Annotated in this window: 73 protein-coding genes; 34 read left to right on the top strand and 39 right to left on the bottom strand. The window is 64.1% G+C overall.

Annotated elements, in window-relative coordinates; all coding sequences use genetic code 11:
• Positions 1-256: 256 nt before the first annotated feature.
• Both B3D50_RS01540 and B3D50_RS01535 read right to left on the bottom strand, forming a co-directional pair.
• On the bottom strand, positions 257-499 hold the full coding sequence (locus tag B3D50_RS01540) for a hypothetical protein (RefSeq protein ID WP_286949099.1): 243 nt from the start codon (positions 497-499) through the stop codon (positions 257-259).
• Positions 496-873, bottom strand: a complete 378-nt coding sequence (locus tag B3D50_RS01535) for a hypothetical protein (protein WP_286949097.1) — start codon at positions 871-873, stop codon at positions 496-498. The genes B3D50_RS01540 and B3D50_RS01535 overlap by 4 nt, the downstream gene beginning before the upstream one ends.
• Before the next feature lie 87 nt (positions 874-960).
• Between B3D50_RS01535 and B3D50_RS01530 the strand changes: the two genes are divergently transcribed.
• Positions 961-1,128, top strand: a complete 168-nt coding sequence (locus B3D50_RS01530) for a hypothetical protein (RefSeq protein ID WP_286949095.1) — start codon at positions 961-963, stop codon at positions 1,126-1,128.
• Between the two features lie 7 nt (positions 1,129-1,135).
• On the opposite strand, the gene B3D50_RS01525 is transcribed toward B3D50_RS01530, so the two are convergent.
• The 6 genes from B3D50_RS01525 to B3D50_RS01500 are packed head-to-tail and all read right to left on the bottom strand — an operon-like array spanning position 1,136 to position 10,655.
• A complete protein-coding gene (locus tag B3D50_RS01525; protein ID WP_286949094.1) occupies positions 1,136-1,378 on the bottom strand; it encodes a hypothetical protein in 243 nt (80 codons plus the stop codon).
• Positions 1,379-1,394: 16 nt separating this feature from the next.
• A complete protein-coding gene (locus B3D50_RS01520) occupies positions 1,395-6,428 on the bottom strand; it encodes a fibronectin type III domain-containing protein (RefSeq protein WP_286949092.1) in 5,034 nt (1,677 codons plus the stop codon).
• Positions 6,416-6,844 (bottom strand): DUF6950 family protein, encoded by a 429-nt coding sequence (locus tag B3D50_RS01515; RefSeq protein ID WP_286949090.1) that lies wholly within the window; start codon positions 6,842-6,844, stop codon positions 6,416-6,418. The genes B3D50_RS01520 and B3D50_RS01515 overlap by 13 nt, the downstream gene beginning before the upstream one ends.
• Positions 6,845-6,850: 6 nt before the next feature.
• The gene (locus B3D50_RS01510; protein WP_286949088.1) at positions 6,851-7,504 is read right to left on the bottom strand and encodes a hypothetical protein; all 654 of its coding nucleotides are present in this window, start codon (positions 7,502-7,504) and stop codon (positions 6,851-6,853) included.
• Complete coding sequence (locus B3D50_RS01505) at positions 7,504-8,091, bottom strand: hypothetical protein (RefSeq protein ID WP_286949086.1); 588 nt, start codon at positions 8,089-8,091, stop codon at positions 7,504-7,506. The genes B3D50_RS01510 and B3D50_RS01505 overlap by 1 nt, the downstream gene beginning before the upstream one ends.
• Positions 8,091-10,655 carry a hypothetical protein gene (locus B3D50_RS01500; protein WP_286949084.1) on the bottom strand — a complete coding sequence of 855 codons (2,565 nt, stop codon included), beginning with the start codon at positions 10,653-10,655 and terminating at the stop codon, positions 8,091-8,093. Before B3D50_RS01500 ends, B3D50_RS01505 begins: the two co-directional genes overlap by 1 nt.
• Before the next feature lie 107 nt (positions 10,656-10,762).
• Here B3D50_RS01500 and B3D50_RS01495 point away from each other — a divergent pair, with 107 nt between their 5' ends.
• From B3D50_RS01495 to B3D50_RS01485, 3 genes are all read left to right on the top strand, one after another.
• Positions 10,763-11,206, top strand: a complete 444-nt coding sequence (locus B3D50_RS01495; RefSeq protein WP_286949082.1) for a lysozyme inhibitor LprI family protein — start codon at positions 10,763-10,765, stop codon at positions 11,204-11,206.
• A 177-nt stretch (positions 11,207-11,383) separates the two neighbouring features.
• A complete protein-coding gene (locus B3D50_RS01490) occupies positions 11,384-11,959 on the top strand; it encodes a hypothetical protein (RefSeq protein ID WP_286949080.1) in 576 nt (191 codons plus the stop codon).
• A 230-nt stretch (positions 11,960-12,189) separates the two neighbouring features.
• Positions 12,190-12,546 (top strand): hypothetical protein, encoded by a 357-nt coding sequence (locus tag B3D50_RS01485; protein WP_286949078.1) that lies wholly within the window; start codon positions 12,190-12,192, stop codon positions 12,544-12,546.
• A 51-nt stretch (positions 12,547-12,597) separates the two neighbouring features.
• Here the strand turns inward: B3D50_RS01485 and B3D50_RS01480 are convergent, their stop codons facing one another.
• The 14 genes from B3D50_RS01480 to B3D50_RS01415 all read right to left on the bottom strand — a co-directional run bounded on the left by B3D50_RS01480 (position 12,598) and on the right by B3D50_RS01415 (position 19,933).
• Positions 12,598-13,026 (bottom strand): hypothetical protein, encoded by a 429-nt coding sequence (locus B3D50_RS01480; protein ID WP_286949076.1) that lies wholly within the window; start codon positions 13,024-13,026, stop codon positions 12,598-12,600.
• A 24-nt stretch (positions 13,027-13,050) separates the two neighbouring features.
• Entirely contained in the window at positions 13,051-13,332 is a 282-nt protein-coding gene (locus tag B3D50_RS01475) for a hypothetical protein (RefSeq protein ID WP_286949074.1), read from the bottom strand.
• Complete coding sequence (locus B3D50_RS01470; RefSeq protein WP_286949072.1) at positions 13,305-13,679, bottom strand: hypothetical protein; 375 nt, start codon at positions 13,677-13,679, stop codon at positions 13,305-13,307. Before B3D50_RS01470 ends, B3D50_RS01475 begins: the two co-directional genes overlap by 28 nt.
• The gene (locus B3D50_RS01465; RefSeq protein WP_286949070.1) at positions 13,679-14,098 is read right to left on the bottom strand and encodes a hypothetical protein; all 420 of its coding nucleotides are present in this window, start codon (positions 14,096-14,098) and stop codon (positions 13,679-13,681) included. Before B3D50_RS01465 ends, B3D50_RS01470 begins: the two co-directional genes overlap by 1 nt.
• Before the next feature lie 81 nt (positions 14,099-14,179).
• A complete protein-coding gene (locus tag B3D50_RS01460) occupies positions 14,180-14,611 on the bottom strand; it encodes a hypothetical protein (protein WP_286949069.1) in 432 nt (143 codons plus the stop codon).
• Positions 14,608-15,006, bottom strand: a complete 399-nt coding sequence (locus B3D50_RS01455; RefSeq protein ID WP_286949068.1) for a hypothetical protein — start codon at positions 15,004-15,006, stop codon at positions 14,608-14,610. Before B3D50_RS01455 ends, B3D50_RS01460 begins: the two co-directional genes overlap by 4 nt.
• A complete protein-coding gene (locus B3D50_RS01450; RefSeq protein WP_286949067.1) occupies positions 15,006-15,380 on the bottom strand; it encodes a hypothetical protein in 375 nt (124 codons plus the stop codon). The genes B3D50_RS01455 and B3D50_RS01450 overlap by 1 nt, the downstream gene beginning before the upstream one ends.
• Positions 15,377-16,342: a hypothetical protein gene (locus B3D50_RS01445; protein ID WP_286949065.1), complete on the bottom strand. Its 966-nt coding sequence runs from the start codon at positions 16,340-16,342 to the stop codon at positions 15,377-15,379. The genes B3D50_RS01450 and B3D50_RS01445 overlap by 4 nt, the downstream gene beginning before the upstream one ends.
• Before the next feature lie 61 nt (positions 16,343-16,403).
• A complete protein-coding gene (locus B3D50_RS01440) occupies positions 16,404-16,667 on the bottom strand; it encodes a hypothetical protein (protein ID WP_286949063.1) in 264 nt (87 codons plus the stop codon).
• A 1-nt stretch (position 16,668) separates the two neighbouring features.
• Positions 16,669-17,145: a DnaT-like ssDNA-binding protein gene (locus tag B3D50_RS01435; RefSeq protein ID WP_286949061.1), complete on the bottom strand. Its 477-nt coding sequence runs from the start codon at positions 17,143-17,145 to the stop codon at positions 16,669-16,671.
• A gap of 3 nt (positions 17,146-17,148) precedes the next feature.
• On the bottom strand, positions 17,149-17,409 hold the full coding sequence (locus B3D50_RS01430; protein ID WP_119413595.1) for a hypothetical protein: 261 nt from the start codon (positions 17,407-17,409) through the stop codon (positions 17,149-17,151).
• Positions 17,409-18,431 carry a major capsid protein gene (locus B3D50_RS01425; RefSeq protein ID WP_286949057.1) on the bottom strand — a complete coding sequence of 341 codons (1,023 nt, stop codon included), beginning with the start codon at positions 18,429-18,431 and terminating at the stop codon, positions 17,409-17,411. Before B3D50_RS01425 ends, B3D50_RS01430 begins: the two co-directional genes overlap by 1 nt.
• Positions 18,432-18,445: 14 nt before the next feature.
• Positions 18,446-18,811, bottom strand: a complete 366-nt coding sequence (locus B3D50_RS01420; RefSeq protein ID WP_286949055.1) for a head decoration protein — start codon at positions 18,809-18,811, stop codon at positions 18,446-18,448.
• Between the two features lie 3 nt (positions 18,812-18,814).
• On the bottom strand, positions 18,815-19,933 hold the full coding sequence (locus B3D50_RS01415; protein WP_286949054.1) for a DUF2213 domain-containing protein: 1,119 nt from the start codon (positions 19,931-19,933) through the stop codon (positions 18,815-18,817).
• A gap of 93 nt (positions 19,934-20,026) precedes the next feature.
• On the opposite strand from B3D50_RS01415, the gene B3D50_RS01410 reads away from it, so the two are divergent.
• The gene (locus B3D50_RS01410; protein ID WP_286949052.1) at positions 20,027-21,208 is read left to right on the top strand and encodes a DUF6161 domain-containing protein; all 1,182 of its coding nucleotides are present in this window, start codon (positions 20,027-20,029) and stop codon (positions 21,206-21,208) included.
• Here the strand turns inward: B3D50_RS01410 and B3D50_RS01405 are convergent.
• Genes B3D50_RS01405 through B3D50_RS01390 form a run of 4 tightly spaced genes read right to left on the bottom strand, consistent with a single transcriptional unit; the run spans position 21,170 to position 24,367 of the window.
• Entirely contained in the window at positions 21,170-22,540 is a 1,371-nt protein-coding gene (locus tag B3D50_RS01405; RefSeq protein WP_286949051.1) for a DUF1073 domain-containing protein, read from the bottom strand. The two genes, B3D50_RS01410 and B3D50_RS01405, sit on opposite strands and share 39 nt — an antisense overlap.
• A 9-nt stretch (positions 22,541-22,549) precedes the next feature.
• Positions 22,550-23,779, bottom strand: coding sequence for a phage terminase large subunit (locus tag B3D50_RS01400; protein WP_286949049.1), 1,230 nt, complete (start codon positions 23,777-23,779; stop codon positions 22,550-22,552).
• A complete protein-coding gene (locus B3D50_RS01395) occupies positions 23,776-24,204 on the bottom strand; it encodes a hypothetical protein (RefSeq protein ID WP_286949047.1) in 429 nt (142 codons plus the stop codon). Before B3D50_RS01395 ends, B3D50_RS01400 begins: the two co-directional genes overlap by 4 nt.
• Entirely contained in the window at positions 24,188-24,367 is a 180-nt protein-coding gene (locus B3D50_RS01390) for a hypothetical protein (RefSeq protein ID WP_286949045.1), read from the bottom strand. The genes B3D50_RS01395 and B3D50_RS01390 overlap by 17 nt, the downstream gene beginning before the upstream one ends.
• A 78-nt stretch (positions 24,368-24,445) precedes the next feature.
• On the opposite strand from B3D50_RS01390, the gene B3D50_RS01385 reads away from it, so the two are divergent.
• Entirely contained in the window at positions 24,446-24,658 is a 213-nt protein-coding gene (locus B3D50_RS01385) for a hypothetical protein (RefSeq protein WP_286949043.1), read from the top strand.
• Between the two features lie 140 nt (positions 24,659-24,798).
• On the opposite strand, the gene B3D50_RS01380 is transcribed toward B3D50_RS01385, so the two are convergent.
• The 10 genes from B3D50_RS01380 to B3D50_RS01335 all read right to left on the bottom strand — a co-directional run bounded on the left by B3D50_RS01380 (position 24,799) and on the right by B3D50_RS01335 (position 31,096).
• A complete protein-coding gene (locus B3D50_RS01380) occupies positions 24,799-25,500 on the bottom strand; it encodes a hypothetical protein (RefSeq protein ID WP_286949042.1) in 702 nt (233 codons plus the stop codon).
• Positions 25,501-25,851: 351 nt separating this feature from the next.
• Positions 25,852-26,784 (bottom strand): toprim domain-containing protein, encoded by a 933-nt coding sequence (locus tag B3D50_RS01375; RefSeq protein WP_286949040.1) that lies wholly within the window; start codon positions 26,782-26,784, stop codon positions 25,852-25,854.
• Positions 26,781-28,355, bottom strand: a complete 1,575-nt coding sequence (locus B3D50_RS01370; RefSeq protein WP_286949039.1) for a DEAD/DEAH box helicase — start codon at positions 28,353-28,355, stop codon at positions 26,781-26,783. Before B3D50_RS01370 ends, B3D50_RS01375 begins: the two co-directional genes overlap by 4 nt.
• The gene (locus B3D50_RS01365) at positions 28,349-28,603 is read right to left on the bottom strand and encodes a hypothetical protein (protein ID WP_286949037.1); all 255 of its coding nucleotides are present in this window, start codon (positions 28,601-28,603) and stop codon (positions 28,349-28,351) included. The genes B3D50_RS01370 and B3D50_RS01365 overlap by 7 nt, the downstream gene beginning before the upstream one ends.
• Positions 28,600-29,550, bottom strand: a complete 951-nt coding sequence (locus tag B3D50_RS01360; protein ID WP_286949036.1) for a ParB N-terminal domain-containing protein — start codon at positions 29,548-29,550, stop codon at positions 28,600-28,602. The genes B3D50_RS01365 and B3D50_RS01360 overlap by 4 nt, the downstream gene beginning before the upstream one ends.
• A complete protein-coding gene (locus B3D50_RS01355; RefSeq protein WP_087139076.1) occupies positions 29,547-29,792 on the bottom strand; it encodes a hypothetical protein in 246 nt (81 codons plus the stop codon). Before B3D50_RS01355 ends, B3D50_RS01360 begins: the two co-directional genes overlap by 4 nt.
• Positions 29,789-30,268, bottom strand: a complete 480-nt coding sequence (locus B3D50_RS01350) for a hypothetical protein (protein ID WP_087139077.1) — start codon at positions 30,266-30,268, stop codon at positions 29,789-29,791. Before B3D50_RS01350 ends, B3D50_RS01355 begins: the two co-directional genes overlap by 4 nt.
• On the bottom strand, positions 30,265-30,423 hold the full coding sequence (locus B3D50_RS01345; protein ID WP_179204990.1) for a hypothetical protein: 159 nt from the start codon (positions 30,421-30,423) through the stop codon (positions 30,265-30,267). The genes B3D50_RS01350 and B3D50_RS01345 overlap by 4 nt, the downstream gene beginning before the upstream one ends.
• Complete coding sequence (locus tag B3D50_RS01340; RefSeq protein ID WP_286949031.1) at positions 30,420-30,641, bottom strand: hypothetical protein; 222 nt, start codon at positions 30,639-30,641, stop codon at positions 30,420-30,422. Before B3D50_RS01340 ends, B3D50_RS01345 begins: the two co-directional genes overlap by 4 nt.
• Complete coding sequence (locus B3D50_RS01335; RefSeq protein ID WP_286949028.1) at positions 30,641-31,096, bottom strand: hypothetical protein; 456 nt, start codon at positions 31,094-31,096, stop codon at positions 30,641-30,643. Before B3D50_RS01335 ends, B3D50_RS01340 begins: the two co-directional genes overlap by 1 nt.
• A gap of 134 nt (positions 31,097-31,230) precedes the next feature.
• Between B3D50_RS01335 and B3D50_RS01330 the strand changes: the two genes are divergently transcribed.
• From B3D50_RS01330 to B3D50_RS01315, 4 genes are all read left to right on the top strand, one after another.
• On the top strand, positions 31,231-31,641 hold the full coding sequence (locus tag B3D50_RS01330; protein ID WP_286949026.1) for a hypothetical protein: 411 nt from the start codon (positions 31,231-31,233) through the stop codon (positions 31,639-31,641).
• Positions 31,642-31,748: 107 nt separating this feature from the next.
• A complete protein-coding gene (locus B3D50_RS01325) occupies positions 31,749-32,336 on the top strand; it encodes a helix-turn-helix transcriptional regulator (RefSeq protein ID WP_286949024.1) in 588 nt (195 codons plus the stop codon).
• A gap of 159 nt (positions 32,337-32,495) precedes the next feature.
• Positions 32,496-33,719, top strand: coding sequence for an AAA family ATPase (locus B3D50_RS01320; RefSeq protein WP_286949022.1), 1,224 nt, complete (start codon positions 32,496-32,498; stop codon positions 33,717-33,719).
• 148 nt (positions 33,720-33,867) lie between these two features.
• Complete coding sequence (locus tag B3D50_RS01315) at positions 33,868-34,095, top strand: hypothetical protein (protein WP_286949019.1); 228 nt, start codon at positions 33,868-33,870, stop codon at positions 34,093-34,095.
• 60 nt (positions 34,096-34,155) lie between these two features.
• On the opposite strand, the gene B3D50_RS15745 is transcribed toward B3D50_RS01315, so the two are convergent.
• The 3 genes from B3D50_RS15745 to B3D50_RS01305 all read right to left on the bottom strand — a co-directional run bounded on the left by B3D50_RS15745 (position 34,156) and on the right by B3D50_RS01305 (position 35,585).
• The gene (locus B3D50_RS15745; protein ID WP_349680832.1) at positions 34,156-34,485 is read right to left on the bottom strand and encodes an excalibur calcium-binding domain-containing protein; all 330 of its coding nucleotides are present in this window, start codon (positions 34,483-34,485) and stop codon (positions 34,156-34,158) included.
• A 66-nt stretch (positions 34,486-34,551) separates the two neighbouring features.
• Positions 34,552-35,109 carry a hypothetical protein gene (locus B3D50_RS01310; RefSeq protein WP_286949016.1) on the bottom strand — a complete coding sequence of 186 codons (558 nt, stop codon included), beginning with the start codon at positions 35,107-35,109 and terminating at the stop codon, positions 34,552-34,554.
• A 95-nt stretch (positions 35,110-35,204) separates the two neighbouring features.
• On the bottom strand, positions 35,205-35,585 hold the full coding sequence (locus tag B3D50_RS01305; RefSeq protein ID WP_286949013.1) for a hypothetical protein: 381 nt from the start codon (positions 35,583-35,585) through the stop codon (positions 35,205-35,207).
• A 177-nt stretch (positions 35,586-35,762) separates the two neighbouring features.
• On the opposite strand from B3D50_RS01305, the gene B3D50_RS01300 reads away from it, so the two are divergent.
• The 24 genes from B3D50_RS01300 (at position 35,763) to B3D50_RS01185 (ending at position 46,503) form a co-directional block, all read left to right on the top strand.
• A complete protein-coding gene (locus tag B3D50_RS01300; RefSeq protein ID WP_286949011.1) occupies positions 35,763-36,104 on the top strand; it encodes a hypothetical protein in 342 nt (113 codons plus the stop codon).
• Complete coding sequence (locus B3D50_RS01295) at positions 36,104-36,334, top strand: hypothetical protein (RefSeq protein ID WP_286949009.1); 231 nt, start codon at positions 36,104-36,106, stop codon at positions 36,332-36,334. Before B3D50_RS01300 ends, B3D50_RS01295 begins: the two co-directional genes overlap by 1 nt.
• On the top strand, positions 36,331-36,603 hold the full coding sequence (locus tag B3D50_RS01290; RefSeq protein ID WP_286949006.1) for a helix-turn-helix domain-containing protein: 273 nt from the start codon (positions 36,331-36,333) through the stop codon (positions 36,601-36,603). Before B3D50_RS01295 ends, B3D50_RS01290 begins: the two co-directional genes overlap by 4 nt.
• 8 nt (positions 36,604-36,611) lie before the next feature.
• Complete coding sequence (locus B3D50_RS01285; RefSeq protein ID WP_286949003.1) at positions 36,612-36,830, top strand: hypothetical protein; 219 nt, start codon at positions 36,612-36,614, stop codon at positions 36,828-36,830.
• A complete protein-coding gene (locus tag B3D50_RS01280; protein WP_286949001.1) occupies positions 36,827-37,582 on the top strand; it encodes an ERF family protein in 756 nt (251 codons plus the stop codon). The genes B3D50_RS01285 and B3D50_RS01280 overlap by 4 nt, the downstream gene beginning before the upstream one ends.
• Positions 37,582-38,235, top strand: coding sequence for a hypothetical protein (locus B3D50_RS01275; protein ID WP_286948999.1), 654 nt, complete (start codon positions 37,582-37,584; stop codon positions 38,233-38,235). Before B3D50_RS01280 ends, B3D50_RS01275 begins: the two co-directional genes overlap by 1 nt.
• On the top strand, positions 38,225-38,980 hold the full coding sequence (locus B3D50_RS01270) for a hypothetical protein (RefSeq protein WP_286948998.1): 756 nt from the start codon (positions 38,225-38,227) through the stop codon (positions 38,978-38,980). Before B3D50_RS01275 ends, B3D50_RS01270 begins: the two co-directional genes overlap by 11 nt.
• Positions 38,977-39,423, top strand: a complete 447-nt coding sequence (locus B3D50_RS01265; protein ID WP_286948997.1) for a recombination protein NinB — start codon at positions 38,977-38,979, stop codon at positions 39,421-39,423. The genes B3D50_RS01270 and B3D50_RS01265 overlap by 4 nt, the downstream gene beginning before the upstream one ends.
• The gene (locus tag B3D50_RS01260) at positions 39,420-39,785 is read left to right on the top strand and encodes an HNH endonuclease (RefSeq protein WP_286948995.1); all 366 of its coding nucleotides are present in this window, start codon (positions 39,420-39,422) and stop codon (positions 39,783-39,785) included. The genes B3D50_RS01265 and B3D50_RS01260 overlap by 4 nt, the downstream gene beginning before the upstream one ends.
• Positions 39,785-40,048: a hypothetical protein gene (locus B3D50_RS01255; RefSeq protein ID WP_286948993.1), complete on the top strand. Its 264-nt coding sequence runs from the start codon at positions 39,785-39,787 to the stop codon at positions 40,046-40,048. The genes B3D50_RS01260 and B3D50_RS01255 overlap by 1 nt, the downstream gene beginning before the upstream one ends.
• Positions 40,041-40,298, top strand: a complete 258-nt coding sequence (locus B3D50_RS01250) for a hypothetical protein (RefSeq protein WP_286948992.1) — start codon at positions 40,041-40,043, stop codon at positions 40,296-40,298. Before B3D50_RS01255 ends, B3D50_RS01250 begins: the two co-directional genes overlap by 8 nt.
• Positions 40,295-40,504, top strand: a complete 210-nt coding sequence (locus tag B3D50_RS01245) for a hypothetical protein (protein ID WP_286948991.1) — start codon at positions 40,295-40,297, stop codon at positions 40,502-40,504. Before B3D50_RS01250 ends, B3D50_RS01245 begins: the two co-directional genes overlap by 4 nt.
• On the top strand, positions 40,501-41,223 hold the full coding sequence (locus tag B3D50_RS01240) for a DNA cytosine methyltransferase (RefSeq protein ID WP_286948989.1): 723 nt from the start codon (positions 40,501-40,503) through the stop codon (positions 41,221-41,223). Before B3D50_RS01245 ends, B3D50_RS01240 begins: the two co-directional genes overlap by 4 nt.
• Entirely contained in the window at positions 41,220-41,963 is a 744-nt protein-coding gene (locus B3D50_RS01235) for a hypothetical protein (protein WP_286948987.1), read from the top strand. Before B3D50_RS01240 ends, B3D50_RS01235 begins: the two co-directional genes overlap by 4 nt.
• Positions 41,951-42,247 (top strand): ASCH domain-containing protein, encoded by a 297-nt coding sequence (locus B3D50_RS01230; protein ID WP_286948986.1) that lies wholly within the window; start codon positions 41,951-41,953, stop codon positions 42,245-42,247. Before B3D50_RS01235 ends, B3D50_RS01230 begins: the two co-directional genes overlap by 13 nt.
• A complete protein-coding gene (locus B3D50_RS01225) occupies positions 42,247-42,447 on the top strand; it encodes a hypothetical protein (protein WP_286948983.1) in 201 nt (66 codons plus the stop codon). The genes B3D50_RS01230 and B3D50_RS01225 overlap by 1 nt, the downstream gene beginning before the upstream one ends.
• Positions 42,444-43,151 (top strand): hypothetical protein, encoded by a 708-nt coding sequence (locus tag B3D50_RS01220; RefSeq protein WP_286948981.1) that lies wholly within the window; start codon positions 42,444-42,446, stop codon positions 43,149-43,151. Before B3D50_RS01225 ends, B3D50_RS01220 begins: the two co-directional genes overlap by 4 nt.
• Entirely contained in the window at positions 43,144-43,416 is a 273-nt protein-coding gene (locus B3D50_RS01215; protein ID WP_286948978.1) for a hypothetical protein, read from the top strand. Before B3D50_RS01220 ends, B3D50_RS01215 begins: the two co-directional genes overlap by 8 nt.
• A 317-nt stretch (positions 43,417-43,733) precedes the next feature.
• On the top strand, positions 43,734-43,922 hold the full coding sequence (locus tag B3D50_RS01210) for a hypothetical protein (protein ID WP_286948976.1): 189 nt from the start codon (positions 43,734-43,736) through the stop codon (positions 43,920-43,922).
• Positions 43,912-44,310 (top strand): hypothetical protein, encoded by a 399-nt coding sequence (locus tag B3D50_RS01205; RefSeq protein WP_286948974.1) that lies wholly within the window; start codon positions 43,912-43,914, stop codon positions 44,308-44,310. Before B3D50_RS01210 ends, B3D50_RS01205 begins: the two co-directional genes overlap by 11 nt.
• Positions 44,307-44,537: a hypothetical protein gene (locus tag B3D50_RS01200; protein WP_286948972.1), complete on the top strand. Its 231-nt coding sequence runs from the start codon at positions 44,307-44,309 to the stop codon at positions 44,535-44,537. Before B3D50_RS01205 ends, B3D50_RS01200 begins: the two co-directional genes overlap by 4 nt.
• Positions 44,534-44,953: a thermonuclease family protein gene (locus tag B3D50_RS01195; protein ID WP_286948970.1), complete on the top strand. Its 420-nt coding sequence runs from the start codon at positions 44,534-44,536 to the stop codon at positions 44,951-44,953. Before B3D50_RS01200 ends, B3D50_RS01195 begins: the two co-directional genes overlap by 4 nt.
• Complete coding sequence (locus B3D50_RS01190) at positions 44,950-45,135, top strand: helix-turn-helix domain-containing protein (RefSeq protein ID WP_286948967.1); 186 nt, start codon at positions 44,950-44,952, stop codon at positions 45,133-45,135. The genes B3D50_RS01195 and B3D50_RS01190 overlap by 4 nt, the downstream gene beginning before the upstream one ends.
• Positions 45,136-45,351: 216 nt before the next feature.
• Positions 45,352-46,503: an amidohydrolase gene (locus B3D50_RS01185; RefSeq protein ID WP_286948964.1), complete on the top strand. Its 1,152-nt coding sequence runs from the start codon at positions 45,352-45,354 to the stop codon at positions 46,501-46,503.
• Positions 46,504-46,554: the final 51 nt, after the last annotated feature.

The raw sequence follows: 46,554 nt of genomic DNA, 5'->3' as shown, positions 1-46,554 counted from the left end.
CGAAGTGCGCAGGGCTCTTTTGGGGGAGGGCTACACGCAGTCAGATGTGTTCGGGCTGGAAGGCAAGGCCACGTGGCAACAGCTTCGGGAACGGTGCGGGAGCGCCGCCAAGCAGAAGGCCGACAATCACAGCTAATGGCCGATTAGGAACCAGATCCTGCACAGCCTGTTGGCCTGATATGACTGGACTTGGTGGATATCTGCTCGCGGCGCTCGACAGCCTCTTCAAACGCCTGACCGGGAATGAGCGCCTGCTCTAGTTGGCTTCCGACGCCTGATTCCGCCCGAAGTAGAAGCCGAGGATCAGCAGCATCCCGTCCTTGAACATGGACGCCACCAACATGACCGCATCGGCGTAGCGCTCGGCCACCATGTCGCCCAGCCAGGCTATCACCGGCAAGAACAGCAGGTTTCCGGCCAGGAAGCCGAGGGCGAGGATTGTCGTGGTGCGCGGCAGGTTGATCACCTGCGGCCACCACCGGGGCGGTTTTCGGCTCATGACCCAGCTCCATTCTTGATGCCGATCCCGGCGACGAAGGCGGCGGTGCCGGCCAGAAGCCACGGCGCCGTCTGACGCAGCCAGTCGACCAGGGCCTTGGCTCCCTTCTGCTGGTCCCGCGTCCCTTCCAGATCATCGATCCGCTTGAAGGCTGCGGACAGGCGGTCATTCAGCGTCTCGATCTGGCGCTCGTACTCGCGCGCCTCCAGCTTGATGACCCGTTCGCGCACGTCATCGACCTTGGCGTTCATCCGCTCGACCTGACGGCCTAGCGCGGCGACCGCGTCAGTCAGCCCGCGCATGGCATGGATTTCAGCCAGGGCCTGGGCCTCCGGCTTGCTGACCGGAGTGATGATCTCGTCGCCTGCGGACATGCGGGCTCCTACGCGATGGGTTTGAGGTGGAGGGAGGAACCAGGGCGGCCCCGCATACGCTCTAGGTCTATGGACTTGACCCCGCGAGTGTTGCTTCTAGCCCTTGGCGCCATGCTGCTGCTCGGACTGATGTTCGCCATCAATGCAGCGATCACGCAAGAAGGCCGAGCCAAGCCGTTCGGAGATCTGGACGCGGACGGCGAACCCGATGAGACGCCGAATGACAAAAGACGGGCCCTCGAAGAAGAGACTTGAGGGCTCGTCAGGCTTCCGGCTCGGCCGGGGCCTCAGGCTCTTCTTCGGCCTCGGGCTCCGGCGCGCACAGCACCTTGGCGTTGACCATGGCGAGAAGGCGCACCTGGGCCAGTTCGGCGGTCAGCCCGTCGGGATACAGTCCGTCCGTCTGCCCCTGCTCGATCAGGTTCAGGATTTCGCAGAGCTTCTGCCCCACAGCATCCTGATGTGTGCGGCGGGCCGAGAGGTGGTCTTCGAGGGTGATTGTCATGATGGCCTTTCTCCGGTCATAGGCCGGGCGTGTAGTTGACGGTGAAATCGCCAGCGCTGAACGTCGATGACCCCAAGCCGCCAGCGCGGCGGGCTTGCAACAGCAGCGTCAGGTTCCCGGCCGGTCGGGTCTGCGGCCACGGCGCGCTGGGGCTGAAATACGGGCTCAGCAGGCCAGGGACTCCGGCCGGCACGGTAATGGTCGCGGTCGCGAGCGGGGTCGTTGCGCCTTGCTCGATGACCCTGAACTCAATGTCGTTGTCCGCGAAGCCGTCGCTCGACCCGCTGAGGCCAAAGATCGACGCGTCCCACCAGCCCGTGGCCGGACGATTGGCAAAGGTCACGGACGCCAGTGTCGCAAACGACGTGCTGTTGACCGATCCGGCGCACGACGCGCGCATCATCGCTGCGCCGCCCGTCCCGCCGCCTGCGCCGAGTTCAGCGTTGCCGTAATAGACCTTGCCGTCAGTTCCGAGCGCGAAATAGCCGTTGGTGCGGCTCATGCTCGCCAGCGAAACAGTGTTGGGTCCGAACCACAGAACCAGACCGCTCGACACGCCGAAGCCGGGACCGATCGTCAGGCGACGGCCCGATATGTCCACGCTGACCGGCGCGCCGAAATAGGCTTCTCCGTTGAGCAACTCCAAGGCAGTGACGATCTGGTCGCCCACTACGTTGCGCAGAAGCAGCTTGGTCGCGGCGAACGCAATCTCACTGCCTCCCGGCCCAGCCAGCGCCTTGATGTAGGCCGGGTTGCCGCCAGAGGCGAGGATCAGCTCAAAGGCAGCTTGGCCTAGCCGCGTCACTGCATCGACGGAAGTCGATAGCGCCAGGGATGCGCGAGCATCTACGGCGTCCAGCACATCCCTGCCCGACCCGACCGTGTAGAGCGCAGGCCCGGTCGCGGTCGCGGAGGTCTCAGCCAACATGGGCCGCGCCATCCACATCCAGCTATCGGCACCCGATTGCGTCGTGCTCTTACGGGCCATCAGGACGGCGGCGACGGCTCCAGCCGGGGCCTGCGCCTTAAGCCACAGTCGGGCGTAATCGGACAAGGACGAGTTGCCGCCGCCACTCTTTGTCGTCCAGGCAGTCTCAGGCGAAGAGATGTAGCCGCCAGCCGCGTTAACCCAGCGGATGAAGAGTTTGACCTGAGACCTGTGCGCCAGAAGATAGGCGCTCACCTCATACCACTTGCCCTCCTCGACCGACACGCGCGACGAATAGACGTCGACCTGCGCCGTGGCATGACTAACCGTCAGCACCCGCTCGCCTAGTGGGTGATAGCCGGACGGCCCCCCGTTGATGTTGATCGGCACGTTGGCCGTCCACCCCGCAGTGGTGGCGAAGTCGGTGTTGGTCAGGAGGTTGCCGGATCGGCTGCTGACCGAGGCGGCGAGATTGGCGCTAAGTTGGGCTGATGATGCAGATGCGCTGGCATTTGACGCTTGCGTCACTGCTGTCGCAGCGGCGGCTTGGGCGTCGTTTTTGGCAGATACCGCCGTCCCAGATGCCGTCGATGCCGTCACCGCCGATCCCGCCGCATCAGAAGCCGAAGATGCTGCCTGATTGCGATAGGTCAGTGCCTCGCCTGCGCGGGTAGCAGCCGTCGTTGCCGATCCCTCCGCCGCCGCCGCCTTCTCGCCCGCAGTTGTGGCCGATGCGGCTGCGTTGCTCGCTGAGGTGGACGCGGCAGAGGCGGACGACTGCGCCTGCCCCTTGGCAGTTTCGGCGGCATCCTTGGCGGCTGTGGCGGCGACCTGTGATGCCTGTGCAGCCGATGCAGAGTTGCCCGCCTCTGTCGCCTTGGTATTGGCCGTGGACGCAGACCCTGCAGCCGCCGTCGCAGAACCAGCAGCCGCGTCCCGGCTGTTCGCCGCGTTGGTGGCGCTACTGCTGGCGCTCGCCGCCGAGCCCGCCGCGTCGTCGCGGCTGCTGGCGGCTTGGGTCGCTGCGGTCTGGGCCTGACCTCGCGCAGTTTCGGCTTGGGTTTTTGCGGTCTGTGCCGCACTCGCGGCTTGCCCCGCAGCCGTATCACTGGCCGCCGCGCTGGCCGCCGAAGTGGCCGCCGCTGAAGCTGAACCGGCAGCGTTGACGCTTTCGGTGATGTCGCGAACCGAAAAGGCCGTGATCCGCATCTGAGCGCCGGGCTCCCCCGCACTGGCCGCTGCGTTGAGGTTCGGGGTGCATCCAAGCGACAGCCATTCGGGGCCCGGGCTGATCGTGCTGCCGCCCGGAACCGATACCCCGCAGCCGATGCGGTACACCACTTCTGCGCTGCCGCCAGAAGCAACCGGGGTTATGGCCATCCACGAGCCGTAGTTTAGGCTGGCGTGGTTCGCGTCGAACCGGGCGACGCCGATGCGGACACTGGCGGCGGGCGTCCCGGCCGGGACCTCGGCGCGTAGCCTGATCTCGATGACCTTGCCTTGAACCCAGCGCACACGCTGCTTGGGTCCGGCGTTCAGGATGGTGCCGATCGGAGGGACAAACGCACCGTTAACCACGCGCTGAGGCGCCAGGCTCGGCCGATCCGCCGGAGCCCCCGACGTTCCGAGGTCCGTCCACAGATCGGCTGCGATGGCGTCAGGAAGCCCCGCGATGGCCGTACCGACCGCTCCATCTTTCGCCGCCGAGGCCGACACAGACGATGCCTGAGACGCCGCAGCACTCACCCCCGCTGCATCTGCGAACGACGAGGCCTGATTGCGAGCCGTGACGGCGGCACTCGATGCGGCTTGGGCATCGTTCTTGGCCGTGGTGGCGATACCGGCCTGCGTCGTCGCTGTGGCTGCGGCTCCGGTCGCCGTCGTCGCGCTGTTCGCTGCCGAGGATTGCGCCGTTTCCGCGCCCGCCCGAGCGGTTTCCGCAGCGGTCTTGGCGGTCTGGGCCGCGCTTGCGGAGCTTTCCGCACCAGCCTTAGCGATGAGCGCGTCAGCCTTTGCCTGGGTGGCCGCAGCCTCAGAAGCCGCCGCAGCCGCCGCCGAAGTCGCCGCGCTGGCCGTGTCGCCGTAGACCTCTTCCAGAGCCTCGACCGCTTGACGGTTTTGATCCGCCAGCGTCGCCGTGTTCGTCAGCCTGTCGAGGACGTCCTGGACCGGCTCAGTGTTCAGGTGTGACGGCTCCAAGTTGGGCGCCGTGTAGGGGCCGTAAACGTAGCGTTCGGAGTAGTTCTGATCGCGCTGGTACTGGACGGCGATGTAATAGGTCGCGCCCGGCTGGAGGCCATCGATCGGGATGTTCGTGACGGTCGGAGGGCCTTGGTACGCCTGGGTCCACGGCCCGGTGTCGGTCGGCCCATGTTCAACGATGACCGCCGTGGCCGTCTCGTTTGAAACGATTCCGCCAAGGTCGAAGCCGGGAAGCTGGCCGCCGCCGGGCGCCGGGGGACGGGGAATGATCGTCCAGTCGCCGGGGAGCGGGGGCGACACATGCGTGGGGTCGACCGGAGTTAAGGCCGGTGGCGGCGGGGGACTGGGCGTTTGCCCGAATGCGTAGGGATATTTCGCATCGGTCTCCGACACGAAGGTCACCGTGTGAACGCCGGTGTTCGCGTCGTAGTTGGTCTCCAGGCAGAGACACTTCAGCCCGTCCAGCACGAACTCGGGCTCGGTGATCGTGAAGGCCGATCCCGGGCCGATCCCTTGCATGTAGGATTTGAGCGGGATGCGACCCGAGATGCCCTCCCGAGTATGGGCGAGCCCCAGGCAGATCAGTTCGGCCGCCTGCTTGGCCTTGTCGACGTAGCTGTAGGTGACGGGCACCGAACGCTTACGGCCGCCATCCTCCGTCACCCATTGGGAGGACGAGACCTCCGGCAGAGCCGTCATCTTCCATCCATCGGCCTCGGACAAATAGGTCGCGACGCCGGTGTTCTTCCGGTCGAGGTAGCTGGCGCTGGTGTCGAGTTCGATAGGCCCGGCCGTGTCGGCCGCCGTGATGGTCGCTACGCTGACGCGCGGAGCCGCACGGTGAATGCACGACGCCTTACCCGCACGCTCGATGTAATAGGCCCCGCCCGCCTGCAGGAAGGCGTCCAGCACTTGAGCCTTGTCGTCGTCGGTCGAGGGCCAGGCCGCGCAGGTCCAGCCGTGCGTGTCCGCAATATTGGCCGCTTCGGTGAAGGCGGCGACGTCGATATTTTCCCAGCGGGTGCCGATGCCTCCGACCTGATAGTCGGCCTGAGGGGCGCCTTTGCCGTTCGGACCCTCCCAGAGCCCCAGAAGCCACTTCACCGACCACAAGATCGGGTTCGCGCTATAGGCCCAGGTGGACGGGTCATTCAGACGCTGGGGGCCGGAGCCGCCCGGATAGGTGCTGTCGCGTCGCCAGTCATAGACGCGCAGCCCGCGGATGATCGTGCGAGGCTTGGGATACTGCCCCTTGTAGGCCGAGTGCTTGCTGTTCTCGGACAGCGTGAGGATGAAAGCCGCTTTGCCTGACAGCTTGTGGCTCGCTCCCCAGTTCGGAAGCGAAGCCCCGCCTTGGAGGCCCGATGGAGAGGCGAGGTACGATCCCTCGGGCTGAAAACCCAGCTGCGTCCTGCGCCACATGACATTGGCGTAGTAGGAGCTATTCGCCTTGCCGCTGGCGTCGAAGGTGACGGCGATATCGTTCGCCGTGAAGCTCTCGAAGGCGTCGATTGGCCCGGCATCAGAGACGACCGTGACCGCGCTGAAATACATGCGGTCGTTCGGGCCATAGGCAGCCTTGTGGCGCAGGTCGCCACCTACCGCGATCCGTCCCGCGGCGAAGTGCAGAGGGCCGTTCGGATCACCGACCCACCCAAGCGCGCCGCCTGCGCTCGAGACCTTCGGCTGGGCAAGAGACCCGCCGATGCTGGATACCAGACTGCCGACTGAAAGCAGGGCTCCAGCCGAGACGCTGAAGCTGCCCACCGACAGCACGGCACTGGTCGCGAGGCTGGCTGAACCCAACAAACCAACGCCGGCGCCCATCGCCAGAGCCATGCCTCCGGTAGCCACGACCGCACCGACGATCATGATCGCCGTGCCGACCGCTTTCACAGCCTTCGCCATCAGACCATCCAAACCTTCAGGGGGAGAAAGTCGGGCGCGAGCTTGATCGCCACCCCGACATCGGCGCCGTCCTGGTAGCCGCTGACGTGGCCGTCCCCGAGGTAGACGCCGATGCTGCAGCCGAAGGCGTCATCACCCGGCATCGCCACCAGATCGGCGGGGCGAACCATGGAGAAAGGGATCGCCAGCAACCCGGCCGCATCCACACCCTCAATGAGAGAGGCGAAGCCCAGCTTGCGCATGGCGCGATAGGCCCCGGCTTCTGAGCCCCACTTCACGCCCTTGAGCAGGCCCGTAGACTGCTTGCGCAGGTGCAGGACGTAGCGAGCCTGACGCACGCAGTCGTACTGCTTGAAGTCGAGGGGCTTGCCGATGAAGCGCGCAGCACATTGCTGGGCGACCCGCACCCTTTCATCCCAGATATTCATGAGACCTCAGACTTGGTTTTGGATGACGCCAGGCCAGTCGCGGAAACCGCCGCCGCCTCCCCCGCCGGGCGCGGGACGGCTGGAGCTGATCGCCCCCGGAGGCGCCTCTGTGCGCCAGTAGTCGGCATCGGTCAGGCGCGAGACATTGGCGTGGCCCAACTCGCCCCAGATCTTCCTGTGCATCGCGTCGTTCGCGCGCCAGTCCGTGTTCGGGATCAACTGCAGCTCAGACTCGGTGCCGCACTCGATGACGACCGACCAACTGCTCTCGTCGACGCTGAATCGGGCCTTGTCGTAATGGCCCTGGAACTTCAGGAGGGGTTGGCCGATCAGGAGGCCGGTCGCCGGATCGATCGAGCCTTCCCACCACTGAACGAGGCCCGTTTGGTTTAGTGGATCGGACAGCGCTGCGACGGCGACGTCGCTCTCGGCATTGATCATCAGTTCAGAGCGGGTCGTCGTGCCGGAGCCGCCCTCGGTCAGTTGGCCGATGGTGTCCAGCGACCCGATGCCAGGATGCGCCGCGAGGTAGAGCTCGCCCCCATAGACCGCGAACCCGCCGTCCGTCAGCCGCACGACGCCAGAGCGCAACTCCATCCGAACAAGCACGCACGGTACGTAGGCGGGCTGGCGCTGGGCGTTGGAGAGGACCGGATCCATCAGGCGGTCTCCCTCACCTTGAACTGGATCATGACCAGCCGATCGACACCGACCTCCCAGCTCTTCATGTCGCGCACAAAGCCCTCGATCATGGGGGCCGCCAGCTTCACCACATCGTTGTCCTGGGGCGGGAAGCGCAGCATGGTCCGCAGCTGGATTTGCGCCTGACCTGAAGCGTTCGCGGTTGCATCCGCAGCTGCCCGATAGAGGTAGTGGCGCCCCAGAGTGACGACGTTCAGAAACTGGCCCTTGCGGACCACGTAGCCGGGCGTCAGGCCATCGACAGTCAGGAAGATGCCGCCCTGCCCCGCTCCGTTCACGCGCGGAGTTCCTGGTGATCCAACATCAAACCCCGGCTGATAGACCGCCATCAGAACCGTCGCGCCCTCGGCGTTCAAGTCGTCCCACGCCATGGAGGTGACGTAGCTCATGGGCGGCATGGTGAAGGTCAGGGCATAGCGAGAGCCCTTGCGCTGCCGCTCCTGTTCATCACCCCCAAGAGCCGAGACCAGCACGTTCTTGTTGGTCAGGAGTTCGATGCCCATGCCCGAAGGCGCCGGACTGGAGGGAAGTGTCAGAACCGGCATCAACGCCCCCTGCGATATGGCGCGATCCGAACCGCCCGCTGCCGCTGGCCCTCGCTCGCCTGGTACGAGGCGACCCCGGCCTGGGCCGATAGCGGCGCGGCCGTCTCCGTCGATAGGGCGATGAAGCTGTCCCGCTCCGGCCTGACGATGACCTCGTGCTGGACGCGCTGGACTTGAGCCTGTCCTGACCCGCCAGAGGCCAGCGCACCCAACGGCATCGCAAACCCGTTGCGCGGCATGAGGATATCTTCTGGACCATGCTCCCCGACGCGATACCAGTTGCCGCCGCTCATGGCGCCGCCGGTCGCCCTGCCCCCGCCGAAGCTGAAGATTGAACCGATCCCGCTGGCGATGGACGACCAGAAGCCGCCGCCCTCCTTGCCCATTCCCTTGGCGGCATCGGTCAGGAGGTCGAACAAGTCGTCCGCCAAGTTGTCCAACATCCGCGTCGTGAAGCGGTCGGCCAGGTTGTCGAAGAAGCCGCCCAGGTCGCCGTCGATGGCGGCCTTGATCCCATCGGTGAAGGCGTAGCGGAACTCGTCTCGCATCCGGCCTGTCTGGTCGGCCGTGTCCAGGCGCTGCCACTCGTTCTCCGCTTGTGAGCGGCGCTCTGCATCCGTCTTCAGATCAGTGCGCAGCGATAGCAGGTCGTTGATCCGCTGTTCGATCCAGAGTTCGCGCTCCCGCTCCTTGATGCGGTCGGGGTCGCCTTCCAGCCGGGCGATCTCGGCTTCGAAGCCCAGGCGGTCGAGGAGGAGATCGTTCTGGCGACGAACGCTTTCACCCAGCTCTTCCCAGAACGCGAGGCTCTTCTGCTCCCAATCGGCGATCTGTTCAGAACGATCGCGAATGGCATCAAGCGCCTTCAGATGATCCTGCGCCTTGGTGGCGGCGTCCTCATATCCGGCTCGCTCGAAGTCGGCAGTCAGTCGCGCCAGTTCCTGCTTACGCTCCAGCGCCTTGATCTGGGCGCTGTTGCCACTGGCTCGGGCGAGATCCAGCGCATTCTGCAGGTCGAGCGCCTCGCGCATGGCGGCGATGTCGGCTTCTGTCAGGCCGGTGCGGACACGACCGCTGCGTCTATCCTCTTTAGCCCCGCCGGGTTGCAGCAATGCCGGGGGAAGCGAGAAGCCGCCCGGCACCGATGTATCGACTTCAGGAGCGGACGGGATTGCGGCGTCGCTGGCCTTCTGGATGCGAGACAGTTCCGCCAAGTTTGACGTGATCCGGCGCTCAATCCTCTGGCGACGGCTTGCTGAGGCGCCTTCCTGCTCCAGGCGAGCGAGGTTGCTTCGATTGAATGCCAGGTCTCGCCGAACCGCAGCCTCATCGCGTGTTGGGGCGGGCGCGAACGACCCTTGGCTGACCAGCAGACCCGCCCCAAGGGCAGCCGAACCGGCCAGCGGAAGGATTGCGCCCCCCTTTGCGCCACCTGCAACTACGCCTGCCAGCGCGAGGCGCGTATCGTTTGCGAGCTTGATGATCTTGCCCAGACCGGCGAGGACGCCTGCAATTGGCCCACCGGCAGCGACCAGGCCCAGCAGGGCAAGGCCCGCCACTTGGACACCTCCCGGAAGGTCGTTGAAGGCCTTCAAGACGTTCGTGGCCGCGCCAAACACCTGCGTCATGGCGGGGGGAAGCTCTTGGCCCCGCGAACGCGCAGCCTTGTTGAACTCCGCCGTCATCGCGCGGGTCTTGCCGGTGGCCGAGTCGGCTTCCGTTGCCGCGCGCCCTTCAGCTACCCCAAGCTTCTCGATGATGAGGTTAGCCCGTGCGATGGACTTGGCGGCCTCGTCGGCTTCCGATGCGTTGCCTTTGAAGCCGAGGCGAAGAAGCTCAGCCTCGACGGCCGCCTGACTGATCACGACGCCGAAGGCCTTGAGCGGCTCGGTCTCGCCCGTAAGGCCAGAGACGATCTTCTGAAGGGACTCCGCGTCGGAGACATTGAACATCGCCCCAGCGTCCACGCCGCGCGCCGTCAAGGCCTCGACCATCTTCGTCGCGGTTTGAGCAGCAACGCCGGTTCCGGTCAGAACCAGTTGGAGCTTGGTCATCTGCTCTCGCAGAATCACAGCGTCACGGCCCGAGGCGTCAGCTAGAGCTTCGGAGAAAATACGAGCGCCCCTCGCTCCCGTGGCGAACGCCATATCGAATGACGCTTCGATCTCTTCAGCGTCAGCCGCGAGTTTCAGCGAGTAGGCCGTGATCGCTGCGAAGGCGAGTTGGGCGGATCGCGAAATGCCCGCGAACGTCTGGCCGATGTCGGCGCCCAGATCGCGGTATCGACCCTTCAGGTCTTTAGCGACGCGCTCGGCCGCTGCCCGCACCTCGTCCTCGGTGTAGTTCGAGGCGTTGCGGATGATCCGCATAGAGCGCTCGAACTCGCTGTGACCAGCATCCGAGAAGGCGCGCTTCAGCTCAGCCTGAGCATGGCGAGCGGCGTCCTCGACCTTCTTCATCTCGGCCTTGGTCTCGCGCTCGGCGCGGGCCAGGTCGGACTTCAGCTTGTCGGTCGTGGCACGCAGCTCAAAGGCTGCCGAACCCACTACAGGGGCGTCGGACATGGGAAGGCTCCAGTTTTGGGAGGGCTGCGCGTTGCCCATTTTCTCGAATGGTCAGCATCCAGCGCGGATGCCAGTATCGGCGCCTAGTTCACTCAAGGGAGGTCGCGATGGCGGCGCTGTTGGCTCTATTCGGTGCGCTGTCGATCAGCTCGGCGACGGTTCAGGACGATTGGCCAGATCTCGACTGCGCCAACGCAGGCTCGACGATGGAGCAGAACGTCTGCGCGGGGCGCGATGTCAGGGCCCTGGAGGAGAACCTGCGCCTGTACACGGATACCGCCTATGCGGTCCTGCGCGAGAACGGCGAGAGAGACTCCGAGGCCTTGATAGCGGAAATCCGTGAGGGCGAACGTCGGTGGCGGGCCTATGTGCAGGCGGCGTGTGGTGCGGTGGACACCTATTGGAAGCCTGGCACGATCCGTACAGTCATGGCCGCCAGTTGCGAGATGGAGCTGATCCGGGAACGCACCCACCACATCTGGCGCGAGTATCTGACGCCGATGGAAGGGCTGCCTCGCCTGGCCGAGCCTCCACGTAGCGGTTTCGACTGAGGCCAGCCTCCAAAGAAAAAGGCCCGCCGGAGCGAGCCTTGTTCGAATTCTGTTCAGGGTGACGAAGTTCTGCGAGCGAGGCAGCTTAGCCGCTCATACGGGGGTGACAGCGTGCCTAGTGCCTATCCAGACGACGTCTCACCACAGCTAACCAATGATCAGGTGGTGCTGAAGCGAATGGTCTTTTTCGCCGCGGGAATGGAGGCTGTTGCGGAGCATTCATTGATGGAGGCGCATGTCAGCCACCTCCTTACAAAGTTGCTTGGCAAAAACCCCGGGGCGTCGATTGCGATTTTTGAGGGCTTGAGCGGCGCGCAAGCTCAGGCAAAAGCTCTGAAGAGAGTGGCGAACGAAGCCCTAACTCCCGACGACAAAGCGCTGCTCTTCAAGATTATGGACTGCTGCAAAGCCGCCTCAACAGGGCGAGATACCATCTCTCACCGGCTGTGGCTCATGGACGACCAGTTCCCTGACGCCGTAGTGCTATATGAGCCAGCGGCTATGTGGCGCCTAAGCATCAAAAGCGAGGCTCTGAATGATCAGGGGCCGATCTCTATTGAGGCGGCCAAGAATGTCCAAGCGCAGATGCGACAGGCCGCACAGATATGGCGAATGAACGATTTCGACCTTGTGAAACGCCAAGCTGGCAAGGCGTCGGTGGCGCTGGTCGCATTCGGAGAAGCGTTGACGCTAGGTGTGACAGACGCCGGCCACACCAAGCGACAACAGATCGACGCTCTTCTGAAGTTCTAGCCTTTCGCGAAGACTTCCCTGACCGAGCGGACGATGCGAACACATGGCCATGTCATCCTCTCCGTTTGGCTGACGAGAACATTGCCTGCGCCGTCGAAATAGAGAGGGAGGTCGCAGTCCAGGGCGCTATGACCAGCCACTCGAGCAAGTAGGCCCTCATACCGCTCCACGATCTCCCTCGCCTCTTCCTCAGTCATGGTGATCTCCTCGAGCCCTGCTACTCTCTCGACATGGCCACCGACCCCGACGACCGCTTTGCCGATCTGAACGAGCGCATCAGCCGCCTGGAGAAGGCCAAGCCAGATGTCTCAACGCCCGAGCTGTCTCAATCGAGCCGTCGGACCCTGAGCTCGGCCGACAGACGCTTTCGTCGCGTGAACGGCTGGACGATCGCCATCGTGCTGGTTCTCGTCCTGGGTCTGGGCGTCGCTCAGAACTGGGGCAAGCTCTCGCTATTGGAGATGCTCTGGGGCTCTCTTCCCTTCTTCCTGGCCGCTGCCGGGGTTTGCGCGGTCAATCTGTTCTATTGGGAGCTTGGCAAGGGCGCTGCGCGCCGGATCTGGAAACGTCAACCGCCACCCAAATGAAGTGCAGCCAGGTGGGATCGGCCACAGTCATGGTGATCTCCTAGGCGGCGGCTATCCGTTTCGAGATACCCACTCTTCCTCCGCACGTGCGCGTTCCGGGCCGCAAAGCCTCGGCGTTAGGGACCGACCGTTTTCGTCGCACCAGTCGTGGAAAGCCACGACGCCGTTGGCATGATCAATGCGGACCGACGCCAGATCCAGCAATTGGTAATCGGCGATCCCCTTCCAGTTGACCTTATCGAGGTCAGATCGCCCCCATGAGAACGACAGAGCGGGAGCATCGCCGTCGTTGCCGAACTTATCGGAGGTTTCGACCCTCACGGAGAACCCATCCAGGGTATCGCGCTTTCCGCGCCGGAGGGCCTCCCGCTTGGCGTCGGAGAAGACAGACTCGATGTAATCAGCCTTGATGTCGCCCGTCAGTGGCTGTCCGCACGCCGAGATAACCCCCACCGCCGCCAGCGCCGCCCATCGCTTCATGACTCACCCTCCGCTCGGCGAACCCTATTCGGCGTCGTGGGCCTCATCAACTCCAAGGCCATGCATCATTGCGAAGCTGGCGATCAGTGCGTCGCCCGCGTCTGCGACCTCCTCCTCGCGATCCTCCAGGTAATACGACAGGCGCGAAAGCCGCGGCTCCCGGGCAAATCGCTCGCTCATCCATCCGTGGGCTGTCGCCATTTCGATGGCTCGGCGACCGCGCGACCGAATGGCGAGATGGGTCAGGTAGGGCGTCTGGTCCCAGAACTCAGTTTCGGTCAGGCCGACCGAGAAAGCCGCCTCCAAAGCGTCTTCAACGACGTCCAGAGGCGGATCAGAGGGTTTACGGCACGCTCAACCCCAGACGGCCGGCGAGAAGCCAAGGCCCACGCTTTCAGGACGGCGAGATAGGCCTCAGCGGCCGGAAGACCGAAGCCGTCGAGCAACTCCTCCTCACGGACTTGGCCGCCACTGGCGATGACGATTAGGCGGGCCAGAGCCTCCATGTCGCCAGGCTTGCCCGAGGCAGCCACGTCGAGCGTCTCAATGACCCCGACGCGGCCGAGTTGGTCGATCGCTCGCCATGTGAAGCGAAGGGGGATCGTTCGGTCACCCAGCGGCAACTCCACGACCCCACGGCGATCATCGCTCATCAGGTAGCCGCACCGCGAACCGGCGCCGCCTTCGGCATGATCGAGACATCGCTCATCATCTTGCCGTCGACGCTGTGGCTCTCGCCGATGACGACGCGGCCGACGAACACGGTGGCCTTGGTCAGTCCCTTCAGGCGCACCTTCACGTCCTCGGCCGAGGCGTAGGCCGTGAACAGCAGCTCCTGCGTCGCGTCGCCGGGCTGGAGGTGCATCTGGAAGGTCAGGGGCGGGTTGGTGCGGGCGCCGTACAGAGTTTCTGTCTCGCCAACCGGCGTGTCAAAATCGGTGGCGTCGGTCTCGCGCGGCGTGCCGCCCGTGTACGAGGCCGTGGTGACGCCGGGGATCACTTCCCAATCGGGCGTTTCGGTCGTCGACTTGTCGATCTCGACCTTCACAGCGCCTTGGACGAGAGTTGCCATTGCTCAGCTCCTTTGCAGGCATGGAAAAGGCCGCGCACAGCCTGCCCTGGGCGCGTTGGGGATGACCGGCTGGGCCGGGGTTCAGGTGTTGACGAGATCCAGTCGGATCGTGACGCGGCGGCCGGTGTAGGCCTCGTCCGTCGTCGGGGCTTGGACCGGGCCGGTGACGCGGGCCACGTCGCACTTGCCGCCGGTGACGAGGAGTTCGCCGGGGCGGTTGTGGAAGAGGTCGCGGACTTCCCGCATCAGAGCGTCGAGGCCAGCTGCCGAACCCGTCCTGCGCTGATAGCCGCGCACGTCCTGAACGATCAGTCGCCCGGTCTCGCTGAAGGTCTCCATGGCCACGTCTGAGGTCGGGACAGCGATGATGAGGAACGGCTCGGAGGGCTTCGGTTCCTGGTCGAGGAAGTCGTCAGGCGCCGTCTCGTTGAAGATGGCCGGGGCGTTGTTCCAGGTGGCCAGCGACGGGGCTACAGCGGCCAGGCGGGCGAAGATCGTGGCGGTCGAGTTCAATCCTTCGCCCCCTCGATAAACGCCTGCCGGAGGTCGTCGGTATGGTCGGTCGCCAGCAGGTCAAAATACGGTCGCGGCGCCATACGCTCGGTGCCTTTCGCTAGCGCCTCGGCGTACCCCGCATTGGCGACGATGCGTCCAACCAGATCGCCGCCCTCCTCGCGGATGTTCGGATCGGCGTTGGTGTTGGAACGCAGGTTGTTGGTGTCCGGCGCGGGCGGCTCGCCCGGAGCGGAGGCCTGGTGCTTGCCGTAAATTTTGCCCGAGCCGGGCCGGCGCAGGATGTCTTCCTTCAGGATCGTCTCAGCCTTGCCGAGCGCGCCTCGCAGGCCCTTCTCTCCAGCATCCGCTGCGATCCGGGCGAGAACGCCGTCGTACAGCGTGACCTTGGCCATCAGCGGGCCTGCAGCTTGTAGAGAGCGCTGGCTGGGTCGCCGGTCTTGGAGATGACGTCGAAGGTGCGCATGGCCCCTCCGTTGGAAGGGTCCGGCGCGGTGACCTTGTGCCCCTTGGCCGGGATCACCCCGGCGGGCAGGCTTCCGCCAAGAACCAGCACCTGCCGATCCGTCGCGGGGATGCCGAGGCTGATGCGGCGATAATCGCTGTAGTCGGTGACCAACGCCTTACAGCCATGCGTCACCGGAGCGCCCGGTATCCACCCGCCCTGGCCATCGGAGGTCGCCTCCCCTGGCACCTCCAAGACGCCGTCCTCAAAGTCCTCGGCGAAGTCCTCATAGGCGGCTTCGGCTTCACCCGTGATGATGCTCATGCCGCCCTCTTGATCGAAATGCTCTCGTCGCAGCGGCAGGCCACGATCTCGTCGGCCCCGGCCCCGAGGGAGGCGTCCCCCGGATACATCATCAGGGCGCCGCTCGGGCTCTGGAACGGCAGCGTCAGGCCGCGCACCTTCTGGCCGCCCATGGCGTCGTGGGTGTCCCTGACACGGCGGTCCCCGGCGTTGTGCCAGGCCCGTTCGATCTCGGCTTCGGCGATGCGGCCGCTGTCGACCAGCTGCTGATAGGCTTCCTTCTTGGCCGCCCGGATGGCGGGGATGCCCTCGGTTCGCGCAATGATCTCACCACGCAGTTGCAGGAGCCGACGCTCATAGGCGGTGACGGCCTTGGCTGCGATCTCCGGGTCCACGGCGCGACCCTCGCGGATCGCCTTGGTGATGGACCGGTCGAAGCGACGATCCCGCCGCCCCCGCGTCAGATAATGCTCCAGCAGCTTCGGATCAGCTGAAGCCAACTCGGCGCGCGCTGTGGCGACGTAGGCCCGCTGCGGGGCAGAGAGCCCCATGAGGCCGCCCTCCCGCTTTCCGGTCACCCGGCTGATGCGGCCGACCAGGTCGAGCCCCACTGCCCGAGGATGCGCGCCGCGCGCCATGCCCTCGGCGATGAACTGTCGGGCCTGTTCGCGTTCGGTCTCCAGCAGGCCGGTGATGAGGCGCCCGGCCGTCGCGCGGATGATGGCGGCGGCGCGCTGGTTGCCAGGGTCGAAGCGGAAGCCGACCGCGACGCTTGCGGGCATTGACGACGTCGCCGCCTGCCCTCCGGCGATGAAGGCCTCGTTGATCTTGGCTTCCAGGGCGTGGAAGGCGGCGCGGTCGAGGTGGAGCGCTTCCATGGCGCCGTTCAGATCGCCTTGCTCAATGGCGAGCCGCAGACGCTGGAACTCCACGCCGGATTTCAGGTCCGCGACCACTTCCAAGAAGGCGGCTGCGATCTCCACGCCAAACTTCGCCGCCAGCTCCGCGAAGAGCTGTCGTTGGGTCGGTCGTCTTGCCATGGGCTTAGGGCCTCAGCTGCCCTGCGTGGTGCGCGGCCTCGGCCATGAGATCGAGGTAGGATTCAAACTGCGCCTTAGCGAGATCACGATAGCGCTGGACTTCGCTCTGCGGTTGGCCGTGGGCGATAGCCTGCTGCATCTGACCAGCCGTCGAGGCGCAGTCCATGATCGTCTCCGTCGCCAGCGCCATCGGCATTCGATGGGCAGTCAGGCGCGGATCATCTGCGTCGATGCGGCGGGTCACGATCTGGACAGTCGCACAGGTCATGTCAGACCACAAACACAGCGATCTGCGGGGCGGAGAAGTAAGGCGCGAGCAGGCCCTCGACGGCGCTCAAGCGCAGCGTGTTGTCGGCCACGGCGTCGCCGCTGCCTTCGAAATATTCCTTTTCGATGACGTCGATCTTCTTGCACTTCAGGGCGCCGGCGCTCGTCGCTGTAACCGATAGGGAGCCTGGCTTGAGCGCTTCCTGAACGGCAGCCGCATAGGCCGCCTGCTCAACGGCGCCGGGGATGACGTCGGCCGGGATCGACTGCCCATGGGCGCTAGCGTCAGAACGCGGCCAAGCGCGATCCTGAGCAAAGCCCCCGGTTGGCTGTCCGGAGAAGCGGGAGCCGTACAGTCCGTCGATGTACTGGCTCCCGCGCTGCCGAAGGATGGCGGGCGCAGGCGCGTTCTCGGGCAGGACATGGCCGTTCATGGTCAGCCAGTCCGCAAAGCCCTGGTCGGTGCCATAACCCGCCATTGGTCAGCCCTCGGCCTTCGGGGCAGCAGCGCCGCCCTTCTTGCCGTCACCGTCGTGATCCAGGGGATCGCGCGCCTTGGCCTTCTTTTCGGCTACCTTCACCCCATCACGGGCGAAGGCGTCGATCTGCTCTTCGGTCAGCGGCCGCGCATTGGCGACCTCCGCCTCAGAGTTAGCCGCGACGACATGGAAGCCGCCGCGCACCTTGAAGGCCTTGTCGAGGGCCGAGCCGTTCTTCACGGCGTAGGTGGTGAAGTCAGCCATCACTTCACCCCCTTACGCAGCACGTCCGGACGTTGGCAGAAGTACAGCGGGTAGCTGTACAGCTCGCCGCGGGTCCACGCCTGACGGTCCCGGTCAAGGATGTTCATGGCGTAGGTGTCCTGGCCCAGCGTGTTCACGTACGGGCCGAACTCCGCCGGAGCCATGGCCTTCTTGAAGACATCCTTGGCGCCGACCGGGAAGAACTTGGCCTCGTCCGGATCGATGGCGACGGTCGAGTTGTCGTCCGTACCCCGGTAGTTGTGCCAGGTGATCCCGCCGTAGGTGAACGCCTGCCAGGTGCGATCCTGACGCAGGTCCGCAGCAGCCGCCCAGTTCTGGTACGTCTTCTCGACTTCCGGATGCGTGATCAGCGCGTCGTAGAAGGCATCGCCGACGAGGGCGTGGATGGTAGTGCCCGGCGTGAAGGCGCCGCCGGCCGAACGCGACATGGAGCGGATGACCTCGGCCGTCTTCAGACGGATCGCGCCAGTGCCGGGATTGGCGTTGTCCAGGTCGAAGTCGATAGCCGGGGCTTCGGTGACGCCGAACTCGGTGAAGTAGTTGTAGATCACCGTAGTCCCGTCCGCGTCCAGCAGGAGGCCCTGCAGGGCGCCCAAGCGGTGGAACTCGTGCGTCAGGTCCATGTCGTCGCGAACCGAAGCCATGCGCTTCAGATACTCGGCCTGGACCTGGGCGAACTCCGTCTCGGAGCCGAAGGCGCGGATGCCCTGGATCTCCTCGGCGTAGAGGGTGAAGCCCTCGGCCAGACGCGTGGTCTTCAGCGGCACCGCATTGCGCGGGTCCACGACCAGCTCCTTGGGCGGAGCACCGACCGGGCTCGACGGAATCAGTGTCAGCTTGCCCTCGCGACGGTCCACGAAGACCGTGCGGGTGCGAACTGGCATGGGCTCGAAGATGTTCAGCGAGCCCAGCAGCTGGGGCTTGTAGCCGACCTTATTGACCGCGCCGGTGAGCGAAGTCATCGAGAAGGCCGACGAGTTGAAGATGTCCATGGACGCCATGGTGTCTGCCCTCCTTAGCGGACGATGATGCCGAGGGCCTTCAGCGCCGCGTTGGCCGTAGCCTTCGCAGCGTCGTTCGCCCCGTTCTGGTAGATGAGATGCGCGCCGTTCACTTCGGCATCGCGCACGACGATGGTCTTCTTGACCGTGCCTACGGCCGCCTCGAACAGGATGCCCGCGACCGTTTCAGCGCCGGTCGAAGCAGCCGGGTCGTAGCGGACGAAGTTGCCGCCCGCGGTCAGCTTTCCGAGGATGGTGCCGGCCAGCAGGCCGGGCGCGGCGCCCGCGGCAACAGTGCCGACATCACGCGAGCGGTACATGCCGTTGGCTTCCGACACGATGAAGTTGGCCGTGCCGCGGTTCTCGTTGAGTTGAGCCATGGCTTAGGCCCCCTTCTTGATCAGATCGACGCCGGCGCGATCGAAGACCGCGTCGCTCCAGGCGTCGTTCGCGTTGATGGAGTGATCCTGTGACTGGATGGCGTGACGCACGGTGTCGTCCTTGGCGTTCACGACCTTCAAGTCCCAGGCAGCGTCGACGTAGGCTTCGGACTTGTCCTTCACCGCATCGCCCAGGACCGCGCGCTTGATCTCGGCGATGGACTTGCCGTCGGTGACGACCTTCGGATCCAGGGCCTTGGCCTTGGTGACGACGGCGGCGCGGTCAGCGACCAGCGCGTCCAGAGCGGCGTCCTCGACGACCTTCTTCCTGGTCTCTTCGAGTTCGACGTCCTTCTTGGCCAGTTCGGCGTCCTTGTCCGCGATGGCCTTGGCGTGATTGGCGTTCGCGGTCTCGAGGGCCTTGGCGGACTGATCCAGCAGCCCCTTCAGCTTGTTGATCGCGGCCTCGCCCGCGTCCGTGGTCTCGACCGGGAGGCCGTCCACGATAATGGTCTTGAGCGTCATGCGACGGTCTCCATGGTGGCTGGGCGCTTTGGGGGAGCCGGTCTCGGGGGCGCCCTGGTCCCCGATGCGGCATTCCGATCCGGCCCGGCCTCGCGCCACGATGGCGAGGTGGTTGCCGCGGATGTCTGTCTGGATGGCGTCGTAGGCCTCGCCCTGGGGCGTCGTGCCGGCGTCGAAGACGATCTTGCTCTGGTAGCCGCAGGACAGTTCGCGCTTGCCCGCCTTCACGTCCTCAATGGCGGCTTGGTCCATCACGACCATGGGCACGCGGATGAAGTCGCCGTCGCGGGCGATCTCATTGCCCGTCATGCCGACGCTGTGCGCCTTCCAGTTCGTAGCGGAGACCGCCTCGGCGGGGTGGTCGTTGGTCACCGGCCGATGGGCGAAGCTGGCCAGGGCGTCGGACGAGAAGACTTCGCTCTCAGGCCGGAAGACGCGGACGATGGCCTTGTCCCGGAACCCTGCCTTGTTCTCCGGGTCCACTTCCTTGCCCGTGTAGAGCTGGATGCCCGTGCGCGCGATCTTGGCGTCGGCCACGAGGTATCCATCCCGCGTGAGCCGAGGCTCGCCGAGGGTAACGGCATCGAACAGTTGCATTGAAAACCTCGTCGCCAGGTCGCGTTTGCCTTTCGTTCCCGCTGACATCAGCAGAGGAAAAGGCTCAGGTGCGCGTTTGGGAGGGAGAATTGAATGTCGTCAGCGCTGGAGAGCGAGAAGCTAGATCCGGAAGATTTTGCAACATGGCCGGATGTCTTGAACGTCTTGGACCGCCATGATGCCTATTGGGGATGGCTCCGAGAGGAACAGGTCAACGGTGGTGCCGCTTCAATACGCGACCGAATATTGAACGCTTCTCGGATAATCCGGCGCCAACTGGCGACTTTACAAGCGCAGAACCACCAACTGAGAGCTGGCGTTAACCAGATCAACAACGCTTCCGATCTCGTCCACCCAGCCTCGCCCCTCGCCATCCTGTTTGACGATGCCAAAGAAGCGGCCGGCACCTCCGCAGCGTTATTTGCCTTAGGGTTCAAAGCCGGCTGGGTGGGGCTATCAGAGGCCCACACGCCCGAGGATCTGGCCGGTGCAATGTGGCTGGTCTCGCCCGCTACAGCTTCTCACGCCGCGTTTAGCGAACAACTTCGGCGAGAACGTGCAAACTTACGCAAGACTGTACGACAGATTGCAGACGAAGCTCAGCAGGCCGCCGACATTGCTGATGCGGAGTGGAAGGCGATTTTAACGAGAGCTCAGCAAGTAGCGCAACGATGGGCTGCTGGCAGGAGCCGAAAGCTCCGCGCGGCCAGCCGCACCTGGCGCGATCGGCATGCAAACTCAGAGGCGAGTATCAGGGCTGTTGAAATGGCCTATCGTGAACAGATGGGCTTGGCGGCACCGGTCGACTATTGGAAGAACAAGGCCTCGGAGCACCAGACGGCGGAAGACAAAGCCCGCAACCGAGTGGTGTTGTTCTTTCCTGCCGCATTCATTTCGATCGTTCTGCTTTTCGGACTGAGCGCGTGGGCTCTGATCGAATTTGCCGCTCGGGCCAAGGGGGGGACGTTGCCCTCAGGCATCTACATTATCGCTTCTGCGGGTCTCGCATCCGCTGCGGGAATCCAGTTCTGGGTGGGAAGACTGCTCACGAAACTGTACCTGAGCCAACATCATCTTAGGCACGACGCCCATGAACGCGCGACCATGACCGAGACTTATCTGGCGCTGATAGAAAATGAAGCGGCCAATCCGGAGGATAAGCAGATTATTCTCAATGCGTTGTTCCGCTCGACACCGGACGGCATCGTGAAGGAGGAAGGCGGGATAGATCCTGGATTAGCCGCGGCGCTGGGAAGGCTGCTCGCTCGCCCCTGATGCAGCCAGCTCGTCAGCCCCGTGCCCGTCCTGCTCCCCGAGCTTGCCGTACTCCTCAATGGCGGCTTCCAACCCAGCCAGCGAGCCGTCCTCGACCAGTTCGTTGACCAAGGCATCCGACAGCGCCTCGATGGGCATGAGCGGCTCTGACGTTCCGCCATTGCCCGCGATGGTGCGCGCGGCGTCGGACTTGGTTTTGAAGATGTCGGCCTTGTCCTTCTCTGACAGCTGCCAGAGCGGGTTCCAGTCGTAGTGGATGGCCGGGTCGCGGGCGCCCGTGGCCGAGCGAATCAGGGCCTCGTCCAGCCGCGTCAGAGCGGGCCCCATCTCCAGCGTCTGCCCGGCGGCGATGCGGTCGTAGTAGTTGCGCAGATCACTCTCGCCAGCGCTGTTCAGGCCGCCCGGCGACATGCCCATGAAGCGGGTCATCGGGATATCGGCGGCGCCAGCGGCATGCTGGTCGAAGCGGTCGAGCAGATCAGGCAGGGAGGCAAAGCTGACCGCCTTGCGGGCGTAGGTGTTCTTGGCGTCCAGAACGAGGGCGCGCAGGTTCGACTTGGCGTCCAGGTTCATCTTCAGCAGGTCGCGGACCTTGTCCTCGCCGCCGGCCATCTTGAGGATTTCGGCCAAGCCCTCGATCGACACGACGTCGACGTTGGCCTCGAAGATCAGGCTGTTGATGTTGGCCGAGGCGCTCTCTGCCTGCTTTACAGCCGACATGACCGCGATCAGGACGCTGTCGCCCCATCCGAAGGCGCTGGAGGTGATGTCCGGCTCTGGCAGTTCGTTGCCGTAGAAGATGGTCAAGCGGGACGGGTGGATGCGAGCCTGTCCGGTCGCGCCGCCCGCGACGGTGAACTCCTTTGGCATTTCCGAAAACTCGGACAGCGGATCCGTCTCGATCTCTCCGGCCACCAGTCGGCGAGGCGTGAAGACTTTCAGAAACCGAATGCCGCCCTTCTGGACGCGGTTCAGGTCCAACGGCTGCGACGCGTCGTCACCGAAGTCGGCATAGAGCGCCGCGCCGCCGAACAGCCGGGCCTTCTTGCGGGCCTCCAGCACCTTGCCCTGGACGTTGAGCCGCTTCTCCTCGGCCTCGATCAGCTCGATCTGGCCATCAGCAGCCTGCCAGGCACGCCATTCGCGGCAGCTATCCAGCGCCGGGATGTCCACGATCTTACGGGCCATCCACGAGCCGCGATAGGCGTTGACCAACTCCTGCGGGTCGATGGTCGGCTCGGCGTAGTAGGTGGACGCCGCCTTGTCGCGCTCCGTACCCAGACCGGACAGAGCATTGGCGAGGCCGTCGCCGATGGTGATCACTTCACCCATGGTCTGACCTCACAGAATGCTGTCGATGTCGAGCACGGGGCGATCCACGACCTTCAACTCAGTCACGGCCCAGACCAGAGCATCCATGCGGTTCGGCGAAAGGTCGCCTTGAAAGCCGGCCGGGGTAGTCATCAGCATCTCGGCCTCCATCAGCGGGAACTGCTCGCGGTGCCTGATCCGCTTCTGATCGTAGAGGGCCGCCACTGGCTCAGCGCGGACCTGCTTGCCCCGGCTGGCCGTCACCATGACGACGCGGGTTCTGACACCACCAGCCCGAAGGGTGCTTTCCACCATGTCGCCGCCGAAGTTCTTCTCTGCGACCACACAATCCGCGCCCCAGCGATCCACAGCCTTCGCTACAGCGGTCGCCCAGGCCATCGGCGAGGTCGCCGGACAGGTGGCGTCTTCCAGGACAATCGCGCCGTCGCCGTACTCGGCCGTCACAACAATCCCGACGTCATCACCCCCACCGGAGGGGTCGACCCCCACGACGACCCGGCCCCAGCTTCCTTCCGGGGCGTTGCGGCCCTCGCGCCAGGCTTCGTCCAGTCCCTCGCGGTTCCAGATCGCCCCCTGGACCGATGGCATGTAGGCCCCGAGCCAGATCCAAGCGGCTCGCAGCTTGTCCTTCGCGAAGTCCAGCTCCATCAGCTCGCGCAGAGCGTCAGGGAAGTGAGGGTTCTGGTCGAAGTTGATCTTGCGGACGATGGCGCCCTTGGGCCTCACCGGCCCCCGGAAGAAAACGTCAATCGGGTCCGTATCGAGCCGGGGGTTCCAGATCGCCCACAGCTCAGAGATTGCGGTGCGGAGGATCGTCGGCAGCAGCACGTCCAGCGACGCCTGCCGAACCTCCTGGGCCTCCTCCAGAATGGTCAGCCCTGCGCCTTCCAGCGACTTGATGCCCTCGGGTTTCCCGCCCTTCCAGAGGCCGATGAACATGATCTTCTGGCCGCCGAGGCCCTGGAAGGTGCCGTTCACTTCGCGGAAGTACGACCCCAGCAGGCCGAAATGCTCCAGCCGCTTGCGGACCAGCTCCAGCGACGACTCCGTCAGGTTCGCCATGATCTCCCGCAGGAAGACCACGCGCAGCCGGGGCGTTGTCACCGTATGGAAGATCGCGGCATCAACGACCGACCAGGACTTGGCTGAACCCCGCCCGCCGTGCGCCGCCCGGAAGCGGTAGGAGCCCAGCGGCTTCGCGGTCAGGAACCGGAAGGCCGGGATGGGCTCGTAGATCATCCCTCTGTCTCGTAGTCCTCAGGGCTCGGCGAAGGCAAAGGATCATCCGACGTGACGTAGGTAACCGATAGGCCGGTGTGCTTGTGCTGGTGGTCACCCTTCTCGATGACGAGGCCGTTCAACTTCGCGGCGTCCATGAGGCTTGCGCGGGCGGCTTGCAGCATCGGTGCATCCCCGCTCTTCTCGGCCTTGGCCGCTATGGCTAGGAGCCGCTCGGTGATGCTGGCGACGCTGATCTCCGTGCGTTCCGCCGCCCTGTTCTGAATGGCGGAAACCCGCTCACAAATGTTCACATCGGCGGCGAGGCGAGCGGCGGCGCTGCGGCTTGGCTTGTAACCCGCCTCTTCGTAGGCTTCACTCTGGCTTAACCCCTTGGCCAGCGCCTGGGCGAACCGCTCGTGGCGGCTGTTACTTAGGGCGCCCATCCGACTTCGCTTCGGCCTTCGGCGCAGGTTGGGTCTCAGCCTTCACCCGCTCCGCAACGCCAGCCGCCTCCAGGCGGTCAGCGGCCTTTGCATCCTTGGCGTTGAAGGTGGCGCCGGCAGCTGCCGAGCCGTCACCGAGCGAGAAGCCGACGAGGGCTTTCATGGGGACCATGGGACCTCCTATTGTTTGGATGAACGACGTCGTCCAAGCTGCGCTCTTGCAGGAAGCGGAGAGCGAGCGATGTCTGAGGAAGCGGTGCGCACGACGATCAAGCACAGAGCAGAAGCGCAGCCGGATGGGTCGCTCGCCATTTATCAGCTCAATGCTGACGGGTCTGGTGCCGAGAAGTTAATCTTGGAGGCGTCGTCTGACCGCGATCCCGCCGAACTGGCAGGGTTGGTCGATCATTTCAACAGCTTCGAGTTCGTCATCCGGTCTCGAACTGCCATCTGATCCAGCCATTCCCGCAGGGCCGAACATGGTCGGAGGGCAAAGAAAAAGGCCCGCCGGTTTCCCGTGGGCCATGTTTCCGGACGCGCGAAGCGACCTTGTCTTTTCGTACCCTGCTTCGACCGGTCGGGCAATGACTGATCCTAACCGAAGTCCGCGCCCCTGAACCACGTCAGCGGCTTCTGGTGCGGTTCGAGCGGGACGGCGTCGTTCGCCACCTGCTTCGGCTTGGCCGTCGCGACACCGCGGGCGTGGATGAGATTGTCGCCGAGCGCCCGGATACGGGCCGTCTGCCCCTCATCAGCCCTCTCGCCGGTTTCAGCCTGGACCGTGGCGCGCCAGTTTTTCGCCAGCGCGCGATCACCCGTCATCAGCGCAGTGAGAAGGCGAGCATCCGAGGGGCTCAGCCCTTGGAGGGTCTTCTTGACCCGAGTGGCGCCGTCAATGGCCTCCTGCGTGATGTTCTGTCCAGGCGCGCCATCGGACGTGGCGCGGATGTAGTCCGGCCCGCGCTCTCCAGACGTCGCCCCGGCGGAGATGTGAATGTCCAGCTCATGGGCGCGGAACGCTTCATAGGCCCGTTGCGAGAGCGCGGGCTTGCCCTTGGGATATCCCTCTGACGGCTTGCCGTAGCGCGTGCGAAGGATCGTGAAGACGTCCCGACGCCACGCGGCCAGGATCACCCCAGACCGTTTGTCTGCGTTGACCTCAGCCCCTTGAGCTTTCAGGCGAGCGATCTCGGCCCGGCGATCGCGCAACTGATCATTCGAGATGACCGGAGCCTCGGCCGTCTCGACGCTGGCGACTTTGCGGAGCGTGATCTTCTGTTTCCTCTTCCTGCTCATGTCGCTGTTCCTTCTAAAACGTGTTGCTGGTTGGAGAGAGCCTGAGCGGAAGGCATAGGACGACTAGCCCAGGCGTCAGGCGACGACCCGAGCTAGTCCCTATGCCTCCGCGATCTTGCTGGCCGGAGCCGAGCCGTCGCATTGGCCGATCCAGTGGAGTGACCATCCCCGGATCGTTGAGAGCTACTTGCGACACGTCATCGTCACCGTGCCGGGGATCGCGCTTCTCTCTTTCGGACTGCGCTTCGCCTGTGATCCCGCCCCGTGGTAGGCTTCCGGTGTCTGGCGCCACTGTCTTCAAACCGTCCGCCAGCCCGGCCCTGCGTTCCTCGAGAGCGCAGGGTCTCTCAATCATCCCATCGCCTCCCTGAGGCGCAGGGCGACGGCCCTAAGACCCTCCCGCTGGTGCATGTCGTTGAAATCGTCACCGAGGGCCGGAGGCATGACCCATGTCCGGCCGGAGCGGCGCGCGTAGAACTCGCCAGTGCCGAGTCCCTCAAGGCTCTCCACCGGCTTGTCGTGGTCGGCAGCAATCCTCGAGCCCCCAATGGCCTCAGCCACCTGACCGACGTTGGATGCCGAGAAGGCCGAGAGGACCGTCGCAGAGACGCCCAGGAGGCGCAGCGCTGCCCGCACGGTCATCGCCGTGGCGATCCCCTCACAGACCCATGTGTCGCGCCCCGTAGCGATCCTGTGTGAAGCGCCGGACATGACGCCCCTTAGGATGTTCTTCTTCGTCCCATCCGGAGCGACGAATTGGAGCGTTGTGATCGTCTTGCCGACGCGGCCCGGCACGATCAGGAGCGGTCCCTGGGCCTCGGGCAGAGCGTGGGCCAGCATTTCGCCGAGCCGTCCTGACGGAAAGAAATCCCGCGGGTCGTCGCAGACGAGGCCCTTCTCCTCGGGGAAACCCTTCGCCTTCAGGTAGGGGTGCACGTCCGTCCGGGAGCCCCGGACTATGTCGACACAGATGCGCTCGACCTGGCGGCGCTCCGCTTCGCGCTCGGCTTCTCGAGCCCGCCGCTGGGCCTCGATCTTGGGATCGGCTGGGCGGTTGTCATTGGCACCGTCGATGCGGAATTTTTGACCTTGAGCCGTCTGATAGTTGTAGACGAAGCCGCCCTTCTGATCATCGTCGATCTTCACGGCCGCATCGTTCTTGCCGTTCTTCCCGAGGGAGTCCGTACGGGTCCATCGGCCCGGCGAGCATCGACGTTTGGGAGGAGCAACCTTCACGGCCTCACAGGCCCGGCGCATCGCCTCGTCCAAGGAAAGAGCGATCATGCGGCCCTCCGCAGATTGCTGTGCTTGCGGAAGCGCTTCACCTCGCGCTCGATGAGCCCATAGGCGTTCGGGTCGACAACGGCGGGGACCGCCATGTCGTACCAACCAAAGGGCAGCTTCGCGCTTGGGTAGATGCCGCGCCAGGATCCGTAGGCCCATCGGCGGGCGTGATCTTCGCCCTTTCGTGTGGACTGGGCGCAGTAGTGGAGCGCAGCTTTCCAGACCTCTCGCGGGTTCTTCAGGCACTCCGCCCGAAGGCCGGCGCGCGCCTCGATCCCCAGCGTTGTGGGGTCGAACTCTTTCAGCTCGCCTTCCACGGCGTGGATATGCGAGCGGGCTGGTCGCTCCCACCCGCAGGACATGCAGGTGTTGCCGCTGAGGCCGCCCGAGCATTCCGGGCAAACGACCTTCTCTCGCACCTGAGGATCGCGCTCGCGGGCCACGCTGTCGCGCTTCTCGGCCTTATCCAGTTCGCCCGGTCCATTCTCCCAGACGTCGTACATGTCGAGGGCGAAGCGTTCGAAGTTGCCGCTATGGTCGAGCCAGAGCGCCTTCTTCTCCTCACCGGGGATCGTGCGCATGACGCGGCCGATCTCCTGCATGTGGCTGGAGAGGCTCTTGCGATACGGCTTGCAGGAGACGCCGATCCGAACGTCAGGAACGTCAAAACCCTTGGTCAGCACGCCGCAGGACACCAGGCCGTGAATGATGCTGTCCGGGCGCCGGAACTCCGCGATCTTTTCGGCGCGAGCGTCGTCGTCCTTGTCGAGGTAGCTGATCTGCTGGAAGTTGTAACCCGCTGCGGCAAACGCCGCGCAGAGTTCCCGCCCATGCTCGACGGTGGGGCTGAACACGATGGTCTTAGCGGGCCCGCCGAAGTGCTCCTGCGTCTTGGCCTCCCACTCCTTGACCACATCACCGACAATCTTGATCCCGGCCGAGGCGGCGCTCTCGTCGGAGAACTCGCCGAAGCTGTTCCGGGTTAACTCGCTCTCATCGGGGCTTCGCGCGATGTAGATCTTGGGCTCGACCAGATAGCCGCTTGCTATGAGCTGGCGTGTGGGTATGACGTTGACCATCCCGTCCCAGTGGTTGCCCATGCCCTTGGTGAAGGGCGTCGCCGTCAGTCCGATCTTCACGGCGTCGGGATAGCGGGCCATCAGATCGAGCGTGGACTGATACTGGGCGTGGCATTCGTCCACGATGATCAGATCAGGCTCACGAGGAAGACCGCGGCGAGCCAGCGTCTGGGCCGAGCAAATCTGGACGTGCTCGCGCGGCGACCAGCGCCGATTGATCCCCTGGATGACGCCATGCTCGACGCCGTACTCGTCCATGACCTCAGACGTCTGATTCACCAGAGCGACACGGTCGACGATGAAGAGGGCATAGCTCCCCTTGCGGCTGGCCTCCTTTAGGAGATGAGCAGCGCAGATTGTCTTCCCTGCCCCGGTGCCGGCGCACAGGATTAGCCGCCGGATGTGTGCGCGGATGTTCTCTCGCAGCGACTCAATGGCGCCGTCCTGATAGGGGCGTAGAACGATCTCTTTGCTCTCGAAGAGGTTCAGCATGCCGCGACCTCCGCGTAGGCGGCGCGCTCGGCGTCGGCTCGCGAAAGCCCGCCGTCGAACTCCATAATGGCCGCGCGTTCTTCCCACAGGTCAAACAGCGGCCATGCCTCACGGCACACGTCAGCCCAGCGCGCGCGGACCCAGGCGACAGCCTCTTGTGTCAGGCGGCCGCGACGGAGAGCGAAACGCCACTCCTGACGGACCACGTCGCCGCCATTGGCGCGAATGCGAGTGAGGATAGAGGTCATGCTGGCACGACCTCCATTTCCTCCAGTTCCTTGACCCGCGCCTCGGCCTTCCTCAGCCGGTATTCCAGCCGCTTCACTTGGGCCATGTATTCGTTCATCCGGCCGGTAGCGGTGTCAGCCCGGCGCTGCGCATTGCCCAGGGCGCGCCCCAGATCAGCCGACGTGGCTTCCTTCAGCTTAGCCCTCAGGTCGTCCCGCTCGCGCGTAACCGCGTCGGCCTTCGCCTTGGCGTCGTCGAGGTCGGCTCGCAGTCCAATCACCTCATCGATCAGGCCGTCCGTGGTCAGCCGCGCCAGTGCGCGGCGAACCTTGGCTTCAGGGTCATCAGCAGCGGGCTCCTCTTCGAGCGCTGACGCGGCATCCTGGCCCGCACCTTCCTCAGGAGCAGGCTCGGCGGTGCCGAACTCCCTCATGGCTTGATCGGGTTTTGGCGATGCGCCGATGTTGGCCGTGTTCTGCTGGTAGGTCGTGCCGCCGCGGCTGACGGTCCGCTCAGGTGCTATCTGCGGCTTTTCCGCAGATGCCTCTTCTCGGTAGCGGCGGACGGTCTTTTCATCGACCTGGCATTGACGGGCGATTTCGCGATTACTCCAGACGGCCCACTCCGGGTCATTCAGCAGGGTCTGGACGGCGCGGCGCTTGTCGTCGTTCGTGCGGCGCAGGCCGTGCGAGGCGTTGGCCCCGACGCTGAACAGGATGGCGTCGCGCTGCGTCCCCTGCCGGATATCTGCGGGGACTTCATAGACCTGGGCCAGCGCATAGGCTTCGTAACGGTGAAAGCCGTCCGCGAGCCAGTAGGATACGCCGTCGAAATAGACGGTGATCGGCGGGAACCTGGCGCCGCCTTTGATGGCGTCGGCATATTCCGAGACGACCCCGCGATCGATGGCAGCGCGAGACTGCGTTCCACCGTTCACCCGGACATCAGCGATGTTGATCGTGCTCATGCCATGCCCTCCAGCTCGTCGGCCAAGGCGCGCAGGCTCTGTGCCGTCTCAAGCGGTTGGAGCCATCCGGCATAGAGGGCGGCTTGGCGGGTGAAGAGACGGGCAACTCGGATGCTGTCTTTGCGATCGGTCGCCAGACTGGCGATCTCCCCGGTGACGACGTCGGAGATGCGGGCGACCTGCTCGGATGGCGCGAGAGCTGCGCAACGCTGAGGGTTCAGGGGGATGATCTGAGCGCTCATGCTGCCCGCCCCTGCTTGATCAGATTGCTGATGTAGGCCTTGTCCCGTAGGAAGATGCCCTCAAGCTGGATCAGCGTCAGGCTTGGGAAAGCCGCTCGCACTGTGGCGACGCAGGCCCGCAAAGCGCGCATGTTGCTAACGCCCTCGCGCTGCCCGTTGGCAGGGTTCGGGCGAAGCGACTTTGGCGTGACGCCATGCTGGCGGCAGACGGTTTCGATCAGGCTGCGAACGGGCGCGTCACAGGCGCCCAGCGGCCAAGCGGGAGCGACGTCGTTCGCGGGCTTCGTTTGAAACAGCGCGCGGATTTCAATCTCTGACCGGCCGTAGCGGATGGCCAGGGCCTGCCACGGCGTCGGCCGATCCTTAGCGCGGTGCGCCTCGATCTCGCGGATTTCCTCGTGGGTGAGCCCGCCCCGGCGACAGGTGGCGAAGACGCCAGCATTGCCTTGAGCTCCGGCGTTGGTAGCGCGGGTCATCCGATCACCTTTCCGTCGCGCACGCGCACGTCGGTCCCCGGCTGGACGGACTTCGGAGAAAGTGCGGAATAGACCGACGAACCGACCCGATACGTGACCAGATGCTGGCCATCCCGGCGTAGGGTACAAGTCTGGACGTTGACGCGCTGGGTCATAGCGTCACTCCCACCTTGGGGCGGCGGCGCAGGCTGGCGACGTCCATCTCGGCGCGCATCTGAGCATTCCGCGCCGCGCGCAGGTTGGCTCCGGCAATGCCCATGCGGCGAGTGTCCTGGCGGTGATACGCCTCGTTCCACTCGTCCTTGCAGCGGAGGAAGTCGGCCTCAGCGACGGCGAGGCGATAGCGAGCCCTTAGGGTGCGAAAGCCGAACATCAGCAGACCTCCCGAAGGCGCGTGACGTTCGTGGCCACGGCACGGAGCTCGCGCGCTTCGTGCTTCACACGGTCGAGGCCATCCATCAGGGCGTCGATGGCGTCCAGATCACCCGCCTGGATCGCCGAGGCGATGGGGAGGATGGCGGCCGCAGCCTGAACAACGTCGTGGGATTCCTTGACCGGACAGGCCGTCGTGGCGACGGCGGGTGGCTCTATCTCCGCGGCGAAGGCTCCGAAGATCACCGACTGGCCGCAAGCGTCCTCCAGGGTCCACACCTGTTCCCACGTCGGGATATCGCGGGCGTGTTCGAGATTGGCGCTGCACAGTTGCGAAACGCGCTGGCGGCTGATGCCAAGGCGCGCCGCAGCCGCATCTTGTCGGCCGACCTTCACAACCAGCTTGGCGAAGAGGGCCTTGAGCCTAGCGTGGTCGAATGTTCTGTCTTCGTTCATTGCGCTTATCCAGCAGCTTGCAAGGTGACGCTTCCTCGGGCGGGGCCTATTCAGGCCGCATGCAGTGGAGGCTCGGGGTCGGAATCGTTGGCAGGTTGGGGAGGAGGTTCAGGCGACGGGCGCAGGACGCTCGGATGCAGCGTCCGCACGAGGACGCCGTGAACGATCTCTGCGATGCGGGCGTATTCGGCGTCGGTCATGAGGGTGCCCGCCGGAGGCTTGCGGGGGGATGGCGCCCCCGGCGGGCTGTCATCGCGTGGGAGGGACGCGATTTCGGAGAGGCGCGCATGGTCTACGCAGCCTCCGATGAGGGAGAGGAATCGTTGGCGGAGATAAAGGGGCGAGGAACGTCGCTGGGCCAATCGCGACTGGATGGCCAGTTCGCAGAGAACCACGCCATGACGGTGTCGTACTTCCGCGCCGTGAAAGACGCGCCATCGCTCAAGCGATCAAAGAACCGCCAGTCGCCGGTTGAAAGGCGAGCGACAGTCGAGGGCTCGCGCTGGGTTGCCTTCGCGAACTCGGCAGCGCAGGTTTCCAGGTGACGACGCAGGGTGCTTTCCATACGCCGGAAGATAGTCGGAGATTTCCGACTTCGTCAATCGGAAATTTCCGCGTAGCGCGTTTAGCCCATTCGTCGGACATTTCCGACATGGATGGCGACACACTTAGAGAGCGCTTGCGCGAGCGTTTGGCCGCGACAGGCAAGAAGCCGATCCCGCTTGCCACCGAGATCGGCAAGGGTCGGGACTATCTCTCCGACATCCTGAACGGCAAAAAACACACCCTGTCCTCTGATGTGCTGACGCCATTGGCGATCGCCCTACAATGCGATGAGCGCTACTTTACGGACGACGAGTTCAAATCGCCCGGGCGGTCGCGGCGGCGCCTAACCGAAGAAGAGACTCAGCGGTTCTCCGCCGCTGCCGCGCGCCACAACGTGTTTTCATGGGCTTGGCGGGATTACAGGAATCTAAGCCTGCAGGACGTGGCGGCTGACAGTGGCCTTACGGCCGGTACTGTGTCGGACATCGAGCAAGGGCTCCTGGCGCCAAGCCCCGGCCAGCTAGAAGGTCTTGCCCGTGCTTTCTCCACAAATCCCGGCCTGCTTCGGACCAACCCCTTCGTCACGAACGAACGCGTGGCGGAGTTGGTGACTATCACAGACGGACTGGATCCCGCGGACGTGCAAACCCTAATCGACATGGCAGCAACGTTAGAGCGCCGGCGAGCCAGTTGATCACTGAGCCCCGCAAGGGCTGCATGGCTAAGGATGGGAGAGAGAACTCGCAAGCACCTTGTCAGCCCTCCAGCCCCTTTAGTCAACGCCGTAGACATGATAGTCAACGCTTCGAACGACTCCCAGAGGCCGGACTGAACCATGTCTAAAGCTGCCCCCATGTCCTCCGACGACTGGCTGATGCTCGATTTCGAGATATCTCGCCTTTTCGACGGTGCCCCAGTCGATGAAGAGCAAATGTTTGCCGGCCGCCTCAACGAGGTGACCAAGATGCTTCGCACAGTGATGGAGCGCTCCCGACACGTCGTGCTGTTTGGGGAGCGGGGTGTCGGGAAAACGTCTCTCTCGAATATTTTCTGGCGCCGGTACGGCAAAACGCTCCAGAGCTTTGTGGTGGCACGCGTACAAACCGGCCCTCAAGACGATTTTTCCTCTCTCTGGATAAGAGCACTTGAAGAACTAAAGTCAGTCGCCACCGGCAGCGGAAAGGGAGATTACGTCCCTATACAGACGGAGTTTGAAAGCCTTACCCCCTCGCAGGTCCGTCGAGAACTTCAGAAAATTAGCCCCAATGCGCTACCCGTCGTAATCATTGATGAGTACGACAAACTCGGCAACAGAGACGCCAAGATACTGACAGCCAACCTGATCAAGGAGCTTTATGATTTCTCGATAACGACAACAGTTATTCTAGTTGGAGTTGCCGAAAACATATCAGAACTGGTTGAGGATCACGCATCTACCGACCGCGCTATCGTTCAAGTTCCTCTTAATCGAATGTCTGAGGACGAACTCAAAGAAATTATTTATCAGCGCGTGAGCCAAACCCCGATGAAGTTCACGCCAGATGCAATCCTGACGATTGTCATCTTATCTCGGGGACTGCCGTTCTTTACACAAGTTCTGTCCAAGCACGCAGCGCTCAACGCCATTGAGCAAAGAAAACTGACCGTGACAAATGCCGACGTCGACGCCGCGATGACCCGTTTTATTAATGATACAGAGGTGTCTTTCAGAGATGCCTACCGGGCCGCTACGCGTACTAATCAGAAAAGCAACCTTCAGGAGTCGTTACTAGCCTGTGCCTTAGCCAAGTGTGACGATGAGGGCTTCTTTAAGGCTACTGATGTGGTCGAGCCATACAGCGCTATAATGAGAGACAAGAAACGCATTGCGCACTTCGAAAAGCACCTACGGCGCTTTAGTTCGGAAGATGGCGGAAACGTTTTGGTTAAGCGAGGCGGTGAACGTCAACAGACTTTTCGGTTTGCTGATCCGATGATGCAACCATACGTCATCATCAGGGGGATCCAGACCGGCATGATCGACGAAATGGCGAAAAAGCTCCTGCTGCAAAAGCAGCAGGGCGAATTGCCAATCTGAAACTTCCCATTCCGCCGGTGGGCTTATCGGCCCGACTTGAGAGCGCCCCCTCGACTCTCACCGGGCCGTTTCAGATCGAAGTAGCTCGACAGCAGGAACCGACAAACCTCCCACCGCTTGGTTTCAGGCAACAAACAGGGAGATGACCATGACCGACGTCCCGCCAAACGACCCTGACCCTCGCGGCCCTGCCGATAAAGACAGCCTGCAGGAGCAGGCCAGGCGCGAGACTGAGGACGCCGAACGTCGGGAACGAGAGCCTGACCCCAGCGTCACCACGCCTCAGCCTGACGAAAACCCCGACCAGCGCCGAAAGCTGGAGGAGGAAGCGGCGAAGGCTCCGCCTGCTACGCCGCCAATCGCGAACCCGGACTGATCAATCAGCAGATCAATTGGATACGGCGGCCCCGGATGGAGCCGCCGTTCTTCAAATCCATCACCGCTCGCACCCAACCCCATCACCGTCACGGTCTAGGTGCGGACCATAGCCTGGCTGGCCGCGACGTACAGGTGCCCTGCCCGCCGCTCTAGCCTCAGAGCAGTTACGGAAGGCCGCAGCAGAACTTGAGCCAGAACCAATGAGCCCTCGGGCTTGGTTGGGTGAAGCGGAACGCGAGGAACCGCCGCTGCTGCCGCGATGGCAGTGATAGCCGCCATTCTTCCGGTCGTTGTGGCAGCCTTCGGAATTCAGGCCGCCTGGGTGGGCCGCAGTTGTGGCCGGCGCGAACACTAGAAGCGCTGCAACACCCAGAGGGACGATCTTCATTGCCTACTCCAAGTAGAAGACGGCGGCCCCCTACGGAGCCGCCGTTTGCTCTCCTGTCGATGCAACCTATCGCGCGCCGGTGATGCGCTTGAAGCCGGGATCTTGGATGGCCTTGGCGATCAGGTCATTTACAGCCGGGCCGAACGCTGCCGCCGCGTTGTTGCAGGCGGAAACGGCGGAGAAGCTCGAAGAGAAGGGGTAGGTGTTGGAAACCTGATAGCCCGCTGGATCGAGGTTCGAAGACAACGTCATCGTCAGGGACCAACTGCCAGTGCCGAAGCTGTTCAGATCGAGGGCGTCCAGTCGGCCCATGACGACAGCACCTTGAGAGGCGTCCAGAACGCCTGCTTGGAACAGCTCGGCCTGGAAGGCGTCGCGGATATAGGTCTCAACCGTCTTGCCCGGCGCCACATCCACTGGCCCCATCATCCGGCAAGCCGGCGTGGTGTTGATCGCCTGATCGCGCGTGAATGCGCCAAGCTGAACCTTTGTGTTGCTGGGCTTCAGCGCAGCCTGAAACGCCATCACGTTCTGGGTCGATGGTTGATAGGGATAGCTGGTGGTGGTTTCACACGCAGCCAACGAGAGAGCGACGCCAGCCATGGCGAGCAGGTTGATCTTCATTTTTGGGATGCCCCGAAGTTAATCCGCCCAAGCCCCCTGCCTAGACGCATAACTTCGTCATATCACGCAGCTATCGCGCGTCTAGATAACACAGGTCAGTAACGCGCATTTTCGATCCGCTTGGCCGCCTCTTCGTCCACGCCATCACGTGCCGACAGATCCACCTGTGTCCAAACGTCCCCGGCAGCACTGCAGTCGATCTTGAAATAGGCGAAGTCGTCGAGCCAGGGGTCACGCCCTTCCGGATCGATCATGAGGGCTTCGTCAGGCACATTACCGATCGCCTGGAGCAATTCCGGTTCATCCATCGTGCCCGCTTCTTCGTCGCGCCACTGCTGGAAGACGTGCACGCCTTCTGCCGATAGCGCGAGAATGCGCCCGCCCTCCTCGGCGTCCACGGCGCAGACAAACGGATAGAGCTTGCCGGGCCGACCTCTCCAGAACGGTTGCGCATAGTAGTGCAGCCGACGCGGCATGCCTTCCTCCAAAAGTTAACACCCACAACGCCACACCGGCGTCGACCGAGTCGAGTCGCGCGCCCTCGATCTACGACCGGGTTTGGCGCACACAAGAAAAGTCGGAGATTTCCGATCTTTTATGTTGACGGTCGGAAATCTCCGACTTACCGTCTCTCCATCAACGGGAGACGAACGATGTCACTCAAGAACGAAATCACCCACGACTCGAAGGCGGCAGCCTGGTCAGCACTGAGCGCTTTTCGTGCCACCTTCCCCGCGCCGACCGCAGAGAACCGCGCGATCGAAGCGCGCCTGGAAGCCGACCTGACCGCCCTGCGCGAAGCCGATGGGTCGCTGTTCGATGATCGTGCTGACGAGCTGATCCGCTGGGCGGACAAGAACGAGGCGCTGGCCGAGCAATACCCTTCGGCTGCGAAGGACTATCGCCACACGGCGGCGCTCTTCCGCGCTGAGGCTGCCGAACTGCGCCGCAAAGCCATTGTGGTTCGGGCCGCCACCTTTGGGATGGCCGCGTGATGAACCGGGACACCATCATCGCCGCAGAAGACCTCTGCATCGACATGGACGCTGATCTGGCTCGCGCCCGCTCTGCACTGTCGCTGTCGAACACGGTCAAGGCCGAGCGCCACATCGCTGACGCTCTGACGGCCGCCAAGCGGATCATCGCCCTGCTGGAAGGCGCCCCATCGCCCCAGCCCGCGATCCGCATCCCCGCCAATGATCTTTTCCGGGAGATTGCAGCTTGAACAAGCGCCAGCAAGCCAAGGCCGCCACGCGCGCCAAACTGATCGCCGCCGCCAGAAAGCTCTGGGCCGAGCCCGCCACGTATGAGCGCATGGGCATCCGGGAGATTTCGACCGAAGCCGGAATGTCGACCGGCGCGGTGTTCGCTAACTGGAAGAGCAAGGCTGACCTGTGGCGAGACGCTATGGGCTACGAGCCTCCGGTCGACTGCGCCGAGGTTCGTGCCGTCCTGCAGGCATCCGCAGCGGCCCTCTACCCGAGGGCTGCTTGATGGGAGCCGTGATCCCCTTTCCCCGCCAGCCTCACGCGCAGTCGCTGATCAAGCACACGGCGACGCTCAACTGGCTGGACCGCCACGGCGCGGCGCATCGCGAGCGTCATGCGGCTTGGACCGCCCGTGAAGCCGCGCGCATGGCCTGGAACCGCGCCCGCTCCATGCGGGAAGCCGGAGAGGCCCTGACCTTCCGCATCGATCACCGCTCGCATGTGATCGGATGACCCGCACCCCTTCCGAAGCCAGAGACGAGGCGGGCGCCAACAACGCCCCCTCGATGGCTCTCGCTCTCACTGAGGCGCACATGCCCCCGCTGACCATCGAACCCAACTACGGCCTGATCTGGGAGGGCGAACGCCCGCCCATCGCCAAGGCCTACGTCGCCGCGCAGAAGGCCATGGACGCCATCAAGAAGGCGGCGCGCAACGATCACTTCCGGACCAAGTACGCCGATCTGGCCGAGGTGGTCGAAGCGGTTGTGCCCGCGCTCAACGAGCATGGCATCGGCGTCATCCAGAACGCGGTGAATGACGGAGACTGGGTGTCGATCACCACGACCCTGCTCCACGAGAGCGGATCGTCTGTCAGCAGCACCCTGAGGCTGCGCCCCTCCAAAACCGATCCTCAGGGCGTTGGCTCGGCGATCACCTATGGTCGTCGCTACTCCCTGCTGGCGATGACCGGCGCTGCGCCCGAGGACGACGACGGCAACGCCGCCAGCGGCCCGCGTCAGGACCGCCGTGAGCAGACCGGTCCGTCCGCCGCTGCGCAATATGCGGCCGACCAGCTACGCCAAGCGCGGACGAAGGACGAGTTCACCCACTTCTGGAACAGCGAGAAGGAAGGTCTGCGGCAGTCGCTGAGCGACGGCGACTACGCGCACGTCGTCAAGGTCATGCAGTCCGAGGCCAAGCGCTTCGCACCGGCCGAGGCCGCCAACGCCTCGACGCCCTTCGACGAGAAGGACGCGGCCTGATGGATATTCAGCACTTCGATCTGGACACCTTCTGGAGCCGCTACGGGCACTCGGAATACGAGACAACCGACTTCGCGAAAGCACTGGATCGGTTGCCGAATGTGACAGCTGGCGGCCCATGGATCGCTGGCGGCGCTGTTCGTCGGGTCGTTACCCGCAAGCCGCAGGAAAGCGACTTCGACTTTTTCTTCAAGGATGAAGGGCAGTTCGACGCCTTCTGCAAGGCGATTGAAAAGGCTGGCGGGTTCCGCACCAACGAAAGCGACTTCAACGTCACCTTCTGCATCCCAGCTGTGAAGGCCAAGCCCATCGGTGATGACGAGTTCTCGCCGGGTGGCCCGGAGCTGAAGGTTCAAGCGATCCGCATCGAGTATTTCGAGAGCCTGGACGCGGTTCTGGAAAGCTTCGACTTCAGCATCTGCCAGTGCGGCTTTGACGGCGCCCGCATGGCGTTTGGTCCGTGGACCCTGTGGGATCTGGCGAACAATAAGCTGGTCCCCGGCAGGCTGCGCTACGGCGCATCGAGCCTGCGGAGGGTGATCAAGTACACGCGCCAGGGCTTCACCATCTGCGGCGGCGGACTGGCGGACATGCTGGAACAGGTCGCTGCCGACCCCAGCATCATTCGTGGGGAGGTCGAGTATGTCGACTAACCTCGCTGCGGCAGAGCCAATCCACCTATCCAACTCGACACCCTTCGACCTCATCGCCGAGGACGCCGAGACCTGGCTGGAGGAAGCCCGCAACTGGGCTGACGGCCAGCCGGTCGAGAACCAGAAGCAGGCGGACGCAGTCTCCATGATCATCGACGCTCTGCGGAAGTCCGCAGATGCGGCGGAGAAACAGCGCAAGGCCGAGGTCAAGCCGTTCGATGACGCCAAGGCCGCTGTGCAGGAGCGGTATGCGCCACTCTTCGCTCCGGCGACCAACAAGTCACCGGGCAAGGTGCACAAGGCGGTCGCCGCGCTGAAGGCTGTACTCGCTCCCTACCTGCGCAAGTTGGAGGAGGAGAAGCGCGCCGCTGAGGCTCGGGCCCGCGAAGAGGCCGAACGCGCTGCCCGCGAGGCTGCAGAAGCCCTGGGCGCTGCCAATGCCGCAGACCTCGCTGCCCGAGAAGCGGCTGAAGAGAAGGTTCGTCAGGCTGAGGCTGCGGACAAGGCGGCCAAGCAGGCAGCCAATGATCGCGCCCATGCCAACGGCGGCGAGCGCGCCATCGGCCTGCGAACCAAGCACGTAGGGATGATCCTCGATCTGAACGAGGCCGTGAAGTTCTACTGGCGCCAAGACGACAAGCCGTTCCGCGAACTGATCCAGCGTCTGGTTGATGCCGACATCCGGGCCGGCCGGCGCGGCTCCGCCATCCCCGGCGTCGAGATCCGAGAGGAGAAGGTGCTTTGACCCGCCACCTCCTCAAGCTCACGCCTGACCAGCGCGATACCGCCCATGCCTGGGTGGAGAAGGCCCTCCGTCTCTGGCAGCCCGGCGCAGCCTGGATGCTGGAGGTCCGCGAGGCCACACGCTCGGACGAACAGAACCGCGCCCTCTGGTCGCTGCTGGGGCAAATCCAGAAGGCTCGCCCCGTCCACAACGGCGTCCAGATGGACACCGAAACGTGGAAATGCCTGTTCATGCATGCGCTCGGCCGCGAGGTCCGCTTCGTTCCGACGCTGGACGGTTCGTCTATGCTCCCGCTGGGCCTGCGTTCATCAAAACTGACCAAGCGCGAGTTCTCAGACCTGATTGAGCTGATCCTCGCCTGGTGCGCGGAGAACGGCGTCGAGGTCGAGCACTTCAACGCGGCGAACGACGACCACGCCTCTGCAGATTGCGAGGCAGCATGAGCCGCCAAGTCCCCGAGTGGATCGGCAAGACCGACGACAGCCCCATCCCTGCCCGCGTCAGGGCTCGGGTGTTCGAGGCCCACGGCGGCCGCTGCCACATATCCGGCCGCAAGATCGGAGCCGGAGAGCCTTGGGACTGTGACCACGTCATCGCCCTGATCAACGGCGGCGAGAACCGTGAGAGCAACCTCGCCCCGGCCCTTCGCGACAAGCACCGCGAAAAAACGGCCCAGGACGTGGCTGTCAAATCGAAGACTGCCCGGATGCGGGCGAAGCACCTCGGCATCTGGCCGAAATCCAAAACCCGCTGGCCGACGCGGAAGCTCGGCGTCGCTCGCCCCCAGCCCCGGGAGTCCCACTGATGGAAGTCATCACCTGGACCAGTGCGAACCACGGCGCCATCGCCCGCATCCGTATGCCCATGCCGTCGAAGGGCGGCTCCAAAATCGGCTGGTCGCCGGTCGTCATCCACGGCTCCACCGAAGCCGAGGCTCGCGACAAGGCCCACGCCTTCTACCAGTCCGAGCTTGAGCGCCTGTCGGCTCGCGCTGATGGCAAGGCCCGCCGTCTGGAGAAGATGGCTGCTGCCCGCGCCTCGAAACGCGAGGAGGCTTCCCATGCCTGAATCAACCAAGAGCCCGGCAGAGGTGCTGGGGGGTGATCGATCGCCGGTCGAGCAAGGCCTGATCTACCTGATCGGACGCGACATTGACCGCGCTATTGCCAATCTCGGCTACCCGGTCGGAATGGGCATCGGCGTCGGCCCTGAACTCGCCGAGCGAGCGGCTTCGCGCATACTCGACAAGCTGACAGACAAGGCCCTGCGCGACCTGCTGGAAGTCCGCCAAGCCTCCATCCGTGGGGGTGAGGCATGAGCGGGGTGAAGCATACGCCAGGGCCGGACCCGGTTTACTATCTGCGCTGCATCCATCGGCGTCTCCAGACGATCCAGGAGGCTATGCCTGACGAGAAAGGTCTCTCGCTGGGCAACATCGCCTTGGCTGACGAGGCCGACTGGCTCGACGGCTACATCGAAGAGATCGCCCGCGCCCGTGGTGAGCAGGACGGGGGTGGGGAATGAAAGTCCTCGACCTGTTCAGCGGGATCGGCGGCTTCAGCATGGGCCTTGAGCGCGCGGGCATGGAGACCGTGGCCTTCTGCGAGATCGATCCGTTCTGCCGCCGAGTGCTGGCGAAACACTGGCCGGAGGTGCCGTGCTATGATGATGTCCAAACTCTCACCGCAAGCCGACTTGTTTCAGATGGAGTTGGAAGAGTCGACGTCATCACCGGTGGCTTCCCTTGCCAAGACATCAGCTTGGCCGGGAGGATGCGAGGGATTGACGGTAAAAAGTCATCCATGTGGGAGGAGCTTGCGCGCCTCGTCGAGGAAGCGCGACCTAAGTTTGTCATCCTCGAAAACTCCCCCGTCCTTCGCTCTCGTGGACTGGACCGCATCCTCAGCAAGTTTGCTTCGCTCGGGTATGATGCGGAGTGGCACTGTCTACCGCTTAACGCCATTGGCGCGCCTCACAGGCGGGATCGCGTCTGGGTTATTGCCTACCCCGCTGGCCTCGGAGACCGGCTACCGGAGGGCCAAGTTTGCACAGGGCGGAACCTCGCTCAGCACGGCACTTGGTGGGGTTCCGAACCCAATGTTTGTCGAGTGGATGATGGGTTTCCCAATGGGGCACACAGACGTCGAGTGCTTGGTAATGCCGTCTGCCCGACCATCCCGGAAATCCTAGGCCGCGCGATCATCGCAGCGGCGAACCCTGTGCGCGAGGAGATCGCAGCATGAGCATGACCACCCCTCGCGTTACCGTGCCGGTTGAGCCGACAGAGGCGATGATGAAGGCGGCCGATGCCGTCGATTGGAGCAACGAAGACGAGCGCGCCTCCGTCGTCAACATGTGGCAGGCCATGCTCTCCGCAGCCCCCGCGCCGGAAGGCGGGGCGGTGGACTATAGAGTTCGGACGGAAGGTGCGCCGGGTATCACCGAGCCAGACCCCGCCATCGCCACCCGAGAGGAAGCCCCGGCAGAGGCAGGGGAAGACGTAAACTGGAAGGCTGAATACGAGGCTGCTTGCGCGGCCCGCATTTCAGATCGACAGAAGTCGCAGGAAGTTATCAACGAACGCGACAAGTGGGTTGCTGAACTGCTCCAAGAGCGCGCCGCCCTCCGCGCCCAGCCGCCAGCCCGCGAGGACGCGCAGCCGGTGGCGGAAGCGGATCGGTCGAAGTGGATTTCCGATGCTCGCGACTTCACCGAGCGCATGACCAGCCAGCCGATGGCCTGTGAGATCATCGAGCGCTTGCTCGACATCATCACCCACCCCGCCCGCGACGCGCTGCGGGTAGCGGTGGAGGCGTTGGAGAAGATCGCTGACGCTCGGGTCTTTGATGAACGCGGTGAAGACTATCGAGGGATAGCGCATCCATATCGCGCCTGCCGCGCGGATGAAACCGAACAAGTCGCCATCAAAGCCCTCGCCGTCCTGCAAGCCGAACAGAAAGGCGGTGCGTTATGGCTGTTCTGACGCTGCCGCTGAATGGCGTCTATTTCGATCAGATCAAAGACGGCACCAAGGTTGAAGAGTTCCGTCTTGTCACACCATTCTGGTCAAAGCGCCTTGAGGGACGCTCGTATGAGCGCATTGTCCTGACGCGCGGCTATCCGCCTCGAGACGACCAAAGCCGCCGCCTAGAGCGGACATGGCGGGGCTTCACGCGCAAGACGATCACGCACCCTCACTTCGGAGCTGACCCTGTCGAGGTGTTTGCGATCGACGTGTCCCTGCAAGCCGAACAGGGGGCGAGGTGATGGCCGGTGAGTTGAAGATCACGGCGTATATCGCCGCCCTGGTCGCTGCGTCCTTCGTGTCTGTGATCGTGAACCGCGTGACAGGATGGCAGGTCGGCATCGGCTTCGGTGTTGCCTGCGGGATGCTCTACGCCCTTCTGTGGCCCGAAGTTATGGGCCTGCGGCGCGCCACCCCCTCGGACAAGGAGGGCGGGGAGTGAGCAATCAGCACGGAACATTGGACGCGCTGTGCCGCATCCCCCACCCCCTCACCCCGCGCGAGAAGGTGGCGCAGATCATAAAGGAGAAGGTGTCTGGGCCGCACTTCACTGACCCATCGCACTTCGTCGCGATGGAGCAGGATCGGTTCATCGCTGCCGACGCCATCATCACCGCCCTCGCATCCGGCTCCGGCGATCAGTCATCCGGGAATCCCGGAATACTGAAATCCGGCGATCATGCGGAACTGGCTGACTTGCTCGACTTACAGGCTGTGCTGCGAGCAGACCGCCTGCCCGAATGCTCGTTCGATGATGGGAAGACATGGGAACTCGATGGCGTTGGAGTTGCAGAGACATTCTCTCGCGCAGCCGACACCCTAGAAGCCATCCTCGCAGAGAACTCGGCGCTGCGGGCCGCGAACACCGAAGCAGAGCGCAAGCTGGCTGAGGCGGTGGAGGCCATGGAAGAGATCGCCGCTATTGAGCCGAAGCCTTTCGAGGGTGGCCTAGACATGGAGTCGATACGCGCTTGCGAGGAGTGTCGTCGCTATGAGGGCCATCCGGTCCAGCACGGCATCTGCAACACGCACCGCCGCCCGATCTGGGACCGAGAGAAGCACGAAGGCCATGAGGAGAAAGCTCTAGGCTACCGGGCAAAATCAATCGCCCGCACCTTCCTCAGCAAGGAGGCCGAACGTGGGTGAGCCGCAAACCTATGACGATTGGCTGAAAGAGCAGGGGCCACTGGTCGACCTGTCGAACCGCGTCCAGCGTTGGTCTCTGCGGCGCGGAAACAAGGCCTATCGCGAGACCGGAAAGTGGGACGGCGGCAACTTCGGAGAGGCGGCTCGCGCGCTGAAGGTGACGGTCGCCGAGGTTGCCGCAGCAGTCGAATGGCATCCCTGGATGCTGACGCTCGACACTGACGCCCCTTTGCCGATCAGGAGGATCGAACACGATGGCGAGTAAGCCAATGACTGACCCTATGGAACTAGTGCGGAAGCTTGAGGCTGGTGATGTGTCGCTCAAGACGACCCGTGCCGCCGCCGCCTGCATCCGCGAGATGGTGGAGTGGCGGCCTATTGAGACGGCTCCGAAGGATGGGACGCTGATCCTGTGCCTCTACCCGGATCGCCACGGACAAGACCAACTGTCGCTTCGTTATTGGGCTGTTGGTGATTGGCCGTCATCGGGGCGAACGGAGGGATGGTCCGATCAGCATAGGCAGCTCCGCAAGACGGAGCCGACCCACTGGCTCCCCCTCCCTCCAGCACCAGGAGAAGAAGATGAATAGGGTTCATTCCGCCTGCGGCTCCATACCCCGCCAGTCTGACCTCTCCGTCATCGCTGAACTTCAGGCGCTGGCGCTGGCGATCCGCATCGTCGGCCTCGACAACCTCGACAAGGTGATCGTGCGCCCGACGACCGAACCTGTAAGCGATCCTTACAAGTTGGAGGACACCCATGACCGCTGACCTGTCCGCCATCATCGCTAGGCTGGAGGCTGCACACGCGACCGGCATCATCTTGGAGAGCGAAGCCATCGCTCTACAGTCTGCGCTCGGCCTTGAGGACGCTTATGACACCGACTGGAAGCAGTGTTGCTGGAACGCGCTACGCGGGTCAGTGGACGCGGCATTTGGGATTGCTGAGCAGGCCTTGTCAGACCGCGAGATAGCCCTTTCTCAGCGTAAACCGCGCCACCTGGAGACGTGCGCTGAGTGGTGGCATGCGAGCCTGTTTAAGGTCCGCACAGGTGTGGTCTTCGGGGTCGGTCCCAGCACCGTAACGGCGAAGGCCTCGGATCCCGCCATCGCCCTCTGCATCGCCATCCTTCGCGCCAAACAGGGAGAGGGGGAATGACGGATCTATCTGACGTCCGAGCCCGCGCCTGGGAAACTCGTCGCGCCCGTTACGGCCAGCGGGGCCATGCCGGGTCGTACTCGCGCAACACCGCAGAGCGCGGCGCTCTCGGTCTGGTCATGCGCCTCTTGAATGAGGGCGTCCTGTCCGAGGGCCAGGTCTGCCGTGCGACCCAGCTTGATCGCGGGACCGTCCGCGCGATGGCCGACGCAGCAGGTGAAGCATGACCCCCATCCTCCTGATCTGCGCCACCCTCGCTATGAGCGACGGAGACAGCGGCCGGTGCGTGACGGCTGACGGCGAGCGCCACCGCGTCCGGCTGGCCGGCATCGACGCCGGGGAGGTGGCGCCCTTCACTCGCTGCCGCCAACGGCCGAACGTCTGGGCCTGTTCTGAGCAGGCCCGCGCCACAGCTGACCGCGCCACCGAACGCGCCCGTCAGCTCGCCGCGAATGGCGCCCGCTGCACCGTCCAGTCCCGCGACCGCTACCAGCGCATCGTGGCGACCTGCACGGTCAATGGCCGTGACCTGGGCTCGATCCTCGTTCGCGAGGGCTTGGCCATATCCGAAACCAACTACGGTGATCCCTACCGCCGTGAAGAGAGCGAAGCCCGAGAGAGAGGAAGGGGGATGTGGCAGTGAACGACGACTTCAAGATCGCGTACACGATCAAGGAGGCCTGCGACGCCACCGGCATCGGTCGATCGACCCTCTACACCCTCATCAAGGATCGGCGCGTCGAGGTAGTGAAACTCGGCACGCGGACACTTATCCCCAAGAGGTCGCTAGAGCGCCTTTTCGAGGAAACGCCGCGCGCGGCCTGAGTTTGCGGGTAGGGAGAAAGTTAGGGAGAACCTCTAGAATGCCCCGGAAATCCAGTGTTTCCGGAGGGGTTTAGACGGTCTCTCTGTCCGCCATCTTCTTCGCCCAAGCCGACACCCGCCTCATCGCCCTGCGCTCAGCGCAGGCGGCTGCTATGTCGTTTCGACAGCGGCGATGCTAACCTCGCCGCCTCCCCTTTTCGACGGATGCGCGACCCCATGACGCCCTTGCCTGCTCTCGCCGCCCTGGCTGCTGACATGACCGCCTGGCGGCGGGACATCCACGCCCATCCGGAACTGTCCGGTCAGGAATCACGCACCGCCAAGCTGGTGTTCGACGTGCTGGAAGGGCTGGGCCTGAAGCCCGAGGGCGGCATCGGCGGCGAAGGCGTGGTCGCCGTCATCGAGGGGCGCGAGCCCGGCCCGTCCATCGGCCTGCGCGCCGACATGGACGCCCTGCCCATGAACGACGACAGCAACGTCCCGCACGCCTCGACCAAGCCCGGCGTCTCGCACGCCTGCGGCCACGACGGCCATACGGCGACCCTGCTGGGCGTGGCGAGCCATCTGGCCGCCAATCCGCCCGCGCGCGGTCGCGTGGTGCTGATCTTCCAACCGGCGGAAGAGACGGGTCTGGGCGCCGTCGCCATGATCGAGGACGGCCTGTTCGACCGCTATCCGTGCGACGAGGTCTACGGCTATCACAATATGCCGCTGCTGCCGCTGGGCGAGGCGGCGGTCCACACCGGCCCGACCATGAACGGCTATAAGGTGTGGGAGATCGACATTCAGGGCGTCGGCGGCCACGGCGCCGCCCCGCACAAGACCAAGGATCCGGTGCAGGCCGCCGTACGCGTGGCCTCGGAAATCTCATCCATCGTCGGCCGTCATGTCGACCCGATGGAGCCGGCCCTGATCACCGTGACCAAGCTTCAGGCCGGATCGTCGCACAACGTCGTGCCGCACGAAGCCAGTCTGGCGGGCACCCTGCGCGCCACCTCGTCCGAGGTGATCGAGACGATGTGGCAGAAGCTTCAGGCCATCTGCGCGGGCGTCGGCGTCATGACCGGCTGCACCGTCACGGTGCGCGAGACGGCGGGCGTGCCCCCTGTCTTCAACGCCGCCGCTCAGGCCGACGTGGCGGCGACGGCGGCGGGCGGCGTATTCGGCACGGACAAGGTGCACCGCGACCTGAAGCCGTACCCGTTTACCGACGACTTCGCCTATATGTTGCAGATCGCGCCGGGAGCCTATTTCTTCGTCGGCCAGGGCGGGACGATGGTCCACCAGACCGCCTATGACTTCAACGACGACCTGCTGCCGAACGTGGCCTCGGTCTTCGCCCGGATCGTCGAGGCGAAGCTGTCCTGATGGTTGAAATCACGCTGAGTTTTTACACTCGTCATCCTCGCCCTTGTGGCG

This window comes from Brevundimonas sp. UBA7507, assembly GCF_002478355.1.
In the GTDB taxonomy this organism is placed as follows: Bacteria; Pseudomonadota; Alphaproteobacteria; order Caulobacterales; family Caulobacteraceae; genus Brevundimonas; species Brevundimonas diminuta_D.
Note: the sequence above shows the minus strand (reverse complement) of the source record. Positions and strands in the feature narration are given on the sequence as shown.

What these genes read in the sequence shown, in the direction of transcription:
- B3D50_RS01540 (WP_286949099.1), bottom strand. Translation starts at nt 499, where the DNA reads ATGAGCCGAAAACCGCCCCGGTGGTGGCCGCAGGTGATCAACCTGCCG.
- B3D50_RS01535 (WP_286949097.1), bottom strand. Translation starts at nt 873, where the DNA reads ATGTCCGCAGGCGACGAGATCATCACTCCGGTCAGCAAGCCGGAGGCC.
- B3D50_RS01525 (WP_286949094.1), bottom strand. Translation starts at nt 1,378, where the DNA reads ATGACAATCACCCTCGAAGACCACCTCTCGGCCCGCCGCACACATCAG.
- B3D50_RS01515 (WP_286949090.1), bottom strand. Translation starts at nt 6,844, where the DNA reads ATGAATATCTGGGATGAAAGGGTGCGGGTCGCCCAGCAATGTGCTGCG.
- B3D50_RS01510 (WP_286949088.1), bottom strand. Translation starts at nt 7,504, where the DNA reads ATGGATCCGGTCCTCTCCAACGCCCAGCGCCAGCCCGCCTACGTACCG.
- B3D50_RS01505 (WP_286949086.1), bottom strand. Translation starts at nt 8,091, where the DNA reads ATGCCGGTTCTGACACTTCCCTCCAGTCCGGCGCCTTCGGGCATGGGC.
- B3D50_RS01500 (WP_286949084.1), bottom strand. Translation starts at nt 10,655, where the DNA reads ATGTCCGACGCCCCTGTAGTGGGTTCGGCAGCCTTTGAGCTGCGTGCC.
- B3D50_RS01495 (WP_286949082.1), top strand. Translation starts at nt 10,763, where the DNA reads ATGGCGGCGCTGTTGGCTCTATTCGGTGCGCTGTCGATCAGCTCGGCG.
- B3D50_RS01490 (WP_286949080.1), top strand. Translation starts at nt 11,384, where the DNA reads ATGGTCTTTTTCGCCGCGGGAATGGAGGCTGTTGCGGAGCATTCATTG.
- B3D50_RS01485 (WP_286949078.1), top strand. Translation starts at nt 12,190, where the DNA reads ATGGCCACCGACCCCGACGACCGCTTTGCCGATCTGAACGAGCGCATC.
- B3D50_RS01480 (WP_286949076.1), bottom strand. Translation starts at nt 13,026, where the DNA reads ATGAAGCGATGGGCGGCGCTGGCGGCGGTGGGGGTTATCTCGGCGTGC.
- B3D50_RS01470 (WP_286949072.1), bottom strand. Translation starts at nt 13,679, where the DNA reads ATGAGCGATGATCGCCGTGGGGTCGTGGAGTTGCCGCTGGGTGACCGA.
- B3D50_RS01465 (WP_286949070.1), bottom strand. Translation starts at nt 14,098, where the DNA reads ATGGCAACTCTCGTCCAAGGCGCTGTGAAGGTCGAGATCGACAAGTCG.
- B3D50_RS01455 (WP_286949068.1), bottom strand. Translation starts at nt 15,006, where the DNA reads ATGGCCAAGGTCACGCTGTACGACGGCGTTCTCGCCCGGATCGCAGCG.
- B3D50_RS01450 (WP_286949067.1), bottom strand. Translation starts at nt 15,380, where the DNA reads ATGAGCATCATCACGGGTGAAGCCGAAGCCGCCTATGAGGACTTCGCC.
- B3D50_RS01440 (WP_286949063.1), bottom strand. Translation starts at nt 16,667, where the DNA reads ATGACCTGTGCGACTGTCCAGATCGTGACCCGCCGCATCGACGCAGAT.
- B3D50_RS01435 (WP_286949061.1), bottom strand. Translation starts at nt 17,145, where the DNA reads ATGGCGGGTTATGGCACCGACCAGGGCTTTGCGGACTGGCTGACCATG.
- B3D50_RS01430 (WP_119413595.1), bottom strand. Translation starts at nt 17,409, where the DNA reads ATGGCTGACTTCACCACCTACGCCGTGAAGAACGGCTCGGCCCTCGAC.
- B3D50_RS01425 (WP_286949057.1), bottom strand. Translation starts at nt 18,431, where the DNA reads ATGGCGTCCATGGACATCTTCAACTCGTCGGCCTTCTCGATGACTTCG.
- B3D50_RS01420 (WP_286949055.1), bottom strand. Translation starts at nt 18,811, where the DNA reads ATGGCTCAACTCAACGAGAACCGCGGCACGGCCAACTTCATCGTGTCG.
- B3D50_RS01415 (WP_286949054.1), bottom strand. Translation starts at nt 19,933, where the DNA reads ATGCAACTGTTCGATGCCGTTACCCTCGGCGAGCCTCGGCTCACGCGG.
- B3D50_RS01410 (WP_286949052.1), top strand. Translation starts at nt 20,027, where the DNA reads ATGTCGTCAGCGCTGGAGAGCGAGAAGCTAGATCCGGAAGATTTTGCA.
- B3D50_RS01405 (WP_286949051.1), bottom strand. Translation starts at nt 22,540, where the DNA reads ATGGGTGAAGTGATCACCATCGGCGACGGCCTCGCCAATGCTCTGTCC.
- B3D50_RS01400 (WP_286949049.1), bottom strand. Translation starts at nt 23,779, where the DNA reads ATGATCTACGAGCCCATCCCGGCCTTCCGGTTCCTGACCGCGAAGCCG.
- B3D50_RS01395 (WP_286949047.1), bottom strand. Translation starts at nt 24,204, where the DNA reads ATGGGCGCCCTAAGTAACAGCCGCCACGAGCGGTTCGCCCAGGCGCTG.
- B3D50_RS01390 (WP_286949045.1), bottom strand. Translation starts at nt 24,367, where the DNA reads ATGAAAGCCCTCGTCGGCTTCTCGCTCGGTGACGGCTCGGCAGCTGCC.
- B3D50_RS01385 (WP_286949043.1), top strand. Translation starts at nt 24,446, where the DNA reads ATGTCTGAGGAAGCGGTGCGCACGACGATCAAGCACAGAGCAGAAGCG.
- B3D50_RS01380 (WP_286949042.1), bottom strand. Translation starts at nt 25,500, where the DNA reads ATGAGCAGGAAGAGGAAACAGAAGATCACGCTCCGCAAAGTCGCCAGC.
- B3D50_RS01375 (WP_286949040.1), bottom strand. Translation starts at nt 26,784, where the DNA reads ATGATCGCTCTTTCCTTGGACGAGGCGATGCGCCGGGCCTGTGAGGCC.
- B3D50_RS01370 (WP_286949039.1), bottom strand. Translation starts at nt 28,355, where the DNA reads ATGCTGAACCTCTTCGAGAGCAAAGAGATCGTTCTACGCCCCTATCAG.
- B3D50_RS01365 (WP_286949037.1), bottom strand. Translation starts at nt 28,603, where the DNA reads ATGACCTCTATCCTCACTCGCATTCGCGCCAATGGCGGCGACGTGGTC.
- B3D50_RS01360 (WP_286949036.1), bottom strand. Translation starts at nt 29,550, where the DNA reads ATGAGCACGATCAACATCGCTGATGTCCGGGTGAACGGTGGAACGCAG.
- B3D50_RS01355 (WP_087139076.1), bottom strand. Translation starts at nt 29,792, where the DNA reads ATGAGCGCTCAGATCATCCCCCTGAACCCTCAGCGTTGCGCAGCTCTC.
- B3D50_RS01350 (WP_087139077.1), bottom strand. Translation starts at nt 30,268, where the DNA reads ATGACCCGCGCTACCAACGCCGGAGCTCAAGGCAATGCTGGCGTCTTC.
- B3D50_RS01345 (WP_179204990.1), bottom strand. Translation starts at nt 30,423, where the DNA reads ATGACCCAGCGCGTCAACGTCCAGACTTGTACCCTACGCCGGGATGGC.
- B3D50_RS01340 (WP_286949031.1), bottom strand. Translation starts at nt 30,641, where the DNA reads ATGTTCGGCTTTCGCACCCTAAGGGCTCGCTATCGCCTCGCCGTCGCT.
- B3D50_RS01335 (WP_286949028.1), bottom strand. Translation starts at nt 31,096, where the DNA reads ATGAACGAAGACAGAACATTCGACCACGCTAGGCTCAAGGCCCTCTTC.
- B3D50_RS01330 (WP_286949026.1), top strand. Translation starts at nt 31,231, where the DNA reads ATGCAGCGTCCGCACGAGGACGCCGTGAACGATCTCTGCGATGCGGGC.
- B3D50_RS01325 (WP_286949024.1), top strand. Translation starts at nt 31,749, where the DNA reads ATGGATGGCGACACACTTAGAGAGCGCTTGCGCGAGCGTTTGGCCGCG.
- B3D50_RS01320 (WP_286949022.1), top strand. Translation starts at nt 32,496, where the DNA reads ATGTCCTCCGACGACTGGCTGATGCTCGATTTCGAGATATCTCGCCTT.
- B3D50_RS01315 (WP_286949019.1), top strand. Translation starts at nt 33,868, where the DNA reads ATGACCGACGTCCCGCCAAACGACCCTGACCCTCGCGGCCCTGCCGAT.
- B3D50_RS15745 (WP_349680832.1), bottom strand. Translation starts at nt 34,485, where the DNA reads ATGAAGATCGTCCCTCTGGGTGTTGCAGCGCTTCTAGTGTTCGCGCCG.
- B3D50_RS01310 (WP_286949016.1), bottom strand. Translation starts at nt 35,109, where the DNA reads ATGAAGATCAACCTGCTCGCCATGGCTGGCGTCGCTCTCTCGTTGGCT.
- B3D50_RS01305 (WP_286949013.1), bottom strand. Translation starts at nt 35,585, where the DNA reads ATGCCGCGTCGGCTGCACTACTATGCGCAACCGTTCTGGAGAGGTCGG.
- B3D50_RS01300 (WP_286949011.1), top strand. Translation starts at nt 35,763, where the DNA reads ATGTCACTCAAGAACGAAATCACCCACGACTCGAAGGCGGCAGCCTGG.
- B3D50_RS01295 (WP_286949009.1), top strand. Translation starts at nt 36,104, where the DNA reads ATGAACCGGGACACCATCATCGCCGCAGAAGACCTCTGCATCGACATG.
- B3D50_RS01280 (WP_286949001.1), top strand. Translation starts at nt 36,827, where the DNA reads ATGACCCGCACCCCTTCCGAAGCCAGAGACGAGGCGGGCGCCAACAAC.
- B3D50_RS01275 (WP_286948999.1), top strand. Translation starts at nt 37,582, where the DNA reads ATGGATATTCAGCACTTCGATCTGGACACCTTCTGGAGCCGCTACGGG.
- B3D50_RS01270 (WP_286948998.1), top strand. Translation starts at nt 38,225, where the DNA reads ATGTCGACTAACCTCGCTGCGGCAGAGCCAATCCACCTATCCAACTCG.
- B3D50_RS01260 (WP_286948995.1), top strand. Translation starts at nt 39,420, where the DNA reads ATGAGCCGCCAAGTCCCCGAGTGGATCGGCAAGACCGACGACAGCCCC.
- B3D50_RS01255 (WP_286948993.1), top strand. Translation starts at nt 39,785, where the DNA reads ATGGAAGTCATCACCTGGACCAGTGCGAACCACGGCGCCATCGCCCGC.
- B3D50_RS01250 (WP_286948992.1), top strand. Translation starts at nt 40,041, where the DNA reads ATGCCTGAATCAACCAAGAGCCCGGCAGAGGTGCTGGGGGGTGATCGA.
- B3D50_RS01245 (WP_286948991.1), top strand. Translation starts at nt 40,295, where the DNA reads ATGAGCGGGGTGAAGCATACGCCAGGGCCGGACCCGGTTTACTATCTG.
- B3D50_RS01240 (WP_286948989.1), top strand. Translation starts at nt 40,501, where the DNA reads ATGAAAGTCCTCGACCTGTTCAGCGGGATCGGCGGCTTCAGCATGGGC.
- B3D50_RS01235 (WP_286948987.1), top strand. Translation starts at nt 41,220, where the DNA reads ATGAGCATGACCACCCCTCGCGTTACCGTGCCGGTTGAGCCGACAGAG.
- B3D50_RS01230 (WP_286948986.1), top strand. Translation starts at nt 41,951, where the DNA reads ATGGCTGTTCTGACGCTGCCGCTGAATGGCGTCTATTTCGATCAGATC.
- B3D50_RS01225 (WP_286948983.1), top strand. Translation starts at nt 42,247, where the DNA reads ATGGCCGGTGAGTTGAAGATCACGGCGTATATCGCCGCCCTGGTCGCT.
- B3D50_RS01210 (WP_286948976.1), top strand. Translation starts at nt 43,734, where the DNA reads ATGAATAGGGTTCATTCCGCCTGCGGCTCCATACCCCGCCAGTCTGAC.
- B3D50_RS01205 (WP_286948974.1), top strand. Translation starts at nt 43,912, where the DNA reads ATGACCGCTGACCTGTCCGCCATCATCGCTAGGCTGGAGGCTGCACAC.
- B3D50_RS01200 (WP_286948972.1), top strand. Translation starts at nt 44,307, where the DNA reads ATGACGGATCTATCTGACGTCCGAGCCCGCGCCTGGGAAACTCGTCGC.
- B3D50_RS01195 (WP_286948970.1), top strand. Translation starts at nt 44,534, where the DNA reads ATGACCCCCATCCTCCTGATCTGCGCCACCCTCGCTATGAGCGACGGA.
- B3D50_RS01185 (WP_286948964.1), top strand. Translation starts at nt 45,352, where the DNA reads ATGACGCCCTTGCCTGCTCTCGCCGCCCTGGCTGCTGACATGACCGCC.